This window comes from Micromonospora sp. NPDC053740 (assembly GCF_040677775.1).
Taxonomy (GTDB): domain Bacteria; phylum Actinomycetota; class Actinomycetes; order Mycobacteriales; family Micromonosporaceae; genus Micromonospora; species Micromonospora alfalfae.
This window is the reverse complement of record NZ_JBFASO010000008.1, coordinates 57,672-113,205: the sequence shown is the minus strand read 5'-3', so window position 1 is coordinate 113,205 and position 55,534 is coordinate 57,672. Positions and strand designations below refer to the sequence as shown.

Here is a 55,534-nt window from a genome sequence, read left to right as displayed (position 1 = left end):
GGGCAGGTTGATTGATCAACGCACGGGCGATGGCGACCCGTTGCTGCTGCCCGCCGGAGAGCCGCGACGGCAGGGCGGCGGCCCGGTCGGCGAGCCCCACCATCGCCAGCAGCTCACGCGCACGAGCGACCTTGTCGAAATCGGTGCGGAACGGAATCAGCGGCGCCATGACGTTGTCCAGGGCGGTGAGCGTGGGCAGCAGGTGGAACCGTTGGAACACGAAGCCGACCCGTCGCCGGTAGGCCGCCAATGCCCGGCCGGACAAGCCGGTCACCTCCTGGCCGCCGACGTCGATCGTGCCACCGTCGCTCTGTTCGATGGCGCCGATCAGGTGCAGGAGCGTCGACTTGCCCGAGCCGCTCGGCCCGGTCAACGCGATCGCGGTGCCGGCGGCGATCGCGAGGCTGACGTCGTTGACCGCGACCAGCGGTGCTCCGTCGGGCAGCGGGAACGACTTCCGTACCCGCGTGAGACACACAAGCGGCACGGTGAGCGTGCTCGACGCCGCAGCTGACGTCCGTTTCATCGGACCTACTCCTTTGCCGCTCACCCCTCGGCGAGCAGGTGGGCGGTGGGCAGTCGGCGGAGCACGGCGATCGGCACCACCACCGACAGGGCGGAGACGGCGACGCCGAACACCAGGGCGGCTCCAGAACACCAGAGGATCGGAGCGGTGACGCCCCCGGCGAAGACCGCTGCCGCGCCAAGGCCGGCAGCGGCACCGAGCGTGCCACCGATGGCGCCCATGCCGACGGCCTCGATCACGACCAGCCGGTTCAGCATCGCGTCGGTCCAGCCGACGGCACCGAACAGGGCGAACTCGGCGGCGCGCTCGGAGATGTTGAGATAGAGCACGTCGGCGACCGACACGATGCCGAGCACGATCGTGACCGCGACGGCGATGTGATCGACGGTGCGGGCCTGGAGGGTGACGGCATCACCGAGCAGGGTGCCGGTGATCGCCCCACGGAACGCGAACGTGATCGCCAACAACATGGTCAGGGCGGCCACCCCGATCATCAGACTCAGCGCGCCGAGGCTGGTCCGACCGGGAGTGCGGGCAAGGTTGGCCAGGGCGAGGGTAGCCAGCCCGCGCGGCGCCTGCCGGCGGAGGGCGAGACCCGAGACGGCGGGTCGGATGATCTCGCCGGGGTCCGGGCGGGCCGCCCGCCAGGCCGGCCAGCCGCCGGCGAGCAGGGCGAGGGCCACTGCTGAGGGTACGGCGAGCAGCGTGTGGCTCCACGCGATGTTCAGCCCGAGACCGAGCGCGATCCCGAGCGCCAGCCCGCTGCCCGCGAGGCCCGCGGCGAGACCGATGCCGACGATCTCGATGAACATCAGCTGGAGAAGATGTCGTCGGCCCCATCCGAGGCAGGTGAGGATGCCGAACTCGGTGCGTCTGGCGCGGATGGCGGCGGTGTTGGCATTGAGCACCGCCAGCGCGCACACCGCGAGCACCAGCACGGACAGCAGCACGCTCTTGCGGTCGGCCGCGCGGACAAGCACGGACGCGACGCCCTTCTGCACCCAGGGCTCGGCCACGGCGAGGTCGGGCCGGCCGTAGTTGCCCGCCGGGTAGTGCACAGTCATCGCGGTGGGGGAGGACCCCAGGGTGATGTCGACCTGCAGGTCGGTGCGTTGCGCAATCTCCTCGGCGATCACACGGACCCGCTCCCGGGAGACCGGGTCGATGCCGACGTCTCCGGCCAGCCGGACGCGTACCACGCTGATCGGTGCGGTGGTGTTGAGTTGGTATTCCGGGTAGCTGGGCTCCGTGCTGTACGCGCCGGAGTCGAAGATGGCCGGCAGGGCCGCCATCGTGGTCAGCATCAGCGGTGGTTGGCTGAGCAGGCCGGTGACGTTCGAATTCGGGGCCAGGCGTCGGCCGCCCAGCGCCTGCCGTGACGCTTCGTCGGCGCCCTCGGCGCCCGGGTTGAAGTACGTGTCCATGGGCACCGCCGACAGCGCGCTGCCCAGCGAAACCTTGGCGGGGTCGAAGGTGCCCACCGCGCCCAGCGCAGCGTCAGGCATGCTCACGTCCCCGGGCTGCGGCTCGTACCCGTGGGCCAGGTTCCGGTGGGCGGCCACGCCACTGCGGACGCTGGTGTCCGCGAACTCCATCGGTACGTGCCGGGACGACCCGCCGTCGTCGGCCCCCTGGCCCCAGACCTTCAGGTCGTACGGATCCGGTTGGGCACGCAGACCGTCCCCGTCGCGCGTCGTCTTCGCCGGCCCGACGGTCCAGAACTGGTGGAGCCACATGGTGTTCGCCGTCGCCAAGTCGTATTCGACGCCCAGGTCTCCCGGGTGGAGCATCCGGTTGACCATGTCCTGGTACGGCTCCGCCACCGGCGTCGACTTCTGGGCGATCGGGGTGCCGGACTCGTCGCCGAGAGCCGCGCGTAGCCGCTGGTCGTCGGCGGACGTCCGGACCAGTTCGGTCGCGTCCGGGTTCAGGCGCTGCACGGTGACGTCGAGCGTCCTGTCGACCTGAGGTCGGTCCGCGATGAGGATCGGGAGCACCGAGTAGGGGTACGGCATTCCGTCCAGTCGCCGCGACGTCGGCGCTTCGGCTGAGGTGAAGTATCGGCCCGAGGTGACGGCCTGGTCCAGTCCGGCCAGCGCGGCCTCCGACTCAGGGTCGACCGCGGCCATCAGGAGCGGCACCGTCCACGCCAACGTGACGGTCGGCCGCGTCGCCTTTCCCTCGCGATCCGTTGAACCCATGCCACCGACGCACGTCAACGACGATCGGGCGCGCAGGTCCGTTGGTGCGAGCCAGTCGTCCGTGGCGATGGCCGGCGACGCTGGGCAGATCTTGACCCGCTGGCCGTCGGCGTCGACCTCCTCCGGTGGTGGCAGGCCCCCGCCGCTCTTTAGCTCGCTGTTGGGCACCACGTCGAGCCGGTTGCGCGTCGCGTAGAGAAACGCCGGCCCGTCCGGGATCTGGCTCAGCCCGGCGTCCGTCACCCAGGTCGGCTGGACCCGCAACACCTGACGCTCGGCGGTCGGGTCAAGGTGGTCCGACAGGTCGACGGTCACGGGCACCGTGCGCATCACGTACCCGACCATCGCGACCGGTGCCGCCACCGACACCCCACGCACCGCCTGGATCTCGCGCCACTGATCGTGGGTGATGCCGCCACGCATACCCGCCAACTGGCCCGACTGGACCAGATTGCGTTCCTGCTCCAGCGGTAGCACCGCGTCCTTCGGGCGGACCAGAAGGTCGTAGACCGGGCGGTAGTTGGCGCTGACCGCGCCCACCGCATCCAGCCGGGACGTCACCGCGGCCCCGGTGAGCAGGGTGAACCCGGCTACCGCGACGGCGATCATCGAGAGCAGGGCCAGCGACCGGCGCAGCCGTACGCGCCATTGCGACGCGGCTATCCCCAGCATCGACGCACCATGCCCCCCATCGTGTGGCCTTCCAGCATGCTGCCGCCGACCGGACGGTGAGGCCCGCTCGGCGGCGGCGAATCGACGATGATCAGCAGCAGCCTACGGTTGTGGGGCACAGTATGGTGCCCAGCCTCGCGCACGGCGACCGCGTCCTGGTCCGCCGAACGTGGCGATTCCGGACCGGCGGCATCGTCGTCGCGCACCATCAGGAGGGTGGGCGCCGGACCGCCGCTGGCTCTGGTGCGTCCGCCTGGCTCGTCAAGCGTCTCGCCGCGCTGCCGGGCGACGGTATTCCGGAGGCGGTCGCCCCGGCCGTCGGCGGTGGGGTGCGGCGGGTGCCGGCCGGTATTGCCGAGCCATAGGTGCGCATCTATAGTTGCGCGGATCACAACAATCATGGCCGTGGTGACGCGGCGGGGTCGTCGAAGCGCTTCGACGATTCGTCGTACAGGCCCGTCAGCCGGGTGTCGGGCCTGGTCACGTCGGTCTGGGCGCCCGCTGGGCGTCTGTCGCTCGGCGCCCGCTGGGCGTCTGTCGTACGACATGAGGAGAACCGCATGCGGAACTGGCGCCTTCGGCGCGGAATCACCGCGCTCGCGCTCGCCCTGCTCGCCCTACCGGCCGTCCCCGGCACCGCGCTCGCCGAGCCCACCTACCCGTTCCGAGATCCCGACCTACCCGTGCAGGCCCGGGTCGACGACCTGCTCGGCCGCCTCACCCTGGACGAGAAGATCTCCTGGCTGCACCAGTACCAGCCGGCCGTTCCCCGGCTGGGCATCGGCCTGTTCAAGACCGGCACCGAGGCGCTGCACGGGGTGGCCTGGTCCACCGACATCGACAACAACGGCGCTGTGGTCAAGGCCCGCGGCACAACCTTCCCCCAGCCGGTGGGCATGGCCAGCACCTGGAACACCGAGCTGATCCGGCAGGTCGGTTCGGCCGTCGGCGACGAGGCGCGCGGCTACCACGCGCAGAACCCCCGGGTCTGGGGGCTCAACCTCTGGGCGCCGGTGGTCAACCTGCTGCGCGACCCCCGGTGGGGCCGCAACGAGGAGGGCTACTCCGAGGATCCGCTGCTCACCGGGGCCATCTCCACCGCCTACGGGTCGGGAATGACCGGCGGTGACCCGAACCACCTGAAGAGCGCGCCGACGCTCAAGCACTACCTGGCCTACAACAACGAGGTCCGTCGGGACGTGACCTCCTCGAATGTGCCGCCTCGGGTGCTCAACGAGTACGACCGCGCCGCCTTCAAACCGGCCATCGCCGCCGACGCGGCGACCGGGATGATGGCCGCGTACAACCTGGTGAACGGTCGTCCGGCCACGGTCGACCCGGACCTGGACACTGTTGTCCGCGGCTGGACCGACCAGACCCTGATGAACGTCACCGACGCCTGGGCGCCGAACAACCTGGTGAACTCGCAGCAGTACTACCCCACCCAGGCCGAGGCGAACGCGGCGATCATCAAGGCCGGACTCAGCAGCTTCATCACCGACGACACGAACGCCCAGCCCACCGCCACCGCCATCAAGCAGGCCCTCGCCACCGGCCTGCTCACCGAGGCGGACATCGACGCCCGGATCCGGGACATCCTGAGCATCCGGTTCCGGCTGGGTGAGTTCGACCCGGGCGGCGGCCGGTACGGCGGCATCACCCCTGACGTCATCAACAGCCCCCAACACCAGCGACTGGCCCGGCAGGCCGCCGGTGAGGCGATGGTGCTGCTGAAGAACGAGCGGCAGGCGCTACCGCTGAACCCGGCCCGGACCCGCAAGGTGGCGGTGCTCGGCCCGCTGGCCGACACCCTCTACTCCGACTGGTACGGCGCAGACCTGCCCTACCAGGTGACGGCGCTGGACGGCATCCGCGAACGGCTGGGCAGCTCGGCCAGTGTGAACGGGCTCGACGGGGCGGACCGGATCGCCCTGAAGGACACGGCGACCGGCCGGTACGTCTCGGCCACCGGCACCACCGACGCCAACCCGGTCCTCGGGACCGGCGCGACCCCGGCGCTCGTCGCCCAGTTCGACGTTGTCGACTGGGGACAGGACGTGGTGACGCTGCGCAACGCCGCCAACGGCCGCTACCTCGGCTACAACTGGGGGCCGTTCGTCACCCGTGACGAACAACCGAACGGCTGGTACGTCCAGCAGCAGTTCAAGCTGGAGCCGCAGGCCGACGGAACTGTGGTGCTGCGCTACGTCGGCTACGAGACCAAGGAGAGCTGGTTCGGTGCCGACACGTACGTGACGATCGGTGACGACGGTGCCCTCAAGCTCGGCGCATCGACCCCGGCCGCCGCGACCCACTTCAGTCGTGAGTTGATCAGCAGCGGAATCGACAGGGCAGTTGCGGCGGCCAAGGCTGCCGACACCGCCGTGCTGGTGGTCGGCAGCAACCCGTTCATCAACGGCCGCGAGGCGCACGACCGGACCTCGACGGCGCTGAGCGCCGGCCAGGAGGCGCTGGTCAAGGCCGTCGCCGCTGCCAACCCGCGGACCGTGCTCGTGCTCCAGACCAGCTACCCGGTCACCATCCGATGGGAGCAGGAGCACGTACCCGCCATCGTCTGGACCACCCACGCGGGAGCGGAGACCGGTCACGCCGTCGCCGACGTCCTCTTCGGCGACCGCAACCCGTCCGGCCGGCTCACCCAGACCTGGTACCGCTCGGACTCGCAACTACCGCCGGACCTGCTGGAGTACGACATCATCTCGTCCGGGCAGACCTACCTGTACAGCCGCGCGAAGCCGCTCTACCCGTTCGGCCACGGGCTGTCGTACACCCGCTTCCGGTACGGCCAACTGCGTACCGGTGCGCAGTCGGTAGCCGCCGACGGCACCATCACGGCCAGTGTCGACGTGACGAACGTCGGCAGCCGGGCCGGGACCGAGGTCGTCCAGCTCTACACCCACCAGCGCACCTCGCGGGACACCACCCCGATCCGCCAGCTCAAGGCGTTCCAACAGGTGAAACTCGCGCCCGGGCAGACCCGTACGGTGACCCTGCGCCTGCCCGCCGCGGACCTGGCGCACTGGGACGTCACCCGCAGCAGGTGGGTGGTCGAGTCGTCGGTCCACGACCTGATGGTCGGGGCGTCCGTCGAGGACATCCGGGCCCGCGCTGCCGTCCGGGTCCGCGGTGAGACCATCCCGGCCCGCGACCTGTCCCGGCCCACCAGGGCAGAGAACTTCGACAGGTACGCGGGGGTCCGGCTCGTCGACGAGACGAAACCCAGCGGTACGGCGGTCGGTGCCACCGCCGCCGGTCAGTGGATCTCCTTCGACGGTTCCGCGCTGCGTGCCGGCGCGGGCACCTTCAGCGCGAAGGTCGCCAAGGCCGGTGCGGGTGCCGGCACGATCCAGATCCGGACGGGGTCGCCCACCGGCCGGCTGCTCGGCACGGCCACGGTGCCCAGCACCGGCGACGACTACCGCTACGTCAGCACCAGCACCGAGTTGACCCGGGCCGTCGGCACCCACGACGTGTACCTGGTGTTCGACTCCCCGCTGCGGCTGGCCGAGTTTTCCATCAGGTGACCGAGGCCGGGGCCGGGTCGATCGTCGACCCGGCCCCGGGCCTGTGGCTGGTCAACTCGCCGTGCAGGTCAACGTCGGTGTGCTGGGCGTGCCTGTGGACGAGCCGAGGAACCCGAACGCGGTGCTGGCGCCGGCACCGAGTGCCCCGTTGTAGGCGACGTTGCGGGCGGTGACCGTCGAGCCCTGGCTGGTGACTGTCGCGTTCCAGGCCTGGGCGATGCTCTGGCCACCGGCGAAGGTCCACGTCACGGTCCAGTTGCTGATCGCCGAGGTTCCCGCGGTGACCCGTACCTCGCCCTGGAAGCCGCCGGTCCACTGGCTGGTCACCGCGTACGTCGCGGTGCAGCCGGCCGCCGGCGGCGGGGTGGTGGGCGGTGGCGTGGTGGGTGGTGGGGTCGTGGGAGGCGGCGTGGTGACGGACCCGCCCCAGCCGGCGGTGGAATCCAACCAGGCGGCGCGCCGCAGCATCCAGTCCCGCATGACCTGGACCTGCCCCTGCCAGGTGGGCGAGGTCGGGGTGCGGAAGAAGCTGACGGTCGGCGACGTCAGGTTGGGCCAGCGTTGGAAGTTGCGCTGGGCCGCGTTGGTCAGCGGGGTCGCGAGAGCGTTGATCCGGGTCTGGAGCGCGGCGTCGGAGAGCAGGCCCCGTCGCAGCGTCTGCCAGCGCGCTCGGGCCTGGTTGACGAACGCGGGGTCGCGCAGCAACTGGGCGAACCAGTCGTTGGGCAACGGTTGCCGGGTCTGCTGGTGCTGCCAGCCCGACACCTGGTCGTTGCCGAAGAACCCACCGACGCCGAAGCTGAGGTCGAAGTCCCACAGCGGACCCGCGAAGATCTTGCTGTCCCGGTCCTTGTAGAAGTGCGAGCTGCGGACGTAGGCGTCCATCTCCCGGCTCAGCTCGTTGACGATCATGAGGTCGATGAACGAGTCGACGTCGATGTACTTGCGGTATCCGGTGGTCGGGTCGGCGAAGTTCGACGAGTGCAGCACGTCGTTGAACTCCTGGAGGTGACCGCGCAACCAGTCCCGTTGCTGCGGTTGCAGGGGCGACGGGTCGGCGACCTCAAGGTAGTTCCAACAGGTGGCCGCCGGCCCGGTGCACGGCAACGTTGGCTCCTCGGCCGCCATCCACTCGAACTTCCAGATGTACCCGCCCTGGATCTTCGGCAGTGTCACATCGTCGGAGTCCAACTGCTTGAGGTCGAGACGATCCTTGGAGTTCTTGATCGTCTCCATGAACATGTAGACGCCCATGTAGTCGCTGGCGCCCACCGGGCCGGCGTCCGTGTTGAGGTAGAACTCGGCGAACCGGTAGCGCGGAGCCGGCAGCCCCATCTCGCGTCCGAGGTCGTAGACGAGCGCCTCGCGGATCAGCGCCTTGTCGGGGAACGGGCCGCGCAACACCCAGTCGGAGTCGGCGGGCATACCCAGCACCGGGTGGTCGGCGTCGTCGTCCTCGTTGTCCCAGAACTCGACCCGGAACGGCGTCTTCTCGAATGTCGCCGACGAGTTGCCGCGCAGCCGGAATCCCGCTCGGGTGCTGAGCGTCGGGGCGGCCGCCAACGATGTGGTGCCGCCGCCCGTCGGTTCGAAGATCATTGTGGTGGCGTCGAAGTACTCACGGTCGGGCCGGCCGGCGCCGTAGGAGTCGATCAGCACCACCGGCAGGTCGTGGGCGGTGGTGACGTTCTGGGCGGCGTACATGGCGGTGCCGGGCGCACCCGTCGGTGTCTGGCCGACGAACGCCTGTGCCCGCAACTGGGTGGTGCGGGTGAAGCGCAGCGCCGAGCCCGAATAGAGCGACGACTGGGCGGTGGGCGGTTGCCCGTTTGTGGTGTAGCGGATCTGGGCGCCGCTGACCGTGCTGCTCAGCGTCACCGCCACTTCGCTCTGGAAGGTGCCGCTGGGCACCGAGAAGATGATGTCCCCGACCAGGTCGTCCGCCGCGGCGGCATCGGTGGCCGGGGTGCCGGCGAGGAGTTCGGCGCCGGCCGGCGGCGAAGACACCACGAGCAGGCCTGCGACGAACACGGCGGTGGCGGCGATCCCGGCGGCACGAAGGGCCGCCACCGGAAGACCTGTGGTGCGGGTGGTCATGAGCACGATGCCTCCTGTTCTGATCGGGTGGGAACTGTCAACTCCAGGAGTGCCGAGGACGGGTCGGCGCGGAAGTGGCGGCGTAGCGTCCGTCGCCACGGCACGTCTGGAAGGTCCAGGCGGAGAGCCGCGAGGCCGGTGGCGTACTTCGAGATGCGTACGGGTCGGGTCCCGCGTTGCCACAGCGCGCGGTCGACCAGCGAGGGGGCCGAGCTGGTCTTGGTCTCGACCACGGCGATGCCGGGCAGTCGCAGTGTGCGGTCACCGTCCTGCCAGGTGAGCCCGGTGTCGATGGTGACCCGGCTCGCGGTTGCGGGCAGCAGCAGAGTGGAGCGACGGTAGCTGGTGACCAGCACCGGTTCGAGCGGACTGCCGGTGAGATTGGACAGGATCGACTCCCGGTCCAGCACCTCGTTCACGAACCCGCGACCGGACCGGACGGTGCGGCGGTCCTCGGCGAGATACGGCAGTCGGTGTTTGGTGACCTGTCCGCGTGCTCCGCTGATCTTCACTTCCAGCCAGCACTGGGCGGAGTCGAGGTAGGTCCGGGTCCGTACCTTGAAGCGCCTGCGCCGCCGGTACGCGGCGCAGTGGTAGCTGGCCAGGCAGGGCGTGTCGAAGTACACGGACTCATACCGAAAACTGCGTTCACCATCGATGTCCAGCACCCGGGCGTACGGGGTGAGGTGGTCCAGCAGGTGCGGCAACTCGTCCACCGCGATGACGTACTTGCGGTCCACCCTGCACTGCAGCGCCGCCCGGTCGATCACCTCGGCGAGTGCGATCGGCGTCAGCGTCGCCAGCTGTGGCGCGCTCATCGGAGCGCCCCGGCCCGTGCCGACCTGCTGGTGCCGGCCGCCGTGCTGCGCCGGGCGACCGAGTATCGGACGTCGACGACTGTGGTCTCGTTGACCATGTCGAGCCGCTGGACGATGGCGTTGTGCACCCGGGCGTTGAGCAGTTGCTCCAGCTGGGCGACGAGAGCGACGTGATCGGTGACCGCGGAGTCGAGCACCATGATCTGGTGCCGGTAGTGCCGGAGCAGCCGTCGGTGATCGCCGACGAACATCACAGCGACGATGAGTGCCATCAGGCCTCCGCTGAGCCAGACCGACGTGGTGCTGAGTGCGCCGAGAATCCCCAGCGCGAGAGCGGAGAAGTAGTACGCGACCTCGTGCTGGTCGAGCTCCGTCGAGCGGAGTCGGATGATGGAGAGCACTCCGAACAGCGCCAGGCCCAGCCCGAGCCCGGCGCCCACGTCGCTGGCGCTCAGCGCGCTCGCCACCGCGAGGACGCCCACGTTGACCCCCAGGTAGGCGACGACCAGGTCGCGTCGGCGGTGCCGGGGGAAGTAGAGCCCGAAGACGAGCAGCGCCACCGCGCAGATGTCGATCGCGAACAGGACGAGCTGCGACATCGCTGGGGTTCCTCCTGGTTCACCGCCGGAGCGGACCGACGCCAGGCCGCCGTCGCTGCGTGGCGACCTGCGGAAGGTGGCCGGACCCCCGGGCTACTTTTCGGTAAACTTTCGGTATATCGGTGGTGACTGTAAGCAGAACATCAACGCAAGTCAATGTGTGATCTGTGCACACGTGCGGGCTCCTGGGCCGGCTGGCGGGTGTGCGGTGCGCCTGACGTGGGCATGCCCGGGACGCGACCTCGGCTCGCTGAGCCGCCGAAACTTTCGGAGTCTTTCGGGCTTCACAGCGTCCGCTCCTGGGTGGGACGGTCGTCGGTCCGGCCCTGGGGTGGCCGCTGAGCTTCTCGCGACCGCCAGTTGTGGGCGGGGTTCGATGGCTGCTTCGGTGCCTATGGAGCTGATGCCGCAAACGAATCAGGCAGGGGGCCTGTGGCGGTGGCGCCGCGACGAACCGCGCGGACGAACTGCCTGGCGGTGGTGGCGCGGTATCGCGTGGGCGAGCTGTCTGGCGGTGGTGGTGCGGTGTCGCGTGGGCGAGCTGTCTGGCGGTGGTGGGGCGGGCACCCGCGTGGGGGCGTTGTCGCGGGACGGTTCGAGGGCCGGCTGTCGGTGATGTCGTAGACGATTCAGCTCCAAAGGACGGGCGGACCGCCGGCGTGCCCTGGCGCGTCGAGGTGCGTGCGAGTGGTCGCGGGCAGCGACGACGAGCCCCGTGTCGTCGCTGCGGATTCGTCGGACGACGCACGCAGGGGGGTGCGGACGGCATGGCTGATCTGCCCGATCCGATGGCATTTCTGCATAGACGCCCTCCAATTGCCGGTTGCATTGGTCAGACGTGTGACCTACGCTCCCAGTAAGAATTTCGGGGCGGTTAACAAAGAGTGCGGTCGGGGCGACGGAAAGTCCCCGCCGGCCCTTAGTGGCGTCGCTGTTCCGTACTCGTCGCTCGATACGCACTTTGGGCACCACATCGACGACCAGTGAGAGGAACAGACGTGAAGTCAGCCATATCCACCGCTCGAATGTCAGTGCTGGCGGTGGCGGCGCTTGTCGCCGCCACACTGCCGGCAGTGCTGACAAACCAACTACCGGCCTCGGCCGCGGTCCAGGCGACCTACTATGTCGCCCCGGACGGTAACGACGCCAATCCGGGCACCCTGCAGTCGCCATTCCGGACTCTGCAACGTGCCCGGGACATCGTTCGTACGGTAACCACGAACATGACCGGCGACGTCAACGTCTTTCTCCGCGGTGGAACCTACCCGGTGAGCAGCACTATCGAATTCGGGACGAGCGACTCCGGCACCAACGGATTCCGGGTCAGTTACGCGGCCTACCCCAATGAGAAGCCGGTCCTTGACGGTGGCGTCCAGGTGACCGGATGGAGCCAGCACAGCGGCAACATCTGGAAGGCGCCACTGGACCGCGCCAACAAGTTGCGGGCGCTGTACGTCAACGACAAGCGCGCGTACATGGCGTCGAAGACGATCAGCTCGGCCGGCTGCTACGGCACGTACAACATCACTGCCAACCAGGCCTCGTGGGCCTGGGAGTCGGGGTCGCAGTGCGACGGTGCGAAATACAGCCTGAACGACTTCCCCGCCGTTCCGCGCAACCAGGACGACATCGAGATCGAGACGGGTACGACCTGGACCACTGCCATCGTGGGAGTCCGCCAGGTGACCACGAGTTCCGACGGCGCGAACCGGGTCGCCCTCTTCCAGCAACCGGGCGCGGCCATCGCGCAGGGCGCGTTCAACGGCAACGCCCAGGTCGGCGGCACCCACAAACTCATGAACGCGTACGAGTTCCTGGACGCGCCCGGTGAGTTCTATTTCGACAAGGGCACCAAGACGGTCTACTACTACAAGGCCAGCGCCGAGAACATGTCGACCGCGACGGTCTACGCGCCGAACAACGTCACCACGTTGCTCCGGGTGGCCGGCACCTCGACCAGCAGCCACGCGCGCAACATCACGTTCTCCGGACTGACGGTCCAGCACTCCGACTGGAACCTGTTCAACGTCGCCGGCTCGTCCTTCAAGCAGGCGCAGCAGGGCAACCTCGGCGCCCAGGTGTACGCGAAGGGCAACTTCCACGTCTACTACTACCGGAATGTGGACGTGACGCCCGGCATCATTCAGATCCAGAACGCCGACGGGGTCCTCCTGCAACGTAACCGGATCCAGCACACCGGCGCCGACGGAATCAACATGATCAATGATGTGCAGAGCACCCAGTTGATCGGAAACCACACGAACGACATCGCCGGGTCCGCCATCACCGTCGGTCATCCCCAGCACGTCTACATCGGGGACGGCACGTCGACCAACCGCGAGAAGTACTCCGCGTCGGTCGAGGGGCTACCGAAGAACATCGACATCAAGAACAACTACCTCTACGACAGCGCGGTCCTGTTCAACGGGCACAGCCCCATCTCCGCGTACTTCGCCGACACCCTCACCATCCAGCGCAACCGGATCGAGAAGACCCCGTGGTCGGGCATCACGCTCGGCTGGGGCTGGTGGAACTTCGACGGATCGTCGGGCTCGATCGTGCCCAACCGGCCGACCACGACGGCGAGAAACAACACCATCAGCTACAACCACATCATCGACACGGTGCAGCGCCTCAGCGACACGGCTCCGATCTACACGCTCGGCAGTCAGCCCGGCACCATGATCACCAACAACTATCTCCAGGGCGTCCCGTCGGGCCACAAGTACGGACTGCACCCGGACGAGGGCTCGGCGTTCATCACCTTCCGCGACAACGTTCTGAGTATCGACAAGAACGTCACCTGGATGATCAACTCCGACGACTTCGGGCGGAAGCACGATCTGAGCATCACGCAGATCTACGGCCCGATCAACAAGGTCTCCAACAAGAACCTGCCGAACAGCACTGTCGCCGACATCCTTGTCTCCTCCGACTATGTCTGGCCGGCGACGGCGTACGGCATCGCCGCGAATTCCGGCCTTGAGGACGCGTACCGCGACATCATTCCGGCGAGCAGTTTCTCCGCGCCGAACTATGCGCTGCCGGCCAGCACCTTCGTCACCAGTGCCACGGCGTCGATCCCGATCCGGAGCATCGGCGACGCCACCAAGTCGGTCTGGTTGGCGCCGTACGGCACCACCACCTTCACCGCCGGGGCGACGATGACCAGGGCGACCGGCACCGCCACCTCCATCGCCGTGCCGGCCACCCAGGGCGAGTACCGGCTCTACGTCGTCGACGCACAGGGCAACCGGTCGGCCGAGTCGACCTCGATCGTCAGGCAGCAGCAGGGCGGTGGCAGCGGTACGGGTAACGGACAACTCGTGGGTGCCCAGTCCGGTCGCTGTGCCGAGGTGCCCAACTCGTCGACCACGAACGGCACCCAGACCCAGCTCTGGGACTGCTCCAGCGGCACCAACCAGCGGTGGACCCAGACCGCCAGCAAGCAGTTGACCGTCTACGGCAACAAGTGCCTGGACGCGTCCGGGGCCGGCACTGCCAACGGCACCGCGGTCATCATCTGGGACTGCCACGGCGGGCTCAACCAACAGTGGAACATCAATGCCAACGGCACCGTGACGAACGCCCAGTCCGGGCTCTGTCTCGACGCCAATGGCGCCGCCACCGCCAACGGCACAAAGCTCATCCTCTGGTCCTGCAACGGCGGCACGAACCAGCAGTGGACGTTGCGTAGCTGACCCGAGCAGACCCCGGGGCCAGGCCGACACGGGCCTGGCCCCGGCTGTTTCTGGGCGTCGCCGGAGATCATGCGTAGGCCGTTGGCATCGGCATCCGACCGCTGGAGCTCTTGGCGAGCGAGCGGTGGTAGACCGAATCCGGTGGTCTCGACCGGCTTCCCGACCTCGCTAGGAGGCCGCGGGCGGCGCGGCGTCGGTCGGTTCGGTGGCCTCGTCGTCCTTCGAGGGCTCCTCCCCGTCCGCCTCCTTGACGCGCGCGGGCTCGGTCCACGAGAACTCGATCTCGACGGACACCTCCGTCTCGCTCTCCCGTTCGATCTCCAGCTCGCACCGCACCGTGTCGGCGACCGTCACCGCACCCGCCGCGCCGTAGAAGAGTCGCCCGTCAGCCTCCAACTGATTCGCCAGTTGGCGCAGCCAGGCGGCCAGGTCGGAGCGTGACACCGTACGGGAGTCCTCATAGATATCCATGTCGGCCATGCTTGCACTCCACAAAGGACGGGGTGTGCGGGGCTTCGGCTCCACCCCGCCGTGTCGGCATGATATGGATCTTGCGGTCCGCAGTGGTTCGGAAAATGTCAGCTTCGGAGGTGCTGCCGGACAGCGTGCGGGTAATGCCGGACGATGACATCAACCTGGAAGCCCCACGAGAAGCACGGTGGCCTGTCGGACAAGGACAAGCGCGAGCTGCCGGAGAGCGTCTTCGCGTTCCCCGGCAAACGCAAGGAACCGATGACCGATGCCAGCCACGTCCGTAACGCCATCGCCCGCTTCGATCAGGTGCAGGGCGTCACCGACAAGGACCGGGACCTGGCCTTCCAGAACATCCTCGCCGCCGCCAAGCACTACGGTGTCGACGTCGCCGAGACGAACTGGCGCCAGCTCGGCAAACTTCCGCACACGCCGAACCCCGCCCACTGACCGGACACCCGCGGGCTCCGGCTCGCTCGCCGGATAGGTTCGCCTCCGCTGGGTAAGCGGCGCGGATGCCCGCCAAGCAGGAGCCGGCAGCTGACCACGACCCGCCCCCGCACCGGGTGTCACGGGTCGACCGGGCCTGGGCCGGCCTGCCCGAGCGGGTGCGGCAGGGGTTGCGCGCCCGCGCCTGGCGGTTGCGTCTCTACGGGCTGCTCATCGTGCAGGCTGGCGTTGCGGCGTCGCTCGCCTGGTTCGTCGGGTACCAGTTCCTGGACAATCCCGCGCCGGTGCTCGCGCCCACGACAGCGGTCGGCATCGTGGCCGCCTCGATGGGTTCACGCCTGCGGCGCACCATCGAACTGCTGGTCGGGGTCGTTCTCGGGCTCGCCGTCGGTGACACGCTCATGCCGCTGTTCGGCATTGGCGCCTGGCAGACCGGCGTGGTCGTCGTACTGGCGATCATCGTCGCGGTGCTGCTCAAGGGCGGTGGTGCGCTGCTCACCCAGGCCGGCGGCACCGCGGTGCTCATCGCCACCCTGGAACCACCAGTGCGTGACCTGTCCGTGCCCCGCTTCGTCGACGCAGCGGTCGGCGGGCTGGCCGGGCTGGCGGTCGGCCTGTTGCTGGTGCCGATCCATCCGCAGCGGACGGTGCGGCGTCTGGCCGAACCCGTCCTCGACCCGGCTGTCGACTCCCTCCACGCTCTGGCCGCGGCGCTCTGCCGTCGAGACTCTGCTGCGGTCCAGCGGTGTCTGCGCACACTGCGGGAACTGGGGCCGGGCTTGGCCGCGCTTCACGACGGGCTCGACGCCGCCCAGGAAGTGGTGCGACTGGCGCCACTACGTTGGCATGACCGCGGGTCCCTGGCCTTCTACACCAACGCCGTCCGAAACCAGGAGCGCGCCCTGCACGGCTGCCGGTCCGTCGCCAGGCGGCTCGCCAAGGCACTGCGGGACGACGAGCCGATTCCGGAGGAGTTTCCGGCGGCCATCGACCTGCTGGCCTCCAGCGTGCAGACCTTGCGGTGCGCGATCCGCACGCGGGCCGAGCCGGACGAAGCGCGGCGGCAGATCCTGACCGCCGTCGACCTGGTTGACAGGGCGCAGGGGGAGACCGCGGCGGACCCCACCCGCCCGTACACCCACCGGTTGGGCTACTCCGGCATGATCGCCGCTGGTGAGTTCCGCACTGTCGCGCACGACCTCCTGGTTGCCAGCGGGTTGGACATGGACACAGCGGTGACGCTGGTGCGTCGGACGGTGGACGGGGACGAGTGGGACTGATCCGGGCTCTCCCGCCCGCACCCTGCCGAACCAGCACGCACGTCAGGTCGCCTTCAGCGAGGCGAGCACGTCCAGGTAGTGCGGGTTCTTCATGACTCCCAACACGTTGCCGAACGGATCGACCACCGCCGCGGTGATGAAGCCCTCGTCCCCGTGTGGAGTTTTCGGCTGGTACTCCGTGGCACCCATCGCCAGCAGCCGCTCGACCGTCGCGTCGAGGTCGTCGACGCACCAGTGCATGACCACGCCGCCGGGCCCGGTCGTCGCGCCGCCCGGTGCGTACCTGCTGTCGATGATGCCGAGTTCGGCCTGGTAGTCCCCTATGCGGAACTCGGTGTATGCCGGGCGTCCGTCGGGGCCGGGGCGCATGAAGTACGCCTCGACGCCGAGAAAGTCCGCGTACCAGGCGGTGGCCGCTGCCACGTCGTCCGCCCAGATGTTGAGTGTGGCAAATCCTCGCAGGCTCATCAGGTTGTCCCCTCGTCGATGTCGTTGGTGTCGACGCTATCGACGATTGCGGAAGCTTTGCTTCCGCAATGAGCGGTGGGCCTCGACCGTGTCGAGCCGCGGACCGCATCTTTCGTCGGCTCCCGGGTAGTCGCCGCCATTGCCAGTACGAGAGTGGCGGGGGACAGCGTGGACAGCTACCCGGCAGTCGAGAACCACGGTCTGATCGGTGATCTACAGACCGCGGCACTGATCAGCACGGACGGTACTGTCGACTGGTTCTGCGCGCCCCGCTTCGACTCGCCGAGCTTCTTCGGCGCGCTGCTGGACCGCCGCAACGGCGGCCACTTCCAGCTCTCGCCCGACGGCGTCGACTACACGAGCAAGCAGCTCTACCTGCCCGGTACGCCGATCCTGATCACCCGCTTCCACAGCGCCGACGGTGTCGGTGAGCTGTTGGACTTCATGCCCGTCACCGGTGCGGAGGCCACCGACCGGCACCGGTTGATCCGGCTGGTCCGGATGGTCCGGGGAAGCATGCAGTTCCGCTTCCACTGCCACCCACGGTTCAACTACGGACGCGATCCGTACGAACTGGAGGTGCACCCCGAAGGCGACGTCTTCCGCAGCCAGACGATGACCCTCACCCTCGCCGCCTTCAAGAACTCGCTGCGCCAGTTCGGCACGAGGGACGTCCGCCGCGACGCCAACGGCGTGTCCGCGTCGTTCACCCTGCACGCCGGCGACATCGGCGGAGTGGTCCTGGAGACGGCCTGCCCGCACGCTCCCCGAGCACTCAGCACCGACGAGGCGTGCGAACTGCTCGCCGAGACCCGCGACTACTGGCGGCGGTGGGTGGGCGGTTCCCGGTACAAGGGCCGCTGGCGGGAGGTGGTCGAGCGGTCGGCGATGACCCTCAAGCTGATGACGTACGCACCGACCGGTGCCCTGGTCGCCGCGCCCACCGCGGGGCTGCCCGAGCAGATCGGCGGGCAGCGGAACTGGGACTACCGCTACACCTGGATCCGGGACGCGTCCTTCTCCGTGCACGCTCTGCTGCGCCTGGGCTTCACCGACGAGGCCCAGAAGTATCTGCTCTGGCTCGACGCGCGCATCCGCGAGGCACGGGACGGCAACCTCCCCTTGCAGATCATGTACCGCATCGACGGCTCACCGGACCTTCCCGAGGAGGTGCTGGGTCACCTGGAGGGTTACCGCGGCTCCGCGCCGGTGCGGATCGGCAACGGTGCCGCGGGCCAACTCCAGCTCGACATCTACGGCGAGGCGCTCGTCTCCTTGGAGCTCGCGGACCGCAACGGGCTGGTCGCGCCGTACGAGGGGTGGCGCAAGACGGCTGGGCTGATGGACTGGCTCTGTGCGCACTGGGACCAGCCCGAGGACGGCATCTGGGAGACCCGTTCCGGCCGGCAGGATTTCACCTACGGTCGGGTGTTGTCCTGGGTCGCGCTGGACCGGGCCATCCGCATCGCGCGACGCCGGGGCCGGCCCGGCGACATCGCCCGCTGGTCCGCCGAACGTGACGCCATCTACGAGCAGGTGATGACTCGTGGGTTCAACCAGGAACGTCGCGCGTTCGTGCAGCACTACGGGTCCGACATCCTGGACGCGTCGCTGCTGGCGATGCCGGGGCTGAACTTCATCTCGCCGACCGACCCGATGTGGGAGTCGACACTGCGGGCGATGGACACCGGCCTGGTCTCCGACAGCCTGGTCTACCGCTACGACCCGAACGCCTCGCCGGACGGTCTCGCCGGCACCGAGGGCACCTTCAACATGTGCACCTTCTGGTACGTGCAGGCGCTTGCCCTGGCCGGCCGGATCGACGACGCCCGGTTGACCTTCGAGAAGATGCTCACCTACAGCAACCCGCTCGGTCTCTACTCCGAGGAGATCGCGCCGACAGGTGAGCAGATCGGGAACTTCCCGCAGGCGTTCAGCCACCTCTCGCTGATCAGTACGGCGACCCACCTCGACGACCTGCTCGACAAGCAGGGCTGACCGGACCGGTCAGAACAGCGTCAGCGGCTCGACCGGGATCGGCTCGGGCAACGCGCCGAGCCCGGGTACCCGGGCCCGTACCTCGTCGTGGAACCGGCGGGCGAGCGCCGGCGCGTCGGCGTTGTCCGGGGTGTGAATGAACATCGTCGGGGAGCGCCCCTCGCGGAGCCAGGTGACAGTCACGTCGACCCAGCGCTGCCACCCCTCGACAGTGCGCGTCGGGTCGTCGCGACCGAGGTAGCGGACGATCGGCCGGTCGGTCAGCGCGAGGGACCGGAGCGGCACGCGGGGCTTCTTGGTCCAGGCGTCCCGCTCCGCATCGCTGGTCGGTGGGCTCGCGAAGAAGGCGGTCGTGTCGAAGGGGATCCACTCGGCGCGGGCGGCGGCGAGGGTCGCCCCGAGCAGCCGGGTCGCGCGGGCGTCGCTGAAGAACGCGGGATGGCGCACCTCCACCGCGTACCGGTGGGACTGCGGAAGCTGCTCCAGGAAACGGCCCAGGGCCGGGACATCGGCGGGCGCGAACGAGCCGGGCAACTGGATCCAGAGGGCATGGGCGCGCGGGCCGAGCGGTTCGATGGCGTCCAGAAAGACGCGCAGCGGTTCGTCGACGTTGGTGAGCCGGCGTTCGTGCGTGATGACCTTGGGAAGTTTGAGGACGAACCGGAAGTCGGAATCCGTCTGGGCGGCCCACGAGGCCACGGTGTCCCGGGCCGGGGTCGCGTAGAACGTGGTGTTGCCCTCCACGGCGTCGCACCAACTGGCGTAGTGCCGCAGGCGCTCGGTGGGCGGCAGCCGGTGGCCCGGCCACGACTTGTGACTCCACATCGCGCACCCCACGTGCAGACGCATGACCGCCCTTCCCGCCGGTGACCGCGCTCGACCGGAGCCCACCGTATACGGGCCAGCGGACCCGGCCCGCCTCACGGTGCGGCGGGTAGGGTCCGACGCCATGCGTGTGCTGTTCGCCAGTCTTGCGTCCGTCGGTCACACCTACCCGCTGATCCCGTTGGCGATCGCCGTCCGGGACGCCGGGCACGAGGTGCACTTCGCCGCCGGGACGGAGGTGCACGCTCCGCTCGCCGCGCACGGCCTTCGGCCGTTCCGTCCCGGCGACGCCTTCTACGAGGTGTACGCCGAGGATCTCGCACCGGAGCTGGCGCGGCTGCGCCCCGACCTGGTGGTGCACGAGTGGGGGCTGCCGGGGGCGGCCGTGGCGGCTCACCGCGCGGGGATCCCGGGCCTGTGGCACGGGTTCGGCCGGATGTTTCCCGAGGGCATCGGCCTGGAACTGCCCACCAGGAACGCCGAGGTCATCGGTCGGCCGCACCTGGACATCTGGCCGCCCTCCCTTCAGGACAGGAATTTCCTCGCCACCGAACGCCGGATCGAGCTGCGTCCGGTCGCCTTCTCGACAACCGCCCCGCTGCCCGAACGGGTGGGCCGTCGGACGTCCCGACCCCTGATCTATCTGACCCTCGGCACCGCGTTCGGCACGCCGGAGCTGCTCCGCACCGCCATCGCAGGCCTGGCAGCGCTGGACGCCGAGGTGGTGGTCGCGGCGGGCCGGGTGCCCCTGGAACAACTGGGCGAGATCCCCGACCACGTCAGCGTGCACCAGTGGGTGTCGCAGGCGGAGTTGCTGCCACTCGTCGACGTGGTGGTGCACCACGGTGGCAGTGGCACCACCCTCGGCGCCCTCGCGGCTGGCGTGCCGCAGTTGCTGCTGCCGCAGGGCGCCGACCAGTTCGCCAACGCCGACACGCTTACCGCCGCCGGTGTCACCCTGCGGCTCCTTCCCGGCGAGGTGGATGCGGTTGCCATCGCCGAGCAGGCGCACCGCCTGCTCCCGCGGTACGGCCAGGTCGAGCAGCGAGACGCTGCACGCCTGATCGCCGAGGAGATCGCCGCCATGCCCTCGCCGGCGGCCGTCGCCCAGCTCCTGCCGGAGTATGCCGTCTGAACGGAGGCGACCGTCAACTCAGGGTTGACGCAAGGAATGCGTCAACCTATGGTTGACGCATGACAGATCCTCTCCAGATGAGTAACCCCGTCAAGCTCGACGACCTGATCCAGGCGATCAAGACGGCGCACACCGACGCGCTCGACCAACTCACCGATGCGGTCATCGCCGCCGATCACCTGGGCGAGATCGCCGATCACCTGATCGGGCACTTCGTCGACCAGGCCCGGCGCTCCGGCGCCTCCTGGACCGACATCGGTCGCAGCATGGGGGTCACCAAGCAGGCTGCCCAGAAGCGCTTCGTGCCGAAGGCGACCGAGGCGGCCGCGCTCGACCCCAACGCCGGCTTCGGCCGGTTCACCCCACGTGCCCGCAACGTGGTGATCGCCTCGCAGGAGGAGGCCCGGGCCAGCGGCAACGCCGAGATCGGCCCCGAGCACCTGGTGCTGGGCCTGCTGGCCGAGCCGGACGGGCTGGCAGCCAGGGTGATGGCTGGTCGCGGCGCCACCCCCGAGGCGGTACGGGAGGCGGTTGCTGCCGCCCTCCCACCACGGGCCGAGCAGGTTCCGGACCTCATCCCGTACGACGCGCGCGGCAAGAAGGCGTTGGAGCTGACGTTCCGGGAGGCGCTGCGCCTCGGGCACAACTACATCGGCACCGAGCACATCCTGCTCGCCCTGCTGGAGCAGGAGGACGGCGCCGGAGTGCTCACCAACCTCGGCCTGGAGAAGGCGACTGTGGAAGCCGACCTCGCCACCGCCCTCGCCGCCGTGGTCAGCGCCGCGTCAAAGGGCGACGACGCCGGCTAGGCATCCCGAAATCGTTCGCATCGGCCTGGAGTGGCCAGGCCACTCCGGGACGGTGCGGTGGCACGACCCGGAAGGAACCTCGGCAGCCATCGGTCGCACGACTGACGTGCGGAAAGGTGCGAATGTCGTCACGGGTTCTCGCGCGTGATAGCGCTCACTCGGTCGCCGCCTACGGGGATCGGCACAACGCCCTCCCGTCCACTTCATCCTGGCCGAGGTGACCGGGCTCAGGCCGGACCAGGTTCTCGTGAATGACGGCGGCACAAAGCGGAAGGCGGTCATCGAGACCGCCTTCCGCGATCGGGCGAAGAAGGTGTGCTGACGCAGTTGGGTCAGGACGCCTCGGGAAAGCCGTAGCGCAGGGCGTGCTCCGGATCGGCAGTGTCGATCTGGCGTATGCCCGCGTCGGCGAGGCGCTTGTTGACCTCGTCGAGATGCTCGCGCACCAGGCGGGCCTCCTCCTCGGTGACCCGGCCCCGGTGGGGCTTGCCGGCGTGCTCCAGCGTGCCGTAGTCGATCTTCTCGGTGGTCTTGCGGGCCTTGGGTGGGCGAACCCGCTCGGCGGTCTTCAACAGTTGCGCCATCGGCACGTCCGTGGCCATCGCGTCGAACTCGCTGGCGGTCAACACCACCCGGCGGGGCTCGCCGCCACCGTGCCGGTCGTGGATCTCCACCACCGCCACGTCCAGCGCGGCGTCGTCGATGTTCTCCACCTCGCCCGGGGTGGCGTCCAACTGCACGGGCCCGGCGACCAGGTCCGGGTGCTCCAGCACGACGACACGGACCACCTCGTCGTCCTGCTGCAGAACCGTGCCGGTGAAGTCGGAGACGTGGATCGTCTTCTTGCCCATGCGCGGAGCTTCTCCTGTCGTAGGCCGGGATGGCGGACCACAAGAAATTACCCGACAGGTGTGCGAAAGCCGCCGCTGGACCTCCTCCGGTGTGTCGGCCCCCGGGCGAACGTCAGAGGCTGCCCGTCGGTGCCACCACCCACTCGTTGCTGCGTCAGTGGTTGTTCAGGCGGTGCCTACCGGAGCTGCCGACGGACAGCTTGTTCAGGCCGGCCCACGACAGGGCACCGCCGCCGATTGTCCGAGGGTTCCGGTAGCGCGGCTGGGGCGGATTGCCTCCGACGGCCTCCGCCGCCTGCCAGAGTCGCTCAGGGTCCTGCTGGTAGTGGTCGCTCGGCTGAATCGGCATGCGTTCACCGTCCCAAACAAAGGTGTCCAGATATGGAAATACATATGACGGTCGATCTGCCCGCCCGGTTCCGGCACCCTTTCCCGTTCGGCCCTGACGTATCCTGCGCCCGGCCCCGCCGTCCGGCGTACGGTGATCGACGACGGGTCGGGTGACGCGGGGAGGTGCGCATGCTCGACCGGCGACTGCACCTGCACCTGGCCACCTGGCTCGGCCAGTGGCCGGCCGGGCCGGGGTTGCACGTGGTCGCCTCGCAGCGCCGGGCCGAACCGGCCTGGGACGGCCGGCTACGCCCCGCGCTCGCCGTGGACACCGGGCAGAGTGCCGTGCTCTCCGTGGCGCCGGACCGTGTGGCGGCGATCCGCGCGCTGGTTCGCCGTACGCCGGCTCGCTTGCTCGCCGCGTTGCCGGAGGCCGTCGGCCGGCCCGAATTCTGCGTACACGACGGCCCCTTCCGGTGGAGCGTGTCGCCCGCCCCGCTGCCCGACGTGGGGGAGTGGACCGAGCCGACCGCCACCGGGCTGCCGCCGTGGCTGCGACTCTTCGACAGGCCGGTGCTGGTGGTCCGTGACCCGGACGGCGGCTATCTGGCCGGTGCCGGGATCAAGCGGCACGACGCGTACGGGCACGAGTTGGCAGTTGGCACCGTGCCGGCCGCCCAGGGGCGCGGCCTCGCCCGTCGGCTGGTGGCGCAGGCGGCGCGGCGGGTGCTCGACGAGGGGGCGGTCCCCACCTACCTGCACGAGCGGGACAATCACGCCTCGGCCCGGGTCGCCGAAGCGGCCGGTTTTCCGGACCGGGGCTGGCGCGCGTACGGGGTCTATCCGCGCTGAGCAAGGCCCGAAGCTGTAGAGGCCCGCGATCTTGCACTTTCTGTTGCGACATGGCGGGCATTTCATGCATCTCGGCAACCGAGACTGCAAGATCGGCGCGGGAGGGCGGGAGGGCGGGAGGGCGGGGTTGCGGGGCGGGGTGGGGCGGGGCGCTGAACGGGCATTGGGCGCGGACCGTGGATCCCGGGCCGGATCCACGGTCCGCAACCTCCCCCCAGGCCCCGGTTCCGGGTGTAGCGGCGTGCCGCTACGTGTCGATCACGCTACGTATCGAACAGGCTCGGGGCAAGGTTGAAGCTGTCGGTTCGGAGTGTCGAAAAGTGGACTTGACCTGCTGCTTCGCCGGCCGAAGGAGCCGGCCGGATCAGTGACGGAGCGTGCGAATCAGGTCGAGCACCTGGCGGGTCACCGGCCGCAGGACCCGGAGCCGGGACAGCGCCACGAGCCGATCGATCAGTGGTACGGCCCCGTCGATGAGCTGGCGGGTCTTGGTCTGGCCCGGCGATCGGTCGTGCACCCAGTAGAGGATCACGCCCATGTACGCGAGCCAGAGCAGCTCGGGCAGCTGTGGGCGCAGTTCGGCGTCGACCTTGGCCGTCGATCCGGTCAACACCTCGCCGAAGAGGTCGATGGCCGCCTGTCGGGGGCCTGAGGACTCAGCGGAGAAGGGGCTCAACGGGGAGGTGGGCTCCGCCGCCGTCTTGAAGAAGGTCGCCGCGAATCCGTGTGAGGGAGTCAACACGTCGATCCCCGCGTGCAGCACCCCGGCGAGCCGGGGACCGAACGCCTCCTCCCGGTCGAGCACGGGCTGCGCGGCGGCCCGGTGCTCGACCTGGGACTGGGCGTAGAACTCCTGAATCAGGTGGTCCTTGGAACCGAAGTAGTAGTAGGCGTTGCCGACCGCCACGCCGGCCTCCTGCGCGATCGCCCGCATCGTGGTCTGGGCGTACCCGCGTTCGCGGAACAGCCGCATCGCGGTGTCCCGGATCAGCTGCCGGGTCTGCTCGCCTCGGGCGGTGGCTGGGTCACCCGCAGTGGTCGTCTGCGCAGGCTGTTCGGTCATCGGGGTCACCGTATCCCGCCGGTTCGTCGGTCGGCTCGGCCCACGGGTCGCGGATCCGCTCCCGGATCGCCGAGGCGGCGGCCACCGTCTGCCGGGCGAGGGGCAGCAGGTGTGGTCGGGCCAGCCGCTCGGCAGTGGACCGGTGGTCGGTCAGCGCCCAGAGGCAGGCGAACCAGGCGCCGTCGCCCGCGTACACCTCGCCGGTGTCGGCGATCACCGTGAGGTCGCGCAGCGTCGCGTCGTGGTCCAGGCCGGGGAAGCGCCGCCGGGCCTCGGCGGACCCGGCCGGCACGAACTCCAGGGGTACGAGCTGGGCGCGGGACGACAACCAGCGGCGGGCGGCGCGGCAGAGTGGGCAGGCCGCGTCGAACAGGACGGTGAACCCCCGGATCCCACCGCCGGAGTGAGCGGTGGGATCCGGGAGCCGACCGCCGCCACCGGTCGGGGGCACTGTCATCGGGTTGGTGGGTTGTTCGTCGGGCCGACGCCCGGCTGCGGACCGGCCGGCTGAGGTCCGGTCGGGTGCGCGCCGGTCGGCTGTGGTCCGCCCGGGTACGCGCCGACCAACTGCGATCCGGGAGGGGCGGACTGCATGGGGAGTCGGCCGATCGGGGCGAGCGGGGGGTGGGTGGCGAGCTGGCGGAGTCGGTTTCGGCGGTAGCGGCCGAGCGCGAAGACGTTGAAGAAGTGCAGCGCGCCGAGCACCAGCAGCACCAGGCCGATCTTGAGGGACAGCTCCTCCATGGCCTGGCTTGTCGAATCGACTGGGTCGGAGTGCTTCATCGCCACCGTGACGTAGCCGAGGTTGAGCAGGTAGAACCCGACCACCAGGAGGCTGTTGACCGCTTGGGCGAGTCGCTTCTCGGCGAAGACCTCCTCCAGGAAGACCAGCCCGTTGCGGGACAGCGCTCGCGCCACCCAGATGGTCAGGCCGACGCTGACCGCCAGGTAGATCACGTACATCCAGACCTTGATGTCCATGTGGACGCCCTTCTTGAACGTGTTCAACTACCGATGTCATCAGACTAGGGCCGTTGTTGAACATGTTCAAGAAGTGGCGACCAGTGACTGTGGACACTCCTGCGCGGCGCTGGAGCGCGACACCCGGCCGAGCGTCTCCGCCCGGCCGGAAAACGCCGTGGCTCAGCCGGCCAGACCGAGCACCTCGGCCGCTGCGCGACCGTTGGCGTGGCTCGCGCCGTAGGTGGTGACGAAGGCGCGGACGCCTGCTGGCCGCCACTGTGCCGGCCAGCCCATCTCCACCACTGTCACGGGGTGCTGGGCGGCCAGGTCGGCGATCAGCTCCGGGCCGCCGGGCAGCCGGTGCAGGTGTCGCCCGACCAGCACGATGGGACGGTCGCCCGCCAATCCGCGCAGCGTGTCCGGGTCGGTCTCGGCGGCGATCACCCGGATCTCCGGCACCCCGTCCAGGTGCGGACCGAGGCCCCACGGCACCCGACCCTCGGCGATCGTCGACTCGGTGTGCAGTTGCACCACCAGTGGCTGCTCCAGGCCAGTGAGCAGGCCGTCCACCCGGACCGCCCGGCGCGCCGCCGCGTACCCCAGCTCGGTGTCGCCGGTGACCGGCGACCCGCTGGCGGCCCGGGTCCAGGCGGCGAGATCGGCGGCGCGGCCGGCCGCCTCCTCGACCCGCGCAATTGCCAGCCGGCCGTCGGCGAGCGCGTCGACGATCTCGGCGGCCACCCGCTCGACCAGTTCGGCGTCCACCTTCGCGCCGATGCAGAGCAGGTCGGCACCCGCGCTCAGGGCCCGGACCGCGGCCGGCCCGACCCCGCCGGCGGCCACCGCGGCACCCTTCATCTCCAGCGCGTCGGTGATGACGGTGCCGGTGAAGCCGTACTCGGTGCGCAGCAGGTCGACAAGGACGGCCCGGCTGAAGGTGGCCGGGTCGGCGCCGGTGAGCGCCGGCACCCGGATGTGCGCGGTCATCACGGCCCGCGCCCCGGCGGCGACGACTGCCGCGAACGGCGGCAGGTCCCGCTGGCGGAGCAGGCCCAGCGGAGCGTCCACTGTGGGCAGTTCGTGGTGGGAGTCGGTGACCGTGGCGCCGTGCCCGGGGAAGTGCTTGGCGCAGGCGGCCACGCCGGCGGCCTGCAACCCGGCCACGGCGGCGGCCGAGTGGGCGGCCACCCGCACCGGATCCGCGCCGAAGGACCGGGTGCCGATCACCGGGTTGTCGTCGGCGGTGTTGACGTCGACAGTGGGGGCGAGGTTGACGGTGATGCCGAGCGCGGCCAGTTCGGCGCCGATCGACTGGTAGACCCGTCGGGTGAGCGCCACGTCGCCGATCGCACCGAGGGCGGCGTTACCGGGGTACGGGCTGCCGGTGGCGTGCGCCAGCCGGGTCACGTCGCCACCCTCCTCGTCGATCGCGATCAGCGCGTCGGGTCGACCGGCGCGCAGCGCTGCGGTGCTCGCCGCCACCTGCGCGGGGTCGTGCACGTTGGTGCCGAACAGGGTGTGCCCGGCCAGCCCGTCGGCCAGCAGGTCGACCGCCCAGTCGGGCGGGACCGGTCCCGGGTACGCGGCCAGCAGCGTGCCCAGCGCGAGCCGGCGCAGTCCTGGATCCAACCCCACGTGATCTTCCCCCTTCGGTGCCCCGCGGGTACGAAACGTCGTACCGGTGGGGTCCTGGCCCTGCCGACTTGGCGGAGCGTCCCACAGTCGAGTGGCCGTTACGCTACGGCTACCCGTTCGCAGGTAGGTTTACAGTTAGCAAAGTTTACTAAAACTAGAGGACGTGTCATGAGTGCGACCCGGCTGCCCGGCACCCCCCGTCTGTTGCGGGCGCTCAACGACCGTGCCGCGCTGGAACTGCTCCTCGAACGCGGCCCGCTGACCCGGGCTCGACTCGGCGAGCTGACCGGGCTGTCGAAGGTCACCGCCTCGCAACTGGTGGAGCGGCTGGAGGAGCGCGGCCTCGTCGCGCGGGTCGGCGAGCAGGCCGGCGGGCGGGGGCCGAACGCCCAGCTCTACGCCGTCCGCCCGGGCAGCGCGCACGTGGTCGGCGTGGACGTCGGGCCGGACCGGGTGGTGGCCGCCTGCGCCGACATCACCGGTGCGGTCATCGGCCGGGTGGAGCAGTCGACCCGGGACACCGACGACCCGGTGGGCGTGGTGCACAACGCCGTCGTGCAGGCGGCGAGCAGCGCCCAGGCGCAGCTGAGCAGCGTACGACGGATCGTGCTCGGCACGCCGGGCCTGGTCGACCCCGGCACCGGCGACATCACCTTCGCCTTCAATCTGCCGCGCTGGCACAGCGGTCTGCTCGCCGCGTTGCGGGACGACCTGCACACACCGGTGGTCTTCGAGAACGACGTCAACCTGGCCGCGGTGGCCGAGGCGCAGTCCGGCGCAGCGCAGGGGTTGTCGGACTTCGTACTGGTCTGGGTGGGCGCCGGCGTCGGTCTGGCGATCATGCTGGGCGGGCGGTTGCACCACGGCAGCAGCGGCGCGGCCGGCGAGATCGGCTACCTGCCGGTGCCCGGCGCGCCCATTCCGCGCGACGTCTCCCGTCGTGCCAAGCCGGCCTTCCAGCAGCTGATCGGTGCGGACTCGGTGCGCGCTGTGGCCCGCGAGCACGGCTACCCGGACGCCGACGCTGCCGAGGCGGTCCGCGCGGCCGTCGCGGCCGGTGCCGACGGTGGTCCGATGCTCGACGAACTGGCCCGTCGGCTCGCGCTCGGCGTGGCCAGCACCTGCGTGGTGCTGGACCCACCGCTGGTAGTGCTCGCCGGTGAGGTCGGCCAGGCCGGTGGCGCGGCGCTCGCCGACCGGGTGCAGCAGGAGGTCGCGGCGATCACCCTGGTCCAGCCGCGAGTGGTGCCGACCGGGCTGACCGAGGAGCCGATCCTGCACGGCGCGCTGCGCACCGCCCTGGACGCGGTACGCGACGAGGTGTTCGGCTCCACCGTCGGCTGAGCCCGTCGCGGCGGTCACATGAAGGAATATTTCACCGCTGCATGGTTAGTCGCAAGCTCTTGCCGGTTCCGGCCCGCCGGGGGAGCCCGAAGGCCGCGTCAGCCCCCCGGCGGACCGAAACTCAGATCAGGTCGCGGCGACGGAACACGGCGAACGCCGCCGCGGTCAGCCCGCCGGTCACCGCGACCAGCACCAGCAGCGCCGGGCCCCAGGTCAGGCTGTAGAGGCCCGAGCAGTAGCCGGTACCCGAGGTGCCGGCACAGAGCCGCGGATCGAAGAACCGCGACTCGCCACTGAGCCACGCCCCGATGTAGCTGGAGAGCATCAGTTGGTCCGACCGTCGGACGTCGATGATCTCCAACACCAGACGGCCGCCCAACTCCCACACCACCGCGTACGCCGCCACTGCCCCCAGCGCCGCAGAGGTGTGCCGACCCAGCGTGGCGATCGCGAAGCCCACAGCCGAGGCCAGCAGCACCAACACCAGGCCCCGTCCGTGCACCGCACCGAGCGAACGCCAGAAGCCGTCGTCCAGCCGGCCCGGCAACCCGGCGCTCTGCCCGATCATCCAGAACGTGGCGAGGTAGGCCACCGACGCCAGCAGGGACAGCACCAGCACCGAGCCCAGCAGGGTGCCCAACTTGGCCGCGAGCACAGTCAACCGGCGCGGTCGCCAGAGCAGCAGATTCACCACACCGCCCGAGTTCAGATCCGCGCCGATGTAGGAGGCGCCGACCAGGAACCCGAACAGCACCAGGAACGCGATCAGGAAATGGAGCAACGACTCGGCCTGCTCAGCGAAGCTGAACACCCCCGGCAGGAAGTCGGCGGCGATCGGCAGCCGGTCCTGCCGGATCGGGTCGAGGTCCGCGCAGTCGGCGAAATACTCGCTCGTGTCGGTCGGCGACCTTTCCTGCAGGCGGGCCAGGCACTCCTGGTGCGTGGTCTCCATACTCCGTCGCGCGTCGACGGCCTGCTGCCGCGCCGAGTTCAGTTCAGTGGCGGTCGGCTTGTGGGAACCGGCGAGCGTCGTCGCCGCCGTGACGGCGAACGCCAACACCAACAGGACGACCATGAGCTGCACGAAGCGACGCGCGGACAGTCGCTCCAACTCGGCACGCACCAGGTTCACGCGTCCACTCCCCGATCGAGGTCGATCACAGCTTCGCCCTGCGGCAGCGACGAGTCGCCGACCTGCCGGGGCACCGACGAATGCTCGTACGCGCCGGTCAGCTCCAGGAAGACGCTCTCCAGATCCGGCCGCAGCGGCGTCAGCTCGCCCACCCACAGACCCTGCTCACCGAGCACCCGGCTGACCACCGTCGGGTCGTCCACCCCGCTCACCACCAACGCTGCGCCGTCCACGACCGCCGTCAGCTCGGCCGCGTGCAGCAGCTCGACGGCCCGCTCCGGCTCGGCCACCCGGACCAGGAACTCGTGCCGGTCGTGGCCCGCCAGCACCTCGTCCACCCGACCGGTAGCGACCCGCCGCCCCCGGGAGATGATCGTGACGTGGTCACAGATCAGCTGGATCTCGCCCAGGATGTGACTGGACACCAGCACTGTCACCCCGTTGGCCGCCAGCGACCGCGTCAGGTCGCGCATCTCCCGGATGCCCGCCGGGTCCAGCCCGTTCGCCGGCTCGTCCAGGATCAGCAACCGCGGGTCCTTCAACAGCGCGGACGCCACCGCCAGACGCTGCTTCATGCCCAGCGAATAGCCCTTCACCCGCTCATCGCCCCGGTCGTACAGGCCCACCAGATCCAGCACCTCGTCCACCCGCGAGACCGGCACCCCACCGGCGCGGGCCAACAACCGCAGCGTGCGGTGGCCGGTGAAGTTGCCGAAGAACTGCGGGCTCTCCACGATTGCGCCGACCTGACCCGCCACCCGGGGCAGCAGCTCCGGCGACGGTTCGCCGAGCACCGTCATCCGGCCGCTGTCGGCGCGTACCAGCCCGAGCAGGGCCCGCAGGGTGGTGGTCTTGCCCGAGCCGTTGGGGCCCAGGAAACCGTGGACCTGGCCCGCCTCGACCAGCAGATCGAACCCGTCCACCGCCACCCGTCGGCCGCTGCGCAGGCTGTGGAAGGTCTTGCGCAGACCCTCGATTTCGATGACCGCGCTCATCCGCGCGGCTCCGTACGTCGGCGGGGCATGGGCCGTCCTTCGGGCTTGGTGATCAACGACACGGCGCTTCACCCTATGGCTGAGGTGCCGCCCATGGGGGGCACCGAGGCGCTGCGTGGTTGGATGGTGTGGTGACTGGTGACCTGATCCCCGGCGCTGCCGGCGCCGCGCCTGCCGCCGCTTTCGTGGACCCGGATCTGGTGGTCAGCCTCGACGGCGTCGGCGTACGCCGCTCTGGCACCGCCCTCCTACAGGACCTGACCTGGCGCGTCGAACTGGACGAGCGGTGGGTCGTGCTCGGCTCCAACGGTGCCGGCAAAACCACTCTGCTCAACCTCGCCGCCGGTCGGCTGCACCCCACCACTGGTGTCGCGCACGTGCTCGGCGAGCGGATCGGCCGCACCGACGTCAACGAGCTGCGTACCCGGATCGGGCTCACCACCGCCGCGATCGCCGAGCGGCTGCCCGCCGACGAGCGGGTCAGCGACGTGGTGGTGACCGCCGCCTGGTCGGTGGTCGGCCGTTGGCGGGAGAACTACGACCGTGGCGACGAGGCGCGGGCGCGGGCACTGCTGAGTCAACTCGGCGTCGGTGGGCTCGCCGAACGCCGCTACGGGACCCTCTCCGAGGGTGAGCGCAAGCGGGTGCAGATCGCCCGTGCCCTGATGACCGACCCGGAGCTGCTGCTGCTCGACGAGCCCGCGGCCGGGCTCGACCTGGGCGGTCGGGAAGACCTGGTCGCCCGTCTGGCCGAGCTGGCGTACGACCCGGACGCCCCGGCGATGGTGCTGGTCACCCACCACGTCGAGGAGATCCCGCCCGGGTTCACCCACGCGATGCTGCTGCGCGAGGGTGGGGTGGTCGCCCAGGGCCTGCTCGCCGAGACGCTGACCGGTGACAACCTCTCCAAGACCTTCGGGCTGCCACTTGTGGTCGAGCGGTCGGGCGACCGCTTCACGGCTCGCGCCGCCTGAGCGCCGGAAGGGCGGAGACGGCCGTGCCGCAGACCCGGGTTGCCGTGGTGGGCAGCGCCAACATGGACCTGGTCGCGATGGCACCCGCGCTGCCTCGACAGGGCGAGACCATGCTCGGCACCGACTTCGTGATGGTGCCCGGCGGCAAGGGCGCCAACCAGGCCGTGGCCGCGGTCCGGGCCGGCGCCTCCTGCGCCTTCCTCGGCGCGATCGGCTCGGACGCCTTCGGCGTCACCCTCAAGGCCCGCATCACCGCGGCCGGCGTGGACACCAGTCAGCTTCGGGTGGTCTACGGCGCCTCCGGAGTGGCGCTGGTGATGGTCAACGCCCAGGGGGAGAACGCCATAGTGGTCACCCCGGGCGCGAACGACGCCCTGGTCGGCCTCACCGAGGAGGAGCTGACCACTGTGCGTGCGGCGGACGTCCTCGTCGCCCAACTGGAGATCCCGGTGCAGACCGTGGCGGCCGCCGCGGTGGCCGCCCGCGAGGCCGGCACCAGGGTCATCCTGAACGCCGCACCGGCGCGGGACCTCCCACCCGAGTTGCTCGCCGCCGTGGACCTGCTGGTAGTCAACGAGGGTGAGGCGCAGGCGCTCGCCGGCCGGGGTCGGGAGGAGCCGCGCGCGCTGCTCGACCTGACCCCCCGGGCCGTGCTCACTCTTGGCGGTGAGGGCGCCTGGTACGTCGACCGGGACGGCACCGAGGTGCACGTGCCGGCGGTACCTGTCGACGTGGTCGACTCCACCGCCGCCGGTGACGCGTTCACCGCCGCGCTGGCCGTCGGCTGGGGCGAAGGGCGCGACCTGGTCGACGCGGTGCGCTGGGCGTCGGCGGCCGGCGCTGCCTGCGTTCGTAAGCTCGGGGCCTCGGTGGCGCTACCGCAACGCGCCGAGATCGACGAGCTGTACGTACCTGCCTGACCGCACCCGCAGCACACCGGCCGGCTCGCCCGTGCGGGCCGGTCGTCAGGCGACGGGCTCGTCGGTGAGCTTCTCGCCGCGTCGGCGCAGCATGCCCAACCCGGGGATGCCGGCCACGGCGAGCTTCAGGTCGCGGGTCACGTCCAGCAGGTCGTGCAGGTCCGGCCCGACCCGGTCCAGCGTGGCCAGGATCGGCAGGATGTCCGCCGTCAGGTGTTCCTTGAGCTTCGGCAACTCGTCGATCAGGTGGATCGCCGCGCTGATCTCCTCGTGGCTCAGCTCCTCCACGAACCGCCCGGCCATCGGCGCGGCCCGGCGCAACGCCGGCTCGTACGCCGCCAGCAGTTCTGCCGCCGTGGCGGCGGCCTCCGTCGCGGTGCCCACCGTGGTGGCAGCGCGGTTCGCGACCCGGTCGGCCTCGGCGACCACAGTGCCTGCCACCCGGGAGACCCGGTCGGCCTCCGCGACCACCACTGCGGCGGCGGTGGCCACCTCGGTCGCGGTGTCGATGGCGGTGATCGCGGCGGCGCTGATGACTGCCACCTCGCGGACCGCGGCCTCGGCGTCGGTGAGCACCTGATCGGTCCGATCCAGTGTCGTTTCGATCCGGTCGACCACGCCGTTGATCCGGGCCAGCAGCACCTCCACCCCGTCCAGTACGGCGAACGCGCGGGCGGGCACGGCCGCCATCGAGGCCGCGGAGCCGAGCGCCTGGTCGAGAGCGGAGCGGGTCAGGCCGACCACGGCGGCCGGGGTGGGGAGGGGAATCGCCATGGGGTCAAGTGTGCGTCGGCCGCACCACAACCGCCCGACGGAGCCGGTCAGCGGGGCCGTCGACCGGCGGTGGCGGCGCGGGCCACCCGCAGCGCCCACCAGATCAGCGGCACCTGCAACGGCACCCTGCCGTACGCGATGGCCCGCTTCGTCGGGCGGCGCTCGCGCCAGTCCACTGCCATCTTCACGTTCGCCGGTAGGACGGCGACGAAGAGTGCGGCGGCGGCCCGACCGCCGGCCCGCCGGGTGGCCGGGTTCGCGACCGTCGCCGCCACCGCCAGTTCGGCGACGCCGCTGGCGTACGTCCAGAATCGGGGCGGGCCGGGCAGGACGCGCGGCACGATCGGGTCGTAGACGCCGGGTCGCAGCAGGTGGGTGACGCCGGCCGCCGCGAGCAGGCCGGCCAGCGCGACTGCCTCGCCGCCGCGACGGGTGGTCATCGATGGTCCCCCTGCTGTTCGACGGCGCGCTGCACGGCCCGGTAGATCTGCCCGAACCGTAGCGCGTCCGGGGTGCGCACCAGCAGATCCTCCCGGCCGTGGTGCTGCACCCACAACTCGTGCACGTGGCTGCCGCGTTCGTAGGAGCGGTCCAGCCAGCCGAGGGGGATCTCCAGGAACGGCAGCGACACCAGCGCCCCGACCGCGCAGGCGGCGAGGATGATCAGCGCCAGCTGCCAGTTGCCCCGATCCTGAGCCGACCAGGCCAGCGACAGCACGCAGACCACGGCGACCAGCGGCGGCAGCGAGAGCAGCAGGACCAGGACACCGCGCCCCAGCACACGGCCGCGCACGGCGAGAGTTTTCTGCCCCCGGGCGTGCCAGACGAACGTCACGTCGGACAGGGCGATCACCTGACCGCCCGCCCGGATCGACTCGGAGGTCACCTGCACCGCGTCGTCCCGGTAATAGAGGGTCATCACTAAGCCTAACCACCGCCAGGCAAACCTCGCCTCGCGCGGACCGCGGCGCTTGGCCTTCTTCGCAGAAGATCGGCGCTTCCTCGCAGAGGATCCGACGGGCCGCCCGACGGTAGCGGTGGTGTTGCGGCGGTCCTTTGGAGCTGAATCGTCTGCGACATCGCGCGTCCGCCGCGCCCCGCCGCGCCCCGCCCCGCCGGGCCGTGGCCTTGCGAACTGCGGCGGTACGGCACAGCGGCACCGCAGGCCCTCGGTCCGATTCGTTTTCGATATCAGCTCCATAGGCGCTGCGGGAACGTTGCGCCCGCGCGCCCGCTGCGGGAACGCCGCGCCCGCGCGCCCGCTGCGGGAACGCCGCGCCCGCTGTGCCGGTCTCACCGGTGGGGACCGGCCCTCGGTCAGGTCGGGACGTGCGGCGGAACCAGGCTGACTAGCGGCGGGTGCCGGGGCGGGCCGGTTGGCTGTGCTCCACCGCGCGCTGCACCGCCCGGTAGATCTGCCCGAAGCGCAGCGCGTCACCGGTGCGCAGCAGACGCACCGGCTGACCCCGCCAACGGGCCCAGATCTCCAGTTGGCGGCTGCCCCGGGCGTACGAGCGGTCCAGGTGTTCGAAGAGGAAGTCGGCGACCGGCCCGACGGCCAACCCGACCAGCACCGACGCGCCGACTATCGCGATCGTCACTGTGGGTGAGCGGTGCAGCCAGACGGCCACACCGATGCCGAGCACCGCGGCGACCAGCGGGCCGGCGAGCGCGGCACCGATCGCACCCCGCCCCACCAGCACGCGCCAGGAACGGGTGCCACGGCGGTGCCAGATCATCGTGATGTCGGCCAGCTGGTAGCTGCGACCGTCGACACGGAGGGTGGTGGAGGTGACCTGCACCGACTTGTCGTCGTAATACGTGATCATGGCTGGACTCCCGCCCACGGGGCTGACACCACACTACTTACCCAAACGAGCCGGGTCGTAAGGTTGGCACGCGACTTCGACGAGGAAGTGAGGGCAGCGTGGGCGACTTCGTTCGGCTGGAGACCACTGACGGCATCGGCACGATCCGGCTGGAACGGCCGCCGATGAACGCGCTCAACACCCAGGTGCAGGAGGAGTTGCGCGCCGCCGCCACGGCGGCCACCGCCGACCCCGAGGTCCGCGCCGTCATCGTGTACGGCGGGGAGAAGGTCTTCGCCGCCGGCGCCGACATCAAGCAGATGGCCGACATGTCCTACGTGGACATGGCCGATCGGGCGGCGAACCTGTCCAGCGCGCTCGGCGCGATCGCCCGGATCCCCAAGCCGGTGGTCGCTGCGATCACCGGGTACGCCCTGGGTGGCGGCTGTGAGCTGGCGTTGGCCTGTGACTGGCGGGTGGTCGCCGAGGACGCCAAGCTCGGCCAGCCGGAGATCAAGCTGGGCATCATCCCGGGTGCCGGCGGCACCCAGCGGCTGGCCCGCCTGGTCGGCCCGGCCCGCGCCAAGGACCTGATCATGTCGGGGCGGATGGTGGACGCGCAGGAAGCGCTGCGCATCGGCCTGGCCGACCGGGTCGTCCCGGCCGCCGAGGTGTACGACACCGCCGTCGCGCTGATCACCCCGTACCTGACCGGGCCGGTGCAGGCGCTGCGCGCGGCGAAGCTGGCTGTCGACGGTGGCCTGGACATGGATCTGAACTCGGGCCTGGCCTGGGAGAGTCAGCTCTTCGCGGCGCTGTTCGCCACCGACGACCGGCGCGAGGGCATGGCCGCCTTCGTCGAGAAGCGCAAGCCGCGCTTCACCGGCCGCTGATCCGACACCGCCCGACCCGGGCCGCTGATCCGACACCGCCCGCCCCGGCGGCGCCCTGACCTTGGCAACGTCCGGTGGCCGGGGCCACGGTCGCAGGGCCATGTGACTGGCCGGTAACCTGTGATCCCGGCCACGGACGATGGGAGCGACATGACGGAGCGGATCGAGGGTCACGGCGGCGAGTTGGCGCTCGCGGCACTACGCGCGCACGGCGTACGGGAGATGTTCACGCTGTCCGGAGGGCACGTCTTCCCGCTCTACGACGCCGCGTACAAGACCGACTTCCCGATCTACGACGTCCGGCACGAGCAGTCCGCGGTCTTCGCCGCCGAGGCGGTGGCCAAGCTCCAGCGCCGCCCCGGCCTCGCCGTGCTCACCGCCGGGCCCGGTGTCACAAACGGCATCTCCGGCATGACCAGCGCGTTCTTCAACGCCTCGCCGGTGCTGGTGCTCGGTGGGCGCGCGCCCGCGTTCCGCTGGGGCTCGGGCAGCCTCCAGGAGATGGACCACCTGCCGCTGGTCGCCCCGGTCACCAAGCACGCCGAGACGGTGTTCAGCACCGACGACATCCCGCGTGCGGTGGGTGCGGCGCTGAACGCGGCGCTCACCCCGCACCGCGGCCCGGCCTTCCTCGACTTCCCGCTGGAGACGGTCTTCTCGGTCGCGGAGGCCGAGCTGCCCACCGTGACGGGTGTCGACCCGGTCGCGCCGGACCCGGAGGAGGTCGGCCGCGCGGCGATGCTCATCGCCGGTGCGCAGCGGCCGGTCATCATCGCCGGCTCCGACGTGTACGCGGGCGACGCGGTCGCCGCGCTGCGTGAGGCGGCCGAGGCGTTGCAGGTGCCGGTCTTCACCAACGGCATGGGTCGCGGCTCGCTCCCGCCGGAGCACCCGCTGGCGTTCGCCAAGGCCCGACGGGCTGCGCTCTCCGGCGCCGACGTGGTCGTGGTGGTGGGCACCCCGCTGGACTTCCGGCTCAGCTTCGGTGACTTCGGTGACGCCAAGGTGGTGCACATCGTCGACGCCCCCAGCCAGCGGGCGACGCACGTCCAGCCGGCCGTCGCGCCCGCCGGTGACCTGCGCCTGATCCTCTCCGCGCTGGCCGATCACTCCGGCGATCGGGCCGACCACGCCGACTGGATCGCCGACCTGCGCGTCGCCGAGGACGCGGCGAAGGCTCGGGACGCCGCGGAGATGGCCGCCGAGACCGACCCGATCCGACCGGCCCGTATCTACGGCGAGCTGCGTCGGGCGCTCGCCCCGGACGCGATCACCATCGGCGACGGCGGCGACTTCGTGTCGTACGCCGGACGGTACCTGGAGCCGGCCCAGCCCGGCACGTGGCTGGACCCGGGCCCGTACGGCTGCCTGGGCACCGGCATGGGTTACGCGATGGGCGCCCGGGTCAGTCACCCGGACCGGCAGATCTGCGTGCTGATGGGCGACGGCGCGGCCGGCTTCTCGCTGATGGACGTCGAGTCGCTGGTCCGCCAGAAGCTGCCGGTGGTGATCGTCGTCGGCAATAACGGCATCTGGGGGCTGGAGAAGCACCCGATGCGGGCCATGTACGGCTACGACGTGGCCGCCGACCTCCAGCCGGAGCTGCGCTACGACACGGTGGTCAGCGCGCTCGGCGGGGCGGGGGAGACGGTCGCCAAGGCGGCCGATCTGGGCCCGGCGCTCCAGCGGGCGTTCGACTCCGGGGTGCCGTACCTGGTGAACGTGCTCACCGACCCGACCGACGCGTACCCCCGGTCGTCGAACCTGGCCTGAGTCGCACCCGCCGCCGCCGTCGCCCCTGCGGCGGCGGCGGCGCGTTCACACCTCCGGTCGGTCGCCCTCCCGCGGCGGCTCACCGTCGCGGCGGCGCAGGTCGTCCTCGCGTCGCCGCAGGTCTTCCTCCCAGCGTTGGAACAGCTCCTGGTCCTGCTGCTGGGCGCGTTCCTCGACGGAGCGCAGGAACTCCGGGTCGTCGTCGGGAGCCACCGGCCGTGGGCGCTGCCGCTCGCCGCCGCCGCCCGGCCAGCCGTTGCGGGCGCCGGGGCTGGGCTCGCGGCCGACGATGAACCAGGCGATCGAGCCGACCAGCGGGAAGAACAGGATGATCAGCACCCAGGCGATCCGGGGAAGGGCACGGATCTTGCCCTCCTCGGCGGAGAGGCAGCTGATCAGCGCGCAGACGGCGAGGACAATCTGCACCAGGAAGAGGAGTACGCCAAGCCGGGCCATGCACCCATGATGACGCACCGGCGCGCGTCACCACAGTCCGCGCAGCACCAGCAGCACTCCCAGTGACGCCAGCACCACAGTGCCCACGGTGACCAGGGGAAGTGTCCGGCCGCCGGTGCGGGCCGGACCGGTGCCGGTGCCCCGAGGCCAGCAGAGCACCAGCAGGGCGCCCCACACCAGAACGGTGCCACCGGCGATCAGCGCACCGGTCGGGTCGCCGGTCGACGCCAGCCGGACGGCGAGCACTGTCACCACTGTCACCGTGAGCAGGGTGCGCCGCCAGGCCAGCCGGGTCCGCTCCGGTTGCAGCCCCGGGTCGCGTCCGGCGCTCACCGCCCGCCGACCGCCCGCATCAGGACGGCGGCGACCAGCAGCAACGCGCCGACGCCGACGGCGAGCGCCAGGATGGCGGGGAACCGGGACGCCGGCAGCTCCTGGCCGAGCCGGATGGCCCGCTCGGTACGCGCCCAGTGGTCCACCGCACGGACCGCGACCGCCGCGCCGAGCAGCAGCAGCGCCACTGCGATCACCTCACGCAGGTGACTCATCGGCAGGGGCGGCAGGAACTGCGCGGCGGCCAACCCGCCTCCGACCAGCGCCAGACCGGTGCGCAGCCAGGCGAGGAAGGTCCGTTCGTTGGCCAGCGAGAAACGGTAGTCAGGTGTCTCACCGACCGAGCCCAGCTCCGCCGGGTCGAACCACCGCTTGATCGCCTCCCACACAGTGGGAGAATATCCGCTTCCCATCCCGCTTAGCCTGGTCCGGTGACTGATCTCGACGTGCAGACGCTGCGGACCGCCTACGACAACCAACTCCGCCCGGAGATTCCCGACCCGGTTCCGGCCGGGGTCACTGTGGAGCGGGACGGGCCGCTGGTCCGCATCATCGGGCTCGACGCCGGCGGGTTCCTCACCTACCGCGACCTGGGCGGTTTGACCGGTGACGCGCTGGACGAGCTGATCGCCCGGCAGGTGCGGCTGTTCCGCGAGCGCGGCCTGTCGGTCGAGTGGAAGCTCAACGAGCACGACGAACCGGCGGACCTGGCGGATCGGCTGCGCGCCGCCGGCTTCGTGCCGGAGGACCGGGAGACCGTCGTGGTCGGCCCGGTAGCGCCGCTGGCCGCCGCGCTGCCGGTCACCCCCGAGGGGGTACGCCTACGTGAGGTGACCTCCCGGGAGGATCTGGAGCGGATCGCCGCCATGGAGGAGGAGGTCTGGCAGGCGGACCGTTCACATCTCGTCACCGGGTTGGCCAAGGAGATCGACGCCGACCCGAACTCGATCACAGTGGTGGTGGCCGAGGCGGACGGGACCGTGGTGAGCGCCGGCTGGGTGCGGTTCCCGGCGAACACCGGCTTCGCCACGCTGTGGGGTGGCTCGACGCTGCCGCAGTGGCGGCGCAAGGGCATCTACCGGGCGCTGGTCAACCACCGGGCGCGGCTGGCCGAACAGCGGGGTCGCACGCTCATGCAGGTCGACTGTTCCGAGGACAGCCGGCCCATCCTGCAGCGACTCGGCCTCGTCCCGGTCACCACCACCACCCCGTACGTCTACACTCCGTGATCATGGAGCAGCGGTTGACGGACGAGGAGCGGTTGACCCTCAAGACCGGTGCCTTCGGCGCCGTCTTCCTGGTCTCCAACGCCGACCCCGGTGTGCTGGGGGTGATCCGGGAGAGCATCGCCGCGTCCGGCGCGTTGGCCGGTGCCAGTGGCACCGTCAAGGAGGCGCTGACCACCGGCCCGCTGCCGCGACTTCCCCGGGACTCGCAGCTGGAGATCGAGTCGGTGGTGCTGCCGGCGCTGGGGCAGGCGGTGCGGATCCTGCGCGAGAAGTCCCCACGGGATGTGGACGCGTACCGCGAACTGGTGTTGGCCGCTGCGGACCAGGTGGCCCGCGCGCACGACGGAGTGGCACCCACCGAGGCGGCGGCCATCGACCAGATCCGGGTCGCGTTGGCCGAGCCGGCCTGACCGGCGGCGCGTCGGTGAGCTGTGTCACTCTGAGTGCTGCCGGAGCGCAACCTACTGGCAGGTAACATTGCGCCGTGGGCAACTGCACAACCGCCCGCGGTTGACCTGGCGTCGACCGACGCGCGACGCTGCGCCCCAGACCGGGCGAGCGAATCGCAACACCACACAGGAGGGTCGTCGAAGCGCGATGAACATCGTCGTACTCGTCAAGCAGGTGCCTGATTCGGGCGCGGACCGCAACCTGCGCAATGACGACAACACCGTCGACCGCGGTTCGGCGAACAACGTGATCAACGAGATGGACGAGTACGCCATCGAGGAGGCGCTGAAGATCAAGGAGGCGCACGGCGGCGAGGTCACCATCCTGACCATGGGTCCGGACCGGGCGACCGAGTCGATCCGCAAGGCGCTCTCCATGGGCCCGGACAAGGCAGTGCACGTCCTCGACGACGCCCTGCACGGCTCGTGCGCCGTCGCCACCTCGAAGGTGCTCGCCGCCGCTCTCGGTCAGCTCAATGCCGACCTGGTCATCTGCGGCGCCGAGTCCACCGACGGCCGGGTCCAGGTCATGCCGCACATGATCGCCGAGCGGCTGGGCGTCGCGGCGCTCACCGGTGCCCGCAAGCTCACCGTCGACGGCGCGACGCTGACCGTCGAGCGGCAGACCGAGGAGGGCTACGAGGTGGTCACCGCCGCCACCCCCGCCGTGGTCTCCGTCTGGGACACCATCAACGAGCCGCGCTACCCCTCCTTCAAGGGCATCATGGCCGCCAAGAAGAAGCCGGTGCAGACGCTCTCGCTGGCCGACCTCGGGGTCGCGGCCGACGAGGTGGGCTTCGACGGCGCCACCAGCGCCGTCGTCGAGCACACCAAGCGTCCCCCGCGCTCCGGCGGTGCCAAGATCACTGATGAGGGCGAGGGCGGCGTCAAGCTTGTCGAGTTCCTCGCCACCGAGAAGTTCGTGTGAGAGGGGGGTCAGACATGTCCGAGGTTCTCGTCGTCGTCGAAGCCACAAAGGAATTCGGCGTCAAGAAGGTCACCCTGGAAATGCTCACCCTCGCGCGTGAGCTGGGCACCCCGAGCGCTGTGGTGCTCGGCGGCGCTGGCGCCGCCGAGGCGCTGAGCGGCAAGCTGGGCGAGTACGGCGCGGAGAAGATCTACGCCGCCGAGGGTGACGAGATCGACGGCTACCTGGTGGCCCCGAAGGCGACAGTGCTTGCCGAGTTGGTCAAGCGGGTGCAGCCGGCCGCCGTGCTGCTGGCGTCGGCCCAGGAGGGCAAGGAGATCGCCGCCCGGCTCGCCGTCAAGCTCGACAACGGCATCCTGACCGACGTTGTCGGCCTGGACGCCGACGGCACCGCGACCCAGGTTGCCTTCGCCGGCTCCACCATCGTCAAGTCCAAGGTCACCAGGGGCCTGCCGTTGGTCACCGTCCGGCCCAACTCGGTCACCCCCGCCCCGGCAGCGGCCACCCCGGCGATCGAGCAGCTCAGCGTGTCGGTCACCGACACCGACAAGCTGGCCACTGTCGTCGAGCGGGTCGCCGAGCAGAAGGGCTCCCGCCCCGAGCTGACCGAGGCCGGCGTGGTCGTCTCCGGCGGTCGGGGCGTCGGCAACGCCGACAACTTCAAGCTGGTCGAGGAGCTGGCCGACCTGCTCGGCGGCGCCGTCGGCGCGTCCCGCGCGGCCGTCGACTCCGGCTTCTACCCGCACCAGTTCCAGGTGGGCCAGACCGGTAAGACGGTCTCCCCGCAGCTCTACGTCGCCCTCGGCATCTCCGGTGCCATCCAGCACCGGGCCGGCATGCAGACCTCGAAGACCATCGTCGCTGTCAACAAGGACGGCGAGGCGCCGATCTTCGAGCTGGCCGATTTCGGGGTGGTGGGCGACCTGTTCAAGATCGTCCCGCAGGCCGCCGAGGAGATCCGCAAGCGCAAGTAAGCCAGCGATACGACAGTGGCCGCCCGTTCGAATGGGCGGCCACTGCCGTAGCGGGAGCTGATCGGCGAGCCGGGGAGCTGAGCCGGCCCGCCGATCAGCCCGTCAGGGAGCCCCTCAGCAGACTGTCGCCGGAGTGGCGGGTGTTGTTGTCGTACTGCTCCGCGGAGACGTCGACCACCGAATAGCTCTTGAGGTCGACATTCGGGGGCAGGGGTAGCAGCGCGTCCGAGCCGCCACCCAGGGTGCCGACCGAGAACATCTCCATCGTCGTCGGGTTGATGAGCCAGACTTCGTAGTACCCCGCGACGCTCGGGAGATTCGCCACATGCAGATGTAGTTGGCCGTCCCGGAAAACCCGGGCGTCACCAGTGGCCGTCGGCGGGGTCGCCCCGTACGCGGCCAGCGGCGCGCTCGCCACCACCACCGGCGTCGGAGTGGGCGTCGGATCGTCCGGTCGGAGCACCGAGACGGTGCCCACCACGCCGACCGCCGCGGCAGCGGCCGCTGTCACCGCGGTGGCCACCCAACCGGACCAGCCGCGACCCCGACGGGACCGCCGCGCCGGGTCCAGTCGGGTCACCGTCGACCCGGCCGCCGCGCCGAACGTCTGCTCGGTCGTCGTGGTGTCGGCCTGCTCGGGCACCCGGTGTCGACGGGTCTCGGTCAGCAACGGCCCGGCCTCCGCGGCCCTGACCTGGGCTTCGATGCCCTGCCAGACGTGCTCCGGCGGGTCGGGCAGGTCGGCCAGGCCCTGCGTCTCGGTGCCGAGCCCCGCCACCTGCTGAAGGCTCGCGACCTCCGCCCGGCAGAGCGCGCAGGTGCCGAGGTGGGTGCTCTCCCCGTTGTCCGCCTCGCTCTCACCGAGTGCCAGAAATACCAGCCGGTCGTGGTCCAGGTGCTGCACCGTCCACCTCCCATCTGCGCTTCAAGCTCGCCATGCCGCGTCGGATGTGACTCTTCACGGTGCCCAACGGCACACCGGTCACAGTGGCTATCTGCTGGTGTGTCAGGTCGTCGTAGAAGGCCAGCTCCAGCATCCGTCGCTGGTCGTCCGGGAGGCGAGCCAACTCGTCGGCGATCACCAACCGGTCCACCACGCGGTCCGGATCCGGCTGGGTCTGCGCCGGCTCGGGCAGTTGTCGGACCGTCTCCACCACCCGGGTCTCCCGGGCCGAGGCGCGCATCCGGTCGATCACCTTCCGCCGGCCGATGCCGAGCAACCAACCGATCAGCGACCCCTTGGACGGGTCGAACGTGTCGCGACCCAGCCAGGCGGCGACGAACGTCGCCTGGGTGACGTCCTCGGCGTCGCTGCGGTTCGCCAGCATGGACGTGGCCAGGTGAAGCACGGCACGACCGTAGCGGTCGTACGCCTCGCGGAGCGCCACGTCGTCACCGTCGCGGAACCTGCGGTCGAGGTCGTCCACCGGAGGATCCGGTTCCTGTCGTAGCGCCGTCATCGGGCGGCTCGCCTTCGATGGGGCATGCCCGACTGTAGCTGCCACAGTCTCCGCCCCACTTCCCCGGTCGATGTCATCTCACCAGCTATTCGTCCCCGGACCCCGCTGCGGATGCGGTCGTGGCCAAAAAAGAAAAGTGCCTCCGGGGCGCATCCGCCCGTCCGAGAGCCGGCGTAACCCGTTCTGCAAGCCAGGCCTGACGAATCAGCACCAAATACCAGGAGGCAGACATGCAGCTCTCGTACTTCCGTCGGGTCGCCGCGGGCGGCGCGGTCGCCGCGCTGGCCTTCGCCGGCGTCGGTGCCCTCACCGCCAGCCCCGCGTACGCCGCCACGTCGAAGGTCTCCGTCGTGCACGGCATTCCGGACACCCCGGTCGACGTCTACGTCAACGGCAAGAAGACGCTCGACAACTTCAAGCCCGGCGACGTCGCCGGCCCGCTGAACCTGGAGGAGGGCGACTACGACATCGCGCTCACCAAGCCGGGCGAGCCGATCGGCAGCGCGATCCTCACCGTCGACAACGCCGCGGTGCCGGGCGGTGCGAACATCAGCATCGCGGCCCACCTCGACGCGGCCGGCAAGCCGAAGATCACCCCGTTCGTGAACGACGTGTCGAAGGTCGACGCCGGCAAGGCGCGGCTGATCGTCCGGCACACCGCCGCTGCCCCGGCGGTCGACGTGCGCGCCGGTGGCACCCCGGTCTTCGAGGGCCTCACCAACCCGAACGAGGCCAAGGGTGACGTCGACGCGGGCGAGGTGAAGGCGGACGTGGTGCTGGCCGGCACCGACACCGTCGCCATCGGCCCGGCGGACCTCAACCTCAAGGAGGGCACCGCCACGATCGTCTACGCGATCGGCTCGGCCGAGGGCAAGACCCTTGACGTGGTGGCCCAGACCATCACCGGCCTGCACTCCGCCCCGGGCGGCGTGCCCAGCGGTGACGGCGGCCAGGCCGGCACGGGCGTGGACACCTGGTGGTACGTGCTCACCGGTGCCGGCGTACTCCTGCTGCTTGGCGGTGGGGTGCGGATGGCGACCGCGCGGACCGGCCGCAAGTGACGGTGCGCAATCGCGGCGCGCTGGCGGCCCTGGCCGCCGGCGTTGCCGCGCTCACCGCCGCCGCTCTGGTGGCGTGCGCCAACCAGCCGGCCGGGACGGTGGGAGCCGAGGAGGCGAGCACGCTGGCCAGCCCCGCACCGACCGCCGCCAGTGCCCCGTCGGTGCCGGTCACCGCGGGTGAACTGCCCGCCGGTCCGAAGATCATCCCGCCGGTACGGCTGCTGATCCCGGAGATCGGCGTCACCGCCACCGTCAACGCTGTCGGCATCAACGAGCGGACCAACGAGTTCGAGGTGCCGCCGAGCGTCGATCAGATCGGTTGGTACCGCTACGGCCCCGGCCTGGAGGCGGAGGCCGGCTCGGTGGTCATCGCCGGCCACGTGGACAGCGCCAAGCAGGGCAAGGGGGCGTTCTTCCGGCTGCGTGAGCTGGACCAGGGCGACACGTTGACAGCGACAGGCAGCGACGGCGAGGCGAGGCGCTACCGGGTCGTCGCCCGGGAGGAGTACGCCAAGACCAGGATCCCGCTGGACCGGTACTTCGCCCGTGACGGCAAGCCGCGGCTGACCCTGATCACCTGTGGTGGGCCGTTCGACGCCAAGGCGCGCAAGTACCGCGACAACATCGTCGTCACCGCGGTGCCCGTCTGACCAGGTCCGCGCGCATCGGGCCGGGGTGGAGTTCCACCCCGGCCGTTGCGTGCAGTCCCCTCCGGCATCCGGTCCCCAAGGTGTCGGCCGTACGCTGAACGGCGATGGCTTACCTGGATCACGCGGCGACGACTCCCATGCTCGATGAGGCACTGGAGGCGTACGTCGCTACCGCCCGCGAGGTCGGCAACGCGTCCTCCCTGCATGCGTCGGGCCGCCGTGCCCGCCGCCGGGTCGAAGAGTCACGCGAACAGGTGGCGGCGGTGCTGGGCGCCAGGCCCTCTGAGGTGATCTTCACCGGTGGTGGCACGGAGAGCGACAACCTCGCGGTCAAGGGCGTCTTCTGGGCCCGCCGAGCAGCCCGGCCCGACCGCCGCCGGGTGGTCTCCAGCGCCGTCGAGCACCACGCGGTGCTGGACGCTGTCGACTGGCTGGCCCAGCAGGAGGGCGCCGAGGTCGGCTGGCTGCCGGTCGATGCCGTCGGTCGGCTCGACCCGCAGACCCTGCGCGCCGAGTTGGCAGCGCACGCCGACCAGGTGGCCGTGGTCACCGCGATGTGGGCGAACAACGAGGTGGGCACCGTCCAGCCGGTGGCCGAACTGGCCGCCGTCGCCGCCGAACACGGTGTGCCCTTCCACACCGACGCCATCCAGGCGGTTGGTCAGGTGCCAGTCGACTTCGGCGCCAGCGGGGTCGCCGCGCTGACCGTCACCGGGCACAAGCTGGGCGGCCCGACCGGGGTGGGCGCGCTGCTGCTCGCCCGGGACGTGCCGGCCACGCCGCTGCTGCACGGCGGCGGCCAGGAACGCGACATCCGCTCCGGCACCCTGGACACCGCCGGCATCGTCGCCTTCGCCGTCGCGGTGGAGACGGCAGTGAAGGGTCAGCAGGAGTACGCGGCCCGGGTGGCAGCGCTCCGCGACGACCTGATCGAGCGGGTCCGCCAGGCGGTGCCCGAGGTGATCTACAACGGTGACCCGACCGATCGGCTGCCCGGCAACGCGCACTTCTCCTTCCCCGGCTGCGAGGGCGACGCGCTGCTGCTCCTGCTCGACGCGCAGGGCATCGCCTGCTCGACCGGCTCCGCCTGCTCGGCCGGCGTGGCCCAACCCTCGCACGTGCTGCTGGCGATGGGCGCCGACGACGACCGCGCCCGCTCCTCGCTGCGCTTCACCCTGGGCCACACCAGCACCCAGGCCGACATCGACGCCCTCGTCGCGGCCCTCCCGGCAGCGGTCGACCGAGCCCGCCGAGCCGCAGCCCTCCGCACCCCCCGCTAACCCCCACCCCCACCCCCGCCCCGCACCCCGCACCCCGCGCCCCCGCCCCCGCCCCCGCGATCTTGCACTTTCGGTTGTCCGTTCGCGCCTTCTGCGGCATATGTCGCCGCAGAAACTGCAAGATCGCGCCGGCGGGCGGGGCGGGGCGGGCGGGTGGGCGCGGCTGTTCGGGGGGTTGCGGGGCTGGTGGATAGGGTTGTCGTGGGGGAACGGGCGGAACGGGGAAGGGGAGTGGGTCGGTGAGGGTTCTGGCGGCGATGTCGGGTGGGGTTGACTCGGCAGTGGCGGCGGCGCGGGCGGTGGCGGCCGGGCACGACGTGACCGGTGTGCACCTGGCGCTGGCCCGCAACCCACAGACCTATCGGACCGGCGCGCGCGGCTGCTGCACCCTGGAGGATTCCCGGGACGCCCGGCGGGCGGCCGACGTGATCGGCATCCCGTTCTACGTGTGGGACATGGCCGATCGCTTCCACGAGGACGTGGTCGACGACTTCGTCGCCGAGTACGCCGCCGGTCGTACGCCGAATCCCTGCCTGCGCTGCAACGAGAAGATCAAGTTCGCGGCGGTGCTGGACCGGGCGGTGGCCCTGGGCTTCGACGCGGTGGTGACCGGGCACCACGCCCGCCTCGGCGCGGACGGACTGCTGCGGCGCAGTGTCGACCTGGCCAAGGACCAGTCGTACGTGCTCGCCGTGCTCACCCGCGAGCAGCTCGACCGGTCGATCTTCCCGCTCGGTGACTTGACGAAGGCGCAGGTCCGCGCCGAGGCCGCCGAGCGTGGCCTGGCCGTGGCCGACAAGCCGGACTCACACGACATCTGCTTCATCGCCGACGGGGACACCCGCGGCTTCCTGGCCGGCCGGCTCGGTGAGGCGCCCGGCGACGTGGTGGACGCGTCCACCGGCGCGGTCGTCGGCAGTCACAGCGGCGCGTACGCGTACACGGTGGGGCAGCGTCGCGGGTTGCACCTGGACCGGCCCGCCCCGGACGGCCGGCCACGCTACGTGCTCTCCATCACGCCGAAGACCAACACTGTGACTGTGGGCCCGGCCGAGGCCCTGGACGTGTCCGACGTGCACGCGGTACGTCCGGTCTGGACCGGCGGCGCCCGTCCGGACGCCCCGGTCGAGTGCGAGGTGCAGTTGCGCGCGCACGGCGAGGTGGTCCCCGCGACCGTCGCCCTCGACGGTGACCGGCTGCACGCCGAGCTGCGCCGACCGGTCCGCGGCGTGGCCGCCGGTCAGGCCGTGGTGGCGTACCGGCCGGACCCGGCAGGCGACGTCGTCCTCGGCTCCGCGACCATCACCGGCTGACCGCACGGCCTGGGTGTCCGCGGGATAGCCTTCGCCCGTGACAGATCAGGCGTGGCCCTGGCCGGCCGGCGCGGCAACCGGAATTGGTTCGCTGCCCGGCACCGACATCGGCGAGGCTCAGCGGGTGGTCCTCGGTGAGCTTCCCGAGCTGCCCCACCTGCCCGAGTTGCCGGCCCGTGGCCCCGGAGCGGACATGATCGGCCGGTCCGCCGGGCTGCTCGTCGAGCTGCCTGTCGAGGTGTACGCGGGGCGGTGGCGGGTCGCCCCACGCCCAGGCCGCGACCTGCGCCGCGCCCGCGACCTGATGGAACGCGACCTGGACCAGCTCGCCGAGCAGGCCGAGGGGTACGCCGGGCCGATCAAGGTGCAGGCCGCCGGCCCGCTCACGCTGGCCGCCTCCCTGGAGTTGCCGATCGGTGGCCGACTGTTGCGCGATCCCGGCGCGGTCCGCGACCTGACCGGCTCCCTCGCCGAAGGGCTGCGCGCGCACGTCGCGGCGGTCGCCCGCCGGCTGCCCCAGGCATCGGTGCTGCTGCAACTGGACGAGCCGTCACTGCCGACCGTGCTGGCCGGGCGGGTGCCGACCGAGAGCGGGCTGGGCGCGTACCGGGCGGTCGAGTCGGTGGACGCCGCCGCCCTGCTGCGCACTGTCGTCGAGGCGGTCGGCGTGCCGACGCTGGTGCACTGCTGCGCCCCGGACGTGCCGCTGGAGCTGATCCGCTCCACCGGCGCCGTCGCTGTCGCCCTCGACCTGGACCTGGTCACCAAGCTCGACCCGCTGGGCGAGGCGATCGACGCCGGCCTCGGGTTGCTGGCCGGGGCCGCGCCGACCCGGCCGCCGTCGGCCGGTGGCGCGCCGACCTCCGCGCAGATCGCCGACCGGGTACGCCAGGTCTGGGACCGCCTCGGCTTCCCGCGTCGCCAACTCGCCGAGCAGGTGGTGGTCACCCCGGCCTGCGGCCTCGCCGGCGCCACCCCTGAGTACGCGCGGGCGGTGCTCGCCGCGTGCCGGGACGCCGGCCGGCGCCTCGCCGAGGCGTGAGGTTTCCTGTCGTACCTGGTGGGCAGGATGACGGTCATGATTGGACAACTGCGTTCAGTGGTGATCGACTGCCCGGATCCGCGGGCGTTGGCGGCGTTCTACGCCGAGCTGCTCGGCGTACCGCTCGCCGAGGGTGACTCCGATGACGACTGGGTGGTGCTGGGCGGCCCACCCGGTCACCAGCCGCGCCTCGCCTTCCAACAGGCGCCCAACCTGCGCCCACCGGCCTGGCCGGATCCCGAGCGCCCACAGCAGTTCCACCTCGACGTGACTGTGGACGACATCGAGGCCGCCGAGAAGGCGGCGCTGGCGCTGGGTGCTCGGCGGCTGGCAGGTGAGGGCGAGGGCTTCCGGGTCTACGCCGACCCGGCCGGCCACCCGTTCTGCCTCTGCTGGGATTGACCTCGTCGTGGGTTGCGGCGGCCGGGCATCATTGCCGCCGTGATCCACACCTCTGCGCTTCGCGCCTCCGGTTCGCTCTTCGGCCTCGCCTACGGTGACGCGCTGGGCAAGCCGACCGAGTTCCTCACCGTCGCCGAGATCGAGCGCCGGTACGGTCCGACCGGTCCACGCGAACTGTCCGGCGAGCCCGCCCTGGTCACCGACGACACGCAGATGGCCCTGGCTGTGGGTTGGGCGCTGCACGAGGCGCCGTCGTTCACGCCGGAGGCGGTGGAGCCACTGCTTCGGCGACGCTTCCTGGCCTGGGCGGTCAGCCCGGACAACAACCGTGCCCCCGGCATGACCTGCCTGCGCGCCTGCGCCGAGCTGAGCCGTGGGGTGCCGTGGCAGGAGGCGACTGTGGTCGGCTCAAAGGGCTGCGGGGCCAACATGCGGGTCACCCCGGTCGGGTTGCTCGACGTGGACCTCGACACGCTCGCCGGGTTGGCTCAGTTGCAGGCCGGGCTGACCCACGGCCATCCGACCGGGCTGGCCGCCAGCGAACTCACCGCGTACGCGGTCTTCGTTTTGCGCGCGGGAACGCCGCTGACCGACCTGCCGGCGGTGCTCACCGAGCGGGCACTGTCCCAGCGCCTGGTCTACCGGGAGCGGTGGCTGGGCGACCTGTGGCAACACGCCGGTTCCGGTTCTCCGCAGGAGTTCATCGCCCAGGGCTGGGACGAGTGCCTGGCGGTGCTGGGCCGACTGACGAACACCCTGACGCGGCCGGACGACGGTGGTGACCCGTGTCAGGCCACCGGGGAGGGCTGGGTGGCCGAGGAGGCGCTGGCCACCGCGCTGCTCTGCGCCGTACGGCACGCAGACGACCCGGTAGCGGCGCTGGCCCGGGGCGCGACCACCGCCGGCGACTCCGACTCGATCGCCGCCCTGGCCGGCGCGTTCGTCGGCGCGGCCGTCGGCATGGCCGCCTGGCCGCGCGAATGGGCCAGTCGCATCGAGTACGCGGACCAACTGGCCACGCTCGGCGCGGCCTGGGACTGACCCTCCCTGCGGGCCTGGCCTGGCTCGGCTTGGCTCGGCTTGGCCTGGCTCGGCCTGGCCTTGGTCCGGCTCGGCCTGGCCTGGCTCGGCCTGGCTTGGTCTGGCTTGGCTTGGTCTGGCTTGGCTTGGCCTGGCCTGGCCTTGGGTCCGGCTTGGCCTGGTCCGGCTTGATCGACTCGGGGTGCTGAAAGTCGGGGTGTCCGGGACTTCAGAACACCCCGACTTTCAGGAAGGCGAGTCGATCATGGCCGGCGAGCGGCAACGACGACGGTCGTGGGTGCTCGCGGGGTGGTCAGGGGGTGGGGAGGTGGCGCAGGCTGCGGACCTTGCGCCACAGGTCGGCGTCGCAGCGGCCGGCGTGGTCGCCAAAGGCGGCCGAGTTGAGTCGGATCGGCTCGGTGAGGCTGAGGTAACTGTCGTGCTCCGCGCCCGGATCCCAGTCCCGGGTGGGAATCCGTACGTGGTCGTCCCTGTCGCTCTTGTCCTGGCTGGTGATCTTCAGGACGTCGGCGCCCCGGGAGTCGGCGCGCAGCACCAGGCACGGGCGTACCTTCGACCCGCTGCCGTCGGCGTACGGCACGTCGGCCCACCAGATCTCGCCGGGCGACGGGGCGTCGGCGCGCCGGTCGGTGTCGCGCGAGCGGGGTTTGGTGGACGGCCGTTCGGCGCCACGGGGCCGCGGCGGGGTGGAACGACGGCCACCGGTGCCGCCGGCACCCGGCCGGGTGCCCGGACGCCGGTTGGCCACCCGGTGCCGCCAACTGTTCCACGCCCAGCCGGCGGCCACGGCCAGCAGGATCGCCACCGCCCAGAGCAGTGCCTCGCGCATCCGTACCTCCGCGTCCCGGCGACCCCAAGGTCGCACCGTCCGGCGATCCTTGCACGCCGTCGCCCGTGCCGCCCGCCAACCACACCGCGACCGCCCCACCGCCGCGCTGCATGACCACCGCCCCACCGCCGCGCTGCATGACCACCGCCCCACCGCCGCGCTGCATGACCACCTCGACGCCGACGCGCTGCATGACCACCGCCCCACCGCTGCGATGCACGACCACCTCGACGCCGCCAGGCCACCTCGACGCCGCCAGGCCACCTCGACGCCGCCAGGCCACCTCGACGCCGCCAGGCCACCCCGACGCCGCCAGGCCGCCAGGCCACCTGGTGGCACGGCGGCCGTCGCCCTCGATCACTTGATGGTCGGTAGCTGGATCGGCCCGTCGACGCCTGCTGAGCATCACGCGATCACCGGACGCTGCTGAGTGCGAGGTCGCGTCGGGCGCGGGTGGGCGACGGATTGTCCCACCGGCCCGATACGGTGCCGGAGTAGCGTGATCAGGGAGGTCGCAGGCGTGTCCGAAGGTGGCGGTGTGTCCGAGGAACAGATCGGTCAGCAGGTCAGCCCGGCGCAGGAGGCGGCGGCCGGGGCTGAGCCGACGCCGCAGGCCCGGGAACGGCATGCCGCGCTCAGCCAGGAGTTGACCGAGCACCAGTACCGCTACTACGTGCTGGACGCGCCGACGATCCCCGACGCCGATTTCGACAGGCAGTTGCGCGAGCTGGAGGCACTGGAGGAGGAGTTTCCGGCGCTGCGGACGCCCGACTCGCCGACCCAACGGGTGGGTGGCACGTTCTCCACCGACTTCACAGCGGTCACCCATGCCGAACGGATGCTCTCGCTCGACAACGCCTTCGCCGACGAGGAGTTGGCGGCCTGGGCCGAGCGGGTCGAACGGGACGCGGGCGGCCCGGTGCCGTACCTGTGTGAGCTGAAGGTCGACGGGCTGGCGATCAATCTGACCTACGAGAACGGCCGGCTGGTCCGGGCCGCCACCCGAGGCGACGGGCGTACCGGTGAGGACGTCACGGCAAACGTGCGCAGCATTCGGGACGTGCCCAGCCAGCTCGTACCGTCCGGCGAATTCCCGGACGTTCCCGAGCTGGTGGAGGTCCGGGGCGAGATCTACTTTCCGATCGCCGCGTTCGCCGATCTCAACGCGGGGCTGGTGGAGCAGGGCAAGGCGCCCTTCGCCAACCCCCGTAACGCCGCCGCCGGCAGCCTGCGACAGAAGGATCCACGGGTCACCGCCACCCGGCCGTTGCGCCTGGTGGTGCATGGCATCGGCGCCCGCCGTGGGTTCCAGCCCACGGCGCAGTCCGAGTCGTACGCGGCACTCAAGTCGTGGGGGTTGCCGACCAGCGACCGGTGGCGGGTCGTCCCGGACCTGGCCGGCGTGGCGGAGTTCATCGCCTACTACGCCGAGCACCGGCACGACGTCGAGCACGAGATCGACGGCGTGGTGGTGAAGGTCGATCCGGTCTCCATCCAGGGCCGGCTCGGGTCGACCAGTCGTGCCCCTCGCTGGGCGATCGCCTTCAAGTACCCGCCGGAGGAGGTCACCACAAAGCTGCTCGACATCGACGTCAACGTGGGGCGCACCGGCCGGGTCACCCCGTTCGCCGTGCTGGAGCCGGTGCGCGTGGCCGGTTCCACTGTCGCGCTCGCCACCCTGCACAACGCCCGTGAGGTGGAGCGCAAGGGGGTGCTGATCGGCGACACGGTGGTGCTGCGCAAGGCCGGCGACGTTATCCCCGAGGTGCTCGGCCCGGTGGTCGATCTGCGGCCCGCCGATGCCCGGCCGTTCGTCATGCCGACCAGTTGCCCGGCCTGCGGCACCCCGCTCGCGCCATCGAAGGAGGGCGACGTGGACATCCGTTGCCCCAACACCCGCAGTTGCCCGGCGCAGTTGCGGGAGCGGGTGTTCCACCTCGCCGGCCGGGGTGGCTTCGACATCGAGGTGCTCGGCTACAAGGGCGCGGCAGCCCTGCTCGACGCGGAGATCATCAGCGACGAGGGCGACCTCTTCCACCTCGACGCCGAGCAGCTGTCCCGGTCGCCGTTCTTCGTCAACAAGGACGGCAGCCTGGGCAGCAACGCCACCAAGTTGCTGGACAATCTCGCGGTCGCCCGGGAACGGGACCTGTGGCGGGTGCTGGTGGCGCTCTCCATCCGGCACGTCGGCCCGACCGCGGCCCAGGCGCTCGCCCGGCACTTCCGCTCGATGGACGCCATCGACGCGGCCACCGAGGAGGAGCTGTCCTCCGTCGACGGGGTCGGGCCGACCATCGCCGCCAGCATCCGGGAGTGGTTCGCTGTGGACTGGCACCGCGAGGTGGTCCGCAAGTGGGCTGAGGCCGGCGTACGGATGGCGGAGGAGGCGGTCGACGAGGGCCCGCGCCCGCTGGAGGGGTTGACGGTCGTGGTGACCGGCACCCTCGCCGGTTTCTCCCGGGACCAGGCCGCCGAGGCCGTGCAGAGCCGGGGCGGCAAGGTCAGCGGGTCGGTTTCCAAGAAGACGAGCTTCGTGGTGGTGGGGGACAACCCCGGGTCGAAGGCCGACAAGGCAGTCAGTCTCAAGGTGCCGGTGCTCGACGAGGACGGGTTCCGGCTCCTGCTGGACGCGGGCCCGGACGCCGCCCGGGAGGTCGCTCAGCTGGGGGGTTGACCCGGCCGGCGGCCGGGAACGGCGACTGGCCGCGTATACCAACTTAATTACGACTACGACCGATTCGTGACTGTCATACCGGGAAACTGGGGGCCGAGGGCGTTTCATTGGGTCACGGCGCGCGCACCGGCACGCCGATGGTCGGTCGGGAGGTGTGGTGGAGGTCGCCGACCCACGCAACTCGCTTCCTGCGGGACGGGTCGCACCGTTCGCCGCCTTCGTCGCCGGCATCCTGGCGGTCGCCGCGCTGACCGCCGCCGTTCCACTCGCGACGCTCCCCGGCGAGTTGTCCGAGTTGCCGGTGGCGTTCTGGACGATGGCCGCGCTCGCCGTGATCTGCGACGCGCGCCCGTTCGTGCCACCGGGGCGCCGGCAGACGTCGGCGGTGTTTCCGTCCACCTGTTTCACCTTCGCGATCCTGCTGGGCTGGGGTCTCGGCCCGGCGGTGGTGGTGCAGGCGGTGGGCGTCGTCGTCTCGGGTTGGCGGATGCGGCACGCTGCGTGGCGCACGGCGTTCAACGTCGGCCAGTACGCGTGTGCCCTCGCCGCCGCGTACGGGGTGATCCAGCTCAGCTCCGGCACCATCTTCTCCGGCGGGCGGTTGCACTGGACCGACGTGGCCGCCGTCGGCGGTGCCGTGCTGGCCTGGTTCGTCGTCAACTACGGGTTGGTCAGCTGGGCGGTGCGGCTGCGGTTCGGGGACCGCTGGTGGCCCACGGTCCGTCAGGGCCTCGGCTTCGAGTTGCTGTCCACCGGCTCGCTGCTGCTGCTCGCCCCGGTGCTGGTCGCGGCGGCGCGGGTCAGCGCCGCGCTGATCCCGCTGGTGCTGGTGCCGCTCTTCGCCGTCTACCGGATGGCGCGGTTGACAAACGAACAGCAGCACCTTGCCGCCGCCGACCCGCTGACCGGGCTGCCCAACCGCAAGGCCCTGCTGGCCGAGGTGGCCGAGCAGGTGCACCTGCATGCGGAGCGGACCGCCCGTGGTGAACCCGACGGGCAGCTCGCGCTCCTGCTGATCGACCTGGACCGTTTCAAGAACGTCAACGACGCCCTTGGGCACGCCGTGGGCGACCGGCTGCTGGTCGAGGTCAGTGCCCGGCTCACCGACATGCAGCCCCGGCCACAGATGATCGCCCGGCTGGGCGGTGACGAGTTCGCCATCGTGATGACCGGGCTGACCGACGTCGGTCAGGCGCGGGAGTTGGCCGACCGGGTGGTTCAGGCGCTGGCCGAGCCGGTGCCGCTCGACGGGTTGCCGCTGGACGTGGGCGGGTCGATCGGGATCGCCCTCTTCCCGGAGCACGGCGAGGACTTCGCCACCCTGATGCGCCACGCCGACGTGGCGATGTACGACGCCAAACACCGCAACGACACGGTGGCCGTGTACGCCCCGGAGTCCGACCACAATTCCGCCGAGCGACTCGGCCTCCTCGCCGACCTGCGCCGCGTACTGGAGACCAGCCCTTCGGCCGAGGGGCCGTTCGACGGCGACGCCGAGTCGGCAGTTCAGG

At 70.8% G+C, this 55,534-nt stretch carries 54 protein-coding genes and 1 pseudogene (2 of these 55 only partly in view); 28 read left to right on the top strand and 27 right to left on the bottom strand.

The window, feature by feature from the left end:
- A protein-coding gene (locus AB0K35_RS21480) for an ABC transporter ATP-binding protein (protein WP_238670942.1) crosses the window boundary here: on the bottom strand, positions 1 to 526 show its 5' portion. 191 nt of this gene lie to the left of the window's left edge; the window shows 526 of its 717 coding nt (coding positions 1–526); the start codon lies at positions 524 to 526; the stop codon falls past the left edge of the window.
- A 20-nt stretch (positions 527 to 546) separates the two neighbouring features.
- Positions 547 to 3,399: an ABC transporter permease gene (locus AB0K35_RS21475; protein WP_363887076.1), complete on the bottom strand. Its 2,853-nt coding sequence runs from the start codon at positions 3,397 to 3,399 to the stop codon at positions 547 to 549.
- A 110-nt stretch (positions 3,400 to 3,509) separates the two neighbouring features.
- Here AB0K35_RS21475 and AB0K35_RS21470 point away from each other — a divergent pair, with 110 nt between their 5' ends.
- Both AB0K35_RS21470 and AB0K35_RS21465 read left to right on the top strand, forming a co-directional pair.
- Complete coding sequence (locus AB0K35_RS21470) at positions 3,510 to 3,764, top strand: S24/S26 family peptidase (RefSeq protein WP_363887074.1); 255 nt, start codon at positions 3,510 to 3,512, stop codon at positions 3,762 to 3,764.
- Between the two features lie 195 nt (positions 3,765 to 3,959).
- Entirely contained in the window at positions 3,960 to 6,944 is a 2,985-nt protein-coding gene (locus tag AB0K35_RS21465) for a glycoside hydrolase family 3 C-terminal domain-containing protein (protein WP_363887072.1), read from the top strand.
- Positions 6,945 to 6,995: 51 nt separating this feature from the next.
- Here AB0K35_RS21465 and AB0K35_RS21460 read toward each other — a convergent pair whose 3' ends face one another.
- The 4 genes and pseudogenes from AB0K35_RS21460 to AB0K35_RS21445 all read right to left on the bottom strand — a co-directional run bounded on the left by AB0K35_RS21460 (position 6,996) and on the right by AB0K35_RS21445 (position 10,458).
- The gene (locus AB0K35_RS21460) at positions 6,996 to 8,543 is read right to left on the bottom strand and encodes a CotH kinase family protein (protein ID WP_363887377.1); all 1,548 of its coding nucleotides are present in this window, start codon (positions 8,541 to 8,543) and stop codon (positions 6,996 to 6,998) included.
- 129 nt (positions 8,544 to 8,672) lie between these two features.
- Positions 8,673 to 9,041: pseudogene (locus AB0K35_RS21455) on the bottom strand (chitobiase/beta-hexosaminidase C-terminal domain-containing protein); the annotation flags it as partial.
- Positions 9,038 to 9,859: a polyphosphate polymerase domain-containing protein gene (locus tag AB0K35_RS21450; RefSeq protein ID WP_238670946.1), complete on the bottom strand. Its 822-nt coding sequence runs from the start codon at positions 9,857 to 9,859 to the stop codon at positions 9,038 to 9,040. The gene AB0K35_RS21450 and the pseudogene AB0K35_RS21455, both read right to left, overlap by 4 nt.
- The gene (locus tag AB0K35_RS21445) at positions 9,856 to 10,458 is read right to left on the bottom strand and encodes a DUF4956 domain-containing protein (RefSeq protein ID WP_238670947.1); all 603 of its coding nucleotides are present in this window, start codon (positions 10,456 to 10,458) and stop codon (positions 9,856 to 9,858) included. Before AB0K35_RS21445 ends, AB0K35_RS21450 begins: the two co-directional genes overlap by 4 nt.
- 998 nt (positions 10,459 to 11,456) lie before the next feature.
- Between AB0K35_RS21445 and AB0K35_RS21440 the strand changes: the two genes are divergently transcribed.
- On the top strand, positions 11,457 to 14,159 hold the full coding sequence (locus tag AB0K35_RS21440; RefSeq protein WP_363887070.1) for a ricin-type beta-trefoil lectin domain protein: 2,703 nt from the start codon (positions 11,457 to 11,459) through the stop codon (positions 14,157 to 14,159).
- A 168-nt stretch (positions 14,160 to 14,327) separates the two neighbouring features.
- Here the strand turns inward: AB0K35_RS21440 and AB0K35_RS21435 are convergent, their stop codons facing one another.
- On the bottom strand, positions 14,328 to 14,630 hold the full coding sequence (locus AB0K35_RS21435; protein WP_363887067.1) for an amphi-Trp domain-containing protein: 303 nt from the start codon (positions 14,628 to 14,630) through the stop codon (positions 14,328 to 14,330).
- A gap of 153 nt (positions 14,631 to 14,783) precedes the next feature.
- Here AB0K35_RS21435 and AB0K35_RS21430 point away from each other — a divergent pair, with 153 nt between their 5' ends.
- Together AB0K35_RS21430 and AB0K35_RS21425 are read left to right on the top strand one after the other, a co-directional pair.
- Positions 14,784 to 15,080, top strand: a complete 297-nt coding sequence (locus tag AB0K35_RS21430; protein ID WP_238670950.1) for a DUF6582 domain-containing protein — start codon at positions 14,784 to 14,786, stop codon at positions 15,078 to 15,080.
- A 65-nt stretch (positions 15,081 to 15,145) separates the two neighbouring features.
- On the top strand, positions 15,146 to 16,360 hold the full coding sequence (locus tag AB0K35_RS21425) for an FUSC family protein (protein ID WP_363887064.1): 1,215 nt from the start codon (positions 15,146 to 15,148) through the stop codon (positions 16,358 to 16,360).
- A 42-nt stretch (positions 16,361 to 16,402) separates the two neighbouring features.
- Here the strand turns inward: AB0K35_RS21425 and AB0K35_RS21420 are convergent, their stop codons facing one another.
- Positions 16,403 to 16,828 (bottom strand): VOC family protein, encoded by a 426-nt coding sequence (locus AB0K35_RS21420; RefSeq protein ID WP_238670952.1) that lies wholly within the window; start codon positions 16,826 to 16,828, stop codon positions 16,403 to 16,405.
- Between the two features lie 168 nt (positions 16,829 to 16,996).
- Between AB0K35_RS21420 and AB0K35_RS21415 the strand changes: the two genes are divergently transcribed.
- A complete protein-coding gene (locus AB0K35_RS21415) occupies positions 16,997 to 18,826 on the top strand; it encodes a glycoside hydrolase family 15 protein (protein ID WP_238671079.1) in 1,830 nt (609 codons plus the stop codon).
- Between the two features lie 9 nt (positions 18,827 to 18,835).
- On the opposite strand, the gene AB0K35_RS21410 is transcribed toward AB0K35_RS21415, so the two are convergent.
- A complete protein-coding gene (locus tag AB0K35_RS21410) occupies positions 18,836 to 19,651 on the bottom strand; it encodes a DUF72 domain-containing protein (RefSeq protein WP_357366245.1) in 816 nt (271 codons plus the stop codon).
- 124 nt (positions 19,652 to 19,775) lie between these two features.
- Between AB0K35_RS21410 and AB0K35_RS21405 the strand changes: the two genes are divergently transcribed.
- The gene (locus tag AB0K35_RS21405) at positions 19,776 to 20,786 is read left to right on the top strand and encodes a glycosyltransferase (RefSeq protein ID WP_363887062.1); all 1,011 of its coding nucleotides are present in this window, start codon (positions 19,776 to 19,778) and stop codon (positions 20,784 to 20,786) included.
- A gap of 59 nt (positions 20,787 to 20,845) precedes the next feature.
- Complete coding sequence (locus tag AB0K35_RS21400) at positions 20,846 to 21,595, top strand: Clp protease N-terminal domain-containing protein (protein ID WP_238670954.1); 750 nt, start codon at positions 20,846 to 20,848, stop codon at positions 21,593 to 21,595.
- Positions 21,596 to 21,927: 332 nt separating this feature from the next.
- Here AB0K35_RS21400 and AB0K35_RS21395 read toward each other — a convergent pair whose 3' ends face one another.
- Both AB0K35_RS21395 and AB0K35_RS21390 read right to left on the bottom strand, forming a co-directional pair.
- Complete coding sequence (locus AB0K35_RS21395; protein WP_357366115.1) at positions 21,928 to 22,446, bottom strand: hypothetical protein; 519 nt, start codon at positions 22,444 to 22,446, stop codon at positions 21,928 to 21,930.
- A gap of 154 nt (positions 22,447 to 22,600) precedes the next feature.
- Positions 22,601 to 22,795 (bottom strand): DNA repair protein, encoded by a 195-nt coding sequence (locus AB0K35_RS21390; protein ID WP_238670956.1) that lies wholly within the window; start codon positions 22,793 to 22,795, stop codon positions 22,601 to 22,603.
- 170 nt (positions 22,796 to 22,965) lie between these two features.
- On the opposite strand from AB0K35_RS21390, the gene AB0K35_RS21385 reads away from it, so the two are divergent.
- The gene (locus AB0K35_RS21385; protein WP_357366118.1) at positions 22,966 to 23,628 is read left to right on the top strand and encodes a GNAT family N-acetyltransferase; all 663 of its coding nucleotides are present in this window, start codon (positions 22,966 to 22,968) and stop codon (positions 23,626 to 23,628) included.
- A gap of 364 nt (positions 23,629 to 23,992) precedes the next feature.
- Here the strand turns inward: AB0K35_RS21385 and AB0K35_RS21380 are convergent, their stop codons facing one another.
- The 4 genes from AB0K35_RS21380 to AB0K35_RS21365 form a co-directional block, all read right to left on the bottom strand.
- A complete protein-coding gene (locus tag AB0K35_RS21380; protein ID WP_112582130.1) occupies positions 23,993 to 24,691 on the bottom strand; it encodes a TetR family transcriptional regulator in 699 nt (232 codons plus the stop codon).
- Positions 24,654 to 25,148, bottom strand: coding sequence for a DCC1-like thiol-disulfide oxidoreductase family protein (locus AB0K35_RS21375; protein ID WP_238670958.1), 495 nt, complete (start codon positions 25,146 to 25,148; stop codon positions 24,654 to 24,656). Before AB0K35_RS21375 ends, AB0K35_RS21380 begins: the two co-directional genes overlap by 38 nt.
- Positions 25,145 to 25,699: a hypothetical protein gene (locus AB0K35_RS21370; protein ID WP_238670959.1), complete on the bottom strand. Its 555-nt coding sequence runs from the start codon at positions 25,697 to 25,699 to the stop codon at positions 25,145 to 25,147. The genes AB0K35_RS21375 and AB0K35_RS21370 overlap by 4 nt, the downstream gene beginning before the upstream one ends.
- Before the next feature lie 135 nt (positions 25,700 to 25,834).
- Positions 25,835 to 27,289, bottom strand: a complete 1,455-nt coding sequence (locus AB0K35_RS21365; protein WP_363887056.1) for a glycoside hydrolase family 3 N-terminal domain-containing protein — start codon at positions 27,287 to 27,289, stop codon at positions 25,835 to 25,837.
- A 168-nt stretch (positions 27,290 to 27,457) separates the two neighbouring features.
- Here AB0K35_RS21365 and AB0K35_RS21360 point away from each other — a divergent pair, with 168 nt between their 5' ends.
- Positions 27,458 to 28,633, top strand: coding sequence for an ROK family transcriptional regulator (locus AB0K35_RS21360; protein ID WP_238670961.1), 1,176 nt, complete (start codon positions 27,458 to 27,460; stop codon positions 28,631 to 28,633).
- Positions 28,634 to 28,754: 121 nt separating this feature from the next.
- On the opposite strand, the gene AB0K35_RS21355 is transcribed toward AB0K35_RS21360, so the two are convergent.
- Together AB0K35_RS21355 and AB0K35_RS21350 are read right to left on the bottom strand one after the other, a co-directional pair.
- Entirely contained in the window at positions 28,755 to 29,765 is a 1,011-nt protein-coding gene (locus tag AB0K35_RS21355; RefSeq protein ID WP_363887052.1) for an ABC transporter permease subunit, read from the bottom strand.
- Positions 29,762 to 30,760 (bottom strand): ATP-binding cassette domain-containing protein, encoded by a 999-nt coding sequence (locus tag AB0K35_RS21350; RefSeq protein ID WP_238670963.1) that lies wholly within the window; start codon positions 30,758 to 30,760, stop codon positions 29,762 to 29,764. Before AB0K35_RS21350 ends, AB0K35_RS21355 begins: the two co-directional genes overlap by 4 nt.
- A gap of 131 nt (positions 30,761 to 30,891) precedes the next feature.
- Between AB0K35_RS21350 and AB0K35_RS21345 the strand changes: the two genes are divergently transcribed.
- Together AB0K35_RS21345 and AB0K35_RS21340 are read left to right on the top strand one after the other, a co-directional pair.
- Positions 30,892 to 31,734, top strand: a complete 843-nt coding sequence (locus AB0K35_RS21345; protein WP_091397101.1) for an ABC transporter ATP-binding protein — start codon at positions 30,892 to 30,894, stop codon at positions 31,732 to 31,734.
- A gap of 23 nt (positions 31,735 to 31,757) precedes the next feature.
- Entirely contained in the window at positions 31,758 to 32,654 is an 897-nt protein-coding gene (locus AB0K35_RS21340) for a ribokinase (RefSeq protein WP_238670964.1), read from the top strand.
- A gap of 45 nt (positions 32,655 to 32,699) precedes the next feature.
- Here the strand turns inward: AB0K35_RS21340 and AB0K35_RS21335 are convergent, their stop codons facing one another.
- From AB0K35_RS21335 to AB0K35_RS21320, 4 genes are all read right to left on the bottom strand, one after another.
- On the bottom strand, positions 32,700 to 33,428 hold the full coding sequence (locus AB0K35_RS21335; RefSeq protein WP_363887048.1) for a hypothetical protein: 729 nt from the start codon (positions 33,426 to 33,428) through the stop codon (positions 32,700 to 32,702).
- 47 nt (positions 33,429 to 33,475) lie between these two features.
- Positions 33,476 to 33,868 carry a hypothetical protein gene (locus tag AB0K35_RS21330; protein ID WP_238670966.1) on the bottom strand — a complete coding sequence of 131 codons (393 nt, stop codon included), beginning with the start codon at positions 33,866 to 33,868 and terminating at the stop codon, positions 33,476 to 33,478.
- Positions 33,865 to 34,347 carry a DUF6232 family protein gene (locus tag AB0K35_RS21325; RefSeq protein ID WP_238670967.1) on the bottom strand — a complete coding sequence of 161 codons (483 nt, stop codon included), beginning with the start codon at positions 34,345 to 34,347 and terminating at the stop codon, positions 33,865 to 33,867. The genes AB0K35_RS21330 and AB0K35_RS21325 overlap by 4 nt, the downstream gene beginning before the upstream one ends.
- Before the next feature lie 430 nt (positions 34,348 to 34,777).
- A complete protein-coding gene (locus tag AB0K35_RS21320; RefSeq protein ID WP_238670968.1) occupies positions 34,778 to 35,257 on the bottom strand; it encodes a DUF6232 family protein in 480 nt (159 codons plus the stop codon).
- Positions 35,258 to 35,355: 98 nt separating this feature from the next.
- Here AB0K35_RS21320 and AB0K35_RS21315 point away from each other — a divergent pair, with 98 nt between their 5' ends.
- Positions 35,356 to 36,129, top strand: a complete 774-nt coding sequence (locus AB0K35_RS21315; protein WP_363887045.1) for an enoyl-CoA hydratase-related protein — start codon at positions 35,356 to 35,358, stop codon at positions 36,127 to 36,129.
- Between the two features lie 150 nt (positions 36,130 to 36,279).
- Complete coding sequence (locus AB0K35_RS21310; protein ID WP_238670970.1) at positions 36,280 to 37,902, top strand: acetolactate synthase; 1,623 nt, start codon at positions 36,280 to 36,282, stop codon at positions 37,900 to 37,902.
- A gap of 45 nt (positions 37,903 to 37,947) precedes the next feature.
- On the opposite strand, the gene AB0K35_RS21305 is transcribed toward AB0K35_RS21310, so the two are convergent.
- Genes AB0K35_RS21305 through AB0K35_RS21295 form a run of 3 tightly spaced genes read right to left on the bottom strand, consistent with a single transcriptional unit; the run spans position 37,948 to position 39,080 of the window.
- Positions 37,948 to 38,358, bottom strand: coding sequence for a PLD nuclease N-terminal domain-containing protein (locus tag AB0K35_RS21305; RefSeq protein WP_238670971.1), 411 nt, complete (start codon positions 38,356 to 38,358; stop codon positions 37,948 to 37,950).
- A gap of 27 nt (positions 38,359 to 38,385) precedes the next feature.
- Complete coding sequence (locus AB0K35_RS21300) at positions 38,386 to 38,691, bottom strand: DUF202 domain-containing protein (RefSeq protein WP_238670972.1); 306 nt, start codon at positions 38,689 to 38,691, stop codon at positions 38,386 to 38,388.
- The gene (locus AB0K35_RS21295; protein WP_238671081.1) at positions 38,688 to 39,080 is read right to left on the bottom strand and encodes a DUF202 domain-containing protein; all 393 of its coding nucleotides are present in this window, start codon (positions 39,078 to 39,080) and stop codon (positions 38,688 to 38,690) included. Before AB0K35_RS21295 ends, AB0K35_RS21300 begins: the two co-directional genes overlap by 4 nt.
- Positions 39,081 to 39,122: 42 nt before the next feature.
- Between AB0K35_RS21295 and AB0K35_RS21290 the strand changes: the two genes are divergently transcribed.
- From AB0K35_RS21290 to AB0K35_RS21275, 4 genes are all read left to right on the top strand, one after another.
- On the top strand, positions 39,123 to 39,920 hold the full coding sequence (locus AB0K35_RS21290; protein ID WP_238670973.1) for a GNAT family N-acetyltransferase: 798 nt from the start codon (positions 39,123 to 39,125) through the stop codon (positions 39,918 to 39,920).
- Positions 39,917 to 40,330: a hypothetical protein gene (locus tag AB0K35_RS21285; RefSeq protein WP_238670974.1), complete on the top strand. Its 414-nt coding sequence runs from the start codon at positions 39,917 to 39,919 to the stop codon at positions 40,328 to 40,330. The genes AB0K35_RS21290 and AB0K35_RS21285 overlap by 4 nt, the downstream gene beginning before the upstream one ends.
- A 187-nt stretch (positions 40,331 to 40,517) precedes the next feature.
- On the top strand, positions 40,518 to 41,297 hold the full coding sequence (locus tag AB0K35_RS21280; RefSeq protein WP_112582103.1) for an electron transfer flavoprotein subunit beta/FixA family protein: 780 nt from the start codon (positions 40,518 to 40,520) through the stop codon (positions 41,295 to 41,297).
- 14 nt (positions 41,298 to 41,311) lie between these two features.
- Positions 41,312 to 42,271, top strand: coding sequence for an electron transfer flavoprotein subunit alpha/FixB family protein (locus AB0K35_RS21275; protein WP_238670975.1), 960 nt, complete (start codon positions 41,312 to 41,314; stop codon positions 42,269 to 42,271).
- A gap of 94 nt (positions 42,272 to 42,365) precedes the next feature.
- Here AB0K35_RS21275 and AB0K35_RS21270 read toward each other — a convergent pair whose 3' ends face one another.
- Together AB0K35_RS21270 and AB0K35_RS21265 are read right to left on the bottom strand one after the other, a co-directional pair.
- Entirely contained in the window at positions 42,366 to 43,175 is an 810-nt protein-coding gene (locus AB0K35_RS21270) for an anti-sigma factor (RefSeq protein ID WP_363887041.1), read from the bottom strand.
- Positions 43,129 to 43,731 carry an RNA polymerase sigma factor gene (locus AB0K35_RS21265; RefSeq protein ID WP_238670977.1) on the bottom strand — a complete coding sequence of 201 codons (603 nt, stop codon included), beginning with the start codon at positions 43,729 to 43,731 and terminating at the stop codon, positions 43,129 to 43,131. The genes AB0K35_RS21270 and AB0K35_RS21265 overlap by 47 nt, the downstream gene beginning before the upstream one ends.
- A gap of 230 nt (positions 43,732 to 43,961) precedes the next feature.
- Between AB0K35_RS21265 and AB0K35_RS21260 the strand changes: the two genes are divergently transcribed.
- The 7 genes from AB0K35_RS21260 to AB0K35_RS21230 all read left to right on the top strand — a co-directional run bounded on the left by AB0K35_RS21260 (position 43,962) and on the right by AB0K35_RS21230 (position 50,520).
- Entirely contained in the window at positions 43,962 to 44,792 is an 831-nt protein-coding gene (locus AB0K35_RS21260) for a DUF4397 domain-containing protein (RefSeq protein ID WP_238670978.1), read from the top strand.
- Positions 44,789 to 45,442 (top strand): class F sortase, encoded by a 654-nt coding sequence (locus AB0K35_RS21255; RefSeq protein ID WP_238670979.1) that lies wholly within the window; start codon positions 44,789 to 44,791, stop codon positions 45,440 to 45,442. Before AB0K35_RS21260 ends, AB0K35_RS21255 begins: the two co-directional genes overlap by 4 nt.
- 104 nt (positions 45,443 to 45,546) lie before the next feature.
- Positions 45,547 to 46,722, top strand: a complete 1,176-nt coding sequence (locus tag AB0K35_RS21250) for a cysteine desulfurase family protein (protein WP_238670980.1) — start codon at positions 45,547 to 45,549, stop codon at positions 46,720 to 46,722.
- A gap of 239 nt (positions 46,723 to 46,961) precedes the next feature.
- Positions 46,962 to 48,035, top strand: coding sequence for a tRNA 2-thiouridine(34) synthase MnmA (gene mnmA / locus AB0K35_RS21245; protein WP_357199547.1), 1,074 nt, complete (start codon positions 46,962 to 46,964; stop codon positions 48,033 to 48,035).
- A gap of 37 nt (positions 48,036 to 48,072) precedes the next feature.
- Positions 48,073 to 49,077: a methionine synthase gene (locus tag AB0K35_RS21240; RefSeq protein WP_238670982.1), complete on the top strand. Its 1,005-nt coding sequence runs from the start codon at positions 48,073 to 48,075 to the stop codon at positions 49,075 to 49,077.
- A 36-nt stretch (positions 49,078 to 49,113) separates the two neighbouring features.
- A complete protein-coding gene (locus AB0K35_RS21235) occupies positions 49,114 to 49,479 on the top strand; it encodes a VOC family protein (RefSeq protein ID WP_238670983.1) in 366 nt (121 codons plus the stop codon).
- 39 nt (positions 49,480 to 49,518) lie between these two features.
- The gene (locus AB0K35_RS21230) at positions 49,519 to 50,520 is read left to right on the top strand and encodes an ADP-ribosylglycohydrolase family protein (protein ID WP_363887036.1); all 1,002 of its coding nucleotides are present in this window, start codon (positions 49,519 to 49,521) and stop codon (positions 50,518 to 50,520) included.
- 292 nt (positions 50,521 to 50,812) lie between these two features.
- Here the strand turns inward: AB0K35_RS21230 and AB0K35_RS21225 are convergent, their stop codons facing one another.
- Positions 50,813 to 51,349, bottom strand: a complete 537-nt coding sequence (locus tag AB0K35_RS21225; RefSeq protein WP_363887033.1) for a type II toxin-antitoxin system PemK/MazF family toxin — start codon at positions 51,347 to 51,349, stop codon at positions 50,813 to 50,815.
- Between the two features lie 49 nt (positions 51,350 to 51,398).
- Between AB0K35_RS21225 and AB0K35_RS21220 the strand changes: the two genes are divergently transcribed.
- The 3 genes from AB0K35_RS21220 to AB0K35_RS21210 all read left to right on the top strand — a co-directional run.
- Complete coding sequence (locus tag AB0K35_RS21220; protein ID WP_363887031.1) at positions 51,399 to 51,779, top strand: hypothetical protein; 381 nt, start codon at positions 51,399 to 51,401, stop codon at positions 51,777 to 51,779.
- Positions 51,780 to 51,887: 108 nt separating this feature from the next.
- Positions 51,888 to 54,023 carry an NAD-dependent DNA ligase LigA gene (gene ligA / locus AB0K35_RS21215; RefSeq protein ID WP_238670987.1) on the top strand — a complete coding sequence of 712 codons (2,136 nt, stop codon included), beginning with the start codon at positions 51,888 to 51,890 and terminating at the stop codon, positions 54,021 to 54,023.
- Between the two features lie 157 nt (positions 54,024 to 54,180).
- A protein-coding gene (locus AB0K35_RS21210) for a bifunctional diguanylate cyclase/phosphodiesterase (RefSeq protein WP_363887028.1) crosses the window boundary here: on the top strand, positions 54,181 to 55,534 show its 5' portion. It continues 1,304 nt past the right edge of the window; the window shows 1,354 of its 2,658 coding nt (coding positions 1–1,354); the start codon lies at positions 54,181 to 54,183; its stop codon lies off the right edge, out of view.

Bases quoted from the DNA above. Each gene is read 5' to 3' on its own strand.
- AB0K35_RS21400 (WP_238670954.1), top strand. From the start codon at position 20,846: ATGACAGATCCTCTCCAGATGAGTAACCCCGTCAAGCTCGACGACCTG.
- AB0K35_RS21280 (WP_112582103.1), top strand. From the start codon at position 40,518: ATGAACATCGTCGTACTCGTCAAGCAGGTGCCTGATTCGGGCGCGGAC.
- AB0K35_RS21420 (WP_238670952.1), bottom strand. From the start codon at position 16,828: ATGAGCCTGCGAGGATTTGCCACACTCAACATCTGGGCGGACGACGTG.
- AB0K35_RS21430 (WP_238670950.1), top strand. From the start codon at position 14,784: ATGACATCAACCTGGAAGCCCCACGAGAAGCACGGTGGCCTGTCGGAC.
- AB0K35_RS21380 (WP_112582130.1), bottom strand. From the start codon at position 24,691: ATGACCGAACAGCCTGCGCAGACGACCACTGCGGGTGACCCAGCCACC.
- AB0K35_RS21405 (WP_363887062.1), top strand. From the start codon at position 19,776: ATGCGTGTGCTGTTCGCCAGTCTTGCGTCCGTCGGTCACACCTACCCG.
- AB0K35_RS21425 (WP_363887064.1), top strand. From the start codon at position 15,146: ATGCCCGCCAAGCAGGAGCCGGCAGCTGACCACGACCCGCCCCCGCAC.
- AB0K35_RS21320 (WP_238670968.1), bottom strand. From the start codon at position 35,257: ATGATCACGTATTACGACGACAAGTCGGTGCAGGTCACCTCCACCACC.
- AB0K35_RS21260 (WP_238670978.1), top strand. From the start codon at position 43,962: ATGCAGCTCTCGTACTTCCGTCGGGTCGCCGCGGGCGGCGCGGTCGCC.
- AB0K35_RS21465 (WP_363887072.1), top strand. From the start codon at position 3,960: ATGCGGAACTGGCGCCTTCGGCGCGGAATCACCGCGCTCGCGCTCGCC.
- AB0K35_RS21235 (WP_238670983.1), top strand. From the start codon at position 49,114: ATGATTGGACAACTGCGTTCAGTGGTGATCGACTGCCCGGATCCGCGG.
- AB0K35_RS21265 (WP_238670977.1), bottom strand. From the start codon at position 43,731: ATGACGGCGCTACGACAGGAACCGGATCCTCCGGTGGACGACCTCGAC.
- AB0K35_RS21305 (WP_238670971.1), bottom strand. From the start codon at position 38,358: ATGGCCCGGCTTGGCGTACTCCTCTTCCTGGTGCAGATTGTCCTCGCC.
- AB0K35_RS21435 (WP_363887067.1), bottom strand. From the start codon at position 14,630: ATGGATATCTATGAGGACTCCCGTACGGTGTCACGCTCCGACCTGGCC.
- AB0K35_RS21330 (WP_238670966.1), bottom strand. From the start codon at position 33,868: ATGACCACCCGTCGCGGCGGCGAGGCAGTCGCGCTGGCCGGCCTGCTC.
- AB0K35_RS21460 (WP_363887377.1), bottom strand. From the start codon at position 8,543: ATGATCTTCGAACCGACGGGCGGCGGCACCACATCGTTGGCGGCCGCC.
- AB0K35_RS21375 (WP_238670958.1), bottom strand. From the start codon at position 25,148: ATGACAGTGCCCCCGACCGGTGGCGGCGGTCGGCTCCCGGATCCCACC.
- AB0K35_RS21410 (WP_357366245.1), bottom strand. From the start codon at position 19,651: ATGTGGAGTCACAAGTCGTGGCCGGGCCACCGGCTGCCGCCCACCGAG.
- AB0K35_RS21360 (WP_238670961.1), top strand. From the start codon at position 27,458: ATGAGTGCGACCCGGCTGCCCGGCACCCCCCGTCTGTTGCGGGCGCTC.
- AB0K35_RS21385 (WP_357366118.1), top strand. From the start codon at position 22,966: ATGCTCGACCGGCGACTGCACCTGCACCTGGCCACCTGGCTCGGCCAG.
- AB0K35_RS21395 (WP_357366115.1), bottom strand. From the start codon at position 22,446: ATGGGCAAGAAGACGATCCACGTCTCCGACTTCACCGGCACGGTTCTG.
- AB0K35_RS21475 (WP_363887076.1), bottom strand. From the start codon at position 3,399: ATGCTGGGGATAGCCGCGTCGCAATGGCGCGTACGGCTGCGCCGGTCG.
- AB0K35_RS21225 (WP_363887033.1), bottom strand. From the start codon at position 51,349: ATGCGCGAGGCACTGCTCTGGGCGGTGGCGATCCTGCTGGCCGTGGCC.
- AB0K35_RS21390 (WP_238670956.1), bottom strand. From the start codon at position 22,795: ATGCCGATTCAGCCGAGCGACCACTACCAGCAGGACCCTGAGCGACTC.
- AB0K35_RS21325 (WP_238670967.1), bottom strand. From the start codon at position 34,347: ATGACCCTCTATTACCGGGACGACGCGGTGCAGGTGACCTCCGAGTCG.
- AB0K35_RS21350 (WP_238670963.1), bottom strand. From the start codon at position 30,760: ATGAGCGCGGTCATCGAAATCGAGGGTCTGCGCAAGACCTTCCACAGC.
- AB0K35_RS21310 (WP_238670970.1), top strand. From the start codon at position 36,280: ATGACGGAGCGGATCGAGGGTCACGGCGGCGAGTTGGCGCTCGCGGCA.
- AB0K35_RS21275 (WP_238670975.1), top strand. From the start codon at position 41,312: ATGTCCGAGGTTCTCGTCGTCGTCGAAGCCACAAAGGAATTCGGCGTC.
- AB0K35_RS21335 (WP_363887048.1), bottom strand. From the start codon at position 33,428: ATGGCGATTCCCCTCCCCACCCCGGCCGCCGTGGTCGGCCTGACCCGC.
- AB0K35_RS21445 (WP_238670947.1), bottom strand. From the start codon at position 10,458: ATGTCGCAGCTCGTCCTGTTCGCGATCGACATCTGCGCGGTGGCGCTG.
- AB0K35_RS21450 (WP_238670946.1), bottom strand. From the start codon at position 9,859: ATGAGCGCGCCACAGCTGGCGACGCTGACGCCGATCGCACTCGCCGAG.
- AB0K35_RS21250 (WP_238670980.1), top strand. From the start codon at position 45,547: ATGGCTTACCTGGATCACGCGGCGACGACTCCCATGCTCGATGAGGCA.